At 72.2% G+C, this 57,104-nt stretch carries 50 protein-coding genes (2 of these 50 running past the window's edge); 17 read left to right on the forward strand and 33 right to left on the reverse strand.

The window, feature by feature from the left end:
• Nucleotides 1–757: the 5' end (the start) of a peptidase gene (locus BKD26_RS11810; RefSeq protein WP_084897808.1), read on the reverse strand. The gene continues 932 nt to the left of window position 1, outside the view; the window shows 757 of its 1,689 coding nt (coding positions 1–757); its start codon is at nucleotides 755–757; its stop codon lies off the left edge, out of view.
• Nucleotides 758–1,048: 291 nt separating this feature from the next.
• Here BKD26_RS11810 and BKD26_RS11815 point away from each other — a divergent pair, with 291 nt between their 5' ends.
• Entirely contained in the window at nucleotides 1,049–2,185 is a 1,137-nt protein-coding gene (locus BKD26_RS11815; RefSeq protein ID WP_179166510.1) for an LPXTG cell wall anchor domain-containing protein, read from the forward strand.
• 69 nt (nucleotides 2,186–2,254) lie between these two features.
• Here the strand turns inward: BKD26_RS11815 and BKD26_RS11820 are convergent, their stop codons facing one another.
• From BKD26_RS11820 to BKD26_RS11845, 6 genes are all read right to left on the reverse strand, one after another.
• Entirely contained in the window at nucleotides 2,255–4,063 is a 1,809-nt protein-coding gene (locus tag BKD26_RS11820) for a GMC family oxidoreductase (protein WP_084897810.1), read from the reverse strand.
• 29 nt (nucleotides 4,064–4,092) lie between these two features.
• Nucleotides 4,093–5,718 (reverse strand): succinic semialdehyde dehydrogenase, encoded by a 1,626-nt coding sequence (locus BKD26_RS11825; RefSeq protein WP_084897811.1) that lies wholly within the window; start codon nucleotides 5,716–5,718, stop codon nucleotides 4,093–4,095.
• A gap of 132 nt (nucleotides 5,719–5,850) precedes the next feature.
• Nucleotides 5,851–7,677 carry a serine/threonine-protein kinase gene (locus BKD26_RS11830; RefSeq protein WP_107417828.1) on the reverse strand — a complete coding sequence of 609 codons (1,827 nt, stop codon included), beginning with the start codon at nucleotides 7,675–7,677 and terminating at the stop codon, nucleotides 5,851–5,853.
• A 28-nt stretch (nucleotides 7,678–7,705) separates the two neighbouring features.
• A complete protein-coding gene (locus BKD26_RS11835) occupies nucleotides 7,706–9,421 on the reverse strand; it encodes a serine/threonine-protein kinase (protein WP_084897812.1) in 1,716 nt (571 codons plus the stop codon).
• Between the two features lie 138 nt (nucleotides 9,422–9,559).
• A complete protein-coding gene (locus BKD26_RS11840) occupies nucleotides 9,560–12,112 on the reverse strand; it encodes a protein kinase (protein WP_084897813.1) in 2,553 nt (850 codons plus the stop codon).
• A 137-nt stretch (nucleotides 12,113–12,249) separates the two neighbouring features.
• Complete coding sequence (locus tag BKD26_RS11845; RefSeq protein ID WP_107417829.1) at nucleotides 12,250–14,751, reverse strand: serine/threonine-protein kinase; 2,502 nt, start codon at nucleotides 14,749–14,751, stop codon at nucleotides 12,250–12,252.
• A 158-nt stretch (nucleotides 14,752–14,909) separates the two neighbouring features.
• On the opposite strand from BKD26_RS11845, the gene BKD26_RS11850 reads away from it, so the two are divergent.
• A complete protein-coding gene (locus BKD26_RS11850; RefSeq protein ID WP_084897814.1) occupies nucleotides 14,910–15,974 on the forward strand; it encodes a serine hydrolase domain-containing protein in 1,065 nt (354 codons plus the stop codon).
• A 58-nt stretch (nucleotides 15,975–16,032) separates the two neighbouring features.
• Here the strand turns inward: BKD26_RS11850 and BKD26_RS11855 are convergent, their stop codons facing one another.
• On the reverse strand, nucleotides 16,033–17,739 hold the full coding sequence (locus tag BKD26_RS11855) for a glycerol-3-phosphate dehydrogenase/oxidase (RefSeq protein WP_084897815.1): 1,707 nt from the start codon (nucleotides 17,737–17,739) through the stop codon (nucleotides 16,033–16,035).
• A 254-nt stretch (nucleotides 17,740–17,993) separates the two neighbouring features.
• Here BKD26_RS11855 and BKD26_RS11860 point away from each other — a divergent pair, with 254 nt between their 5' ends.
• Together BKD26_RS11860 and BKD26_RS11865 are read left to right on the forward strand one after the other, a co-directional pair.
• The gene (locus tag BKD26_RS11860; RefSeq protein ID WP_084897816.1) at nucleotides 17,994–19,235 is read left to right on the forward strand and encodes a nucleotide sugar dehydrogenase; all 1,242 of its coding nucleotides are present in this window, start codon (nucleotides 17,994–17,996) and stop codon (nucleotides 19,233–19,235) included.
• A gap of 143 nt (nucleotides 19,236–19,378) precedes the next feature.
• Nucleotides 19,379–19,864, forward strand: coding sequence for a hypothetical protein (locus tag BKD26_RS11865; protein ID WP_084897817.1), 486 nt, complete (start codon nucleotides 19,379–19,381; stop codon nucleotides 19,862–19,864).
• Between the two features lie 85 nt (nucleotides 19,865–19,949).
• Here BKD26_RS11865 and BKD26_RS11870 read toward each other — a convergent pair whose 3' ends face one another.
• From BKD26_RS11870 to BKD26_RS11885, 4 genes are all read right to left on the reverse strand, one after another.
• On the reverse strand, nucleotides 19,950–21,074 hold the full coding sequence (locus tag BKD26_RS11870) for a GuaB3 family IMP dehydrogenase-related protein (protein ID WP_073753565.1): 1,125 nt from the start codon (nucleotides 21,072–21,074) through the stop codon (nucleotides 19,950–19,952).
• A 106-nt stretch (nucleotides 21,075–21,180) separates the two neighbouring features.
• On the reverse strand, nucleotides 21,181–22,683 hold the full coding sequence (gene guaB / locus BKD26_RS11875; protein ID WP_084897818.1) for an IMP dehydrogenase: 1,503 nt from the start codon (nucleotides 22,681–22,683) through the stop codon (nucleotides 21,181–21,183).
• 142 nt (nucleotides 22,684–22,825) lie between these two features.
• Nucleotides 22,826–23,413, reverse strand: coding sequence for a sigma-70 family RNA polymerase sigma factor (locus BKD26_RS11880; protein WP_073753561.1), 588 nt, complete (start codon nucleotides 23,411–23,413; stop codon nucleotides 22,826–22,828).
• A 233-nt stretch (nucleotides 23,414–23,646) separates the two neighbouring features.
• Complete coding sequence (locus tag BKD26_RS11885; protein WP_003948568.1) at nucleotides 23,647–24,258, reverse strand: response regulator transcription factor; 612 nt, start codon at nucleotides 24,256–24,258, stop codon at nucleotides 23,647–23,649.
• A gap of 390 nt (nucleotides 24,259–24,648) precedes the next feature.
• Between BKD26_RS11885 and BKD26_RS11890 the strand changes: the two genes are divergently transcribed.
• Nucleotides 24,649–24,969, forward strand: a complete 321-nt coding sequence (locus BKD26_RS11890) for a WhiB family transcriptional regulator (protein ID WP_084897819.1) — start codon at nucleotides 24,649–24,651, stop codon at nucleotides 24,967–24,969.
• A 167-nt stretch (nucleotides 24,970–25,136) separates the two neighbouring features.
• Here the strand turns inward: BKD26_RS11890 and BKD26_RS11895 are convergent, their stop codons facing one another.
• On the reverse strand, nucleotides 25,137–26,030 hold the full coding sequence (locus BKD26_RS11895) for a LysR family transcriptional regulator (RefSeq protein WP_084897820.1): 894 nt from the start codon (nucleotides 26,028–26,030) through the stop codon (nucleotides 25,137–25,139).
• Between the two features lie 81 nt (nucleotides 26,031–26,111).
• On the opposite strand from BKD26_RS11895, the gene BKD26_RS11900 reads away from it, so the two are divergent.
• The 7 genes from BKD26_RS11900 (at nucleotide 26,112) to BKD26_RS11930 (ending at nucleotide 33,503) form a co-directional block, all read left to right on the forward strand.
• Complete coding sequence (locus BKD26_RS11900) at nucleotides 26,112–26,783, forward strand: MOSC domain-containing protein (protein WP_084897821.1); 672 nt, start codon at nucleotides 26,112–26,114, stop codon at nucleotides 26,781–26,783.
• 113 nt (nucleotides 26,784–26,896) lie between these two features.
• Nucleotides 26,897–27,670 carry an SDR family oxidoreductase gene (locus BKD26_RS11905; protein WP_084897822.1) on the forward strand — a complete coding sequence of 258 codons (774 nt, stop codon included), beginning with the start codon at nucleotides 26,897–26,899 and terminating at the stop codon, nucleotides 27,668–27,670.
• A gap of 191 nt (nucleotides 27,671–27,861) precedes the next feature.
• Complete coding sequence (locus BKD26_RS11910) at nucleotides 27,862–29,037, forward strand: substrate-binding domain-containing protein (protein WP_084897823.1); 1,176 nt, start codon at nucleotides 27,862–27,864, stop codon at nucleotides 29,035–29,037.
• 102 nt (nucleotides 29,038–29,139) lie between these two features.
• Nucleotides 29,140–30,465 (forward strand): sugar ABC transporter substrate-binding protein, encoded by a 1,326-nt coding sequence (locus tag BKD26_RS11915; RefSeq protein WP_084897824.1) that lies wholly within the window; start codon nucleotides 29,140–29,142, stop codon nucleotides 30,463–30,465.
• Between the two features lie 4 nt (nucleotides 30,466–30,469).
• Complete coding sequence (locus tag BKD26_RS11920; RefSeq protein ID WP_241518610.1) at nucleotides 30,470–31,504, forward strand: sugar ABC transporter permease; 1,035 nt, start codon at nucleotides 30,470–30,472, stop codon at nucleotides 31,502–31,504.
• Entirely contained in the window at nucleotides 31,501–32,418 is a 918-nt protein-coding gene (locus BKD26_RS11925) for a carbohydrate ABC transporter permease (RefSeq protein ID WP_179166511.1), read from the forward strand. Before BKD26_RS11920 ends, BKD26_RS11925 begins: the two co-directional genes overlap by 4 nt.
• A 41-nt stretch (nucleotides 32,419–32,459) precedes the next feature.
• Nucleotides 32,460–33,503: a hydroxyacid dehydrogenase gene (locus BKD26_RS11930; RefSeq protein WP_084897825.1), complete on the forward strand. Its 1,044-nt coding sequence runs from the start codon at nucleotides 32,460–32,462 to the stop codon at nucleotides 33,501–33,503.
• A 70-nt stretch (nucleotides 33,504–33,573) separates the two neighbouring features.
• On the opposite strand, the gene groL is transcribed toward BKD26_RS11930, so the two are convergent.
• From groL to BKD26_RS11945, 3 genes are all read right to left on the reverse strand, one after another.
• Nucleotides 33,574–35,202: a chaperonin GroEL gene (gene groL / locus BKD26_RS11935; RefSeq protein ID WP_084897826.1), complete on the reverse strand. Its 1,629-nt coding sequence runs from the start codon at nucleotides 35,200–35,202 to the stop codon at nucleotides 33,574–33,576.
• A gap of 115 nt (nucleotides 35,203–35,317) precedes the next feature.
• Entirely contained in the window at nucleotides 35,318–35,626 is a 309-nt protein-coding gene (groES, locus tag BKD26_RS11940) for a co-chaperone GroES (protein WP_010471835.1), read from the reverse strand.
• A gap of 215 nt (nucleotides 35,627–35,841) precedes the next feature.
• Nucleotides 35,842–36,810 (reverse strand): polysaccharide deacetylase family protein, encoded by a 969-nt coding sequence (locus BKD26_RS11945; protein ID WP_084897827.1) that lies wholly within the window; start codon nucleotides 36,808–36,810, stop codon nucleotides 35,842–35,844.
• A 91-nt stretch (nucleotides 36,811–36,901) separates the two neighbouring features.
• Between BKD26_RS11945 and BKD26_RS11950 the strand changes: the two genes are divergently transcribed.
• Together BKD26_RS11950 and BKD26_RS11955 are read left to right on the forward strand one after the other, a co-directional pair.
• Nucleotides 36,902–38,086 carry a class I SAM-dependent methyltransferase gene (locus BKD26_RS11950; RefSeq protein WP_084898011.1) on the forward strand — a complete coding sequence of 395 codons (1,185 nt, stop codon included), beginning with the start codon at nucleotides 36,902–36,904 and terminating at the stop codon, nucleotides 38,084–38,086.
• A gap of 37 nt (nucleotides 38,087–38,123) precedes the next feature.
• Complete coding sequence (locus tag BKD26_RS11955; RefSeq protein ID WP_084897828.1) at nucleotides 38,124–38,786, forward strand: hypothetical protein; 663 nt, start codon at nucleotides 38,124–38,126, stop codon at nucleotides 38,784–38,786.
• A 10-nt stretch (nucleotides 38,787–38,796) separates the two neighbouring features.
• On the opposite strand, the gene BKD26_RS11960 is transcribed toward BKD26_RS11955, so the two are convergent.
• The 4 genes from BKD26_RS11960 to tsaB are packed head-to-tail and all read right to left on the reverse strand — an operon-like array spanning nucleotide 38,797 to nucleotide 41,288.
• Nucleotides 38,797–39,054, reverse strand: coding sequence for a hypothetical protein (locus BKD26_RS11960; protein ID WP_084897829.1), 258 nt, complete (start codon nucleotides 39,052–39,054; stop codon nucleotides 38,797–38,799).
• Nucleotides 39,051–40,145, reverse strand: coding sequence for a tRNA (adenosine(37)-N6)-threonylcarbamoyltransferase complex transferase subunit TsaD (gene tsaD, locus BKD26_RS11965; RefSeq protein WP_084897830.1), 1,095 nt, complete (start codon nucleotides 40,143–40,145; stop codon nucleotides 39,051–39,053). Before tsaD ends, BKD26_RS11960 begins: the two co-directional genes overlap by 4 nt.
• On the reverse strand, nucleotides 40,138–40,605 hold the full coding sequence (rimI, locus tag BKD26_RS11970; protein ID WP_084898012.1) for a ribosomal protein S18-alanine N-acetyltransferase: 468 nt from the start codon (nucleotides 40,603–40,605) through the stop codon (nucleotides 40,138–40,140). Before rimI ends, tsaD begins: the two co-directional genes overlap by 8 nt.
• A 26-nt stretch (nucleotides 40,606–40,631) precedes the next feature.
• A complete protein-coding gene (tsaB, locus tag BKD26_RS11975; RefSeq protein ID WP_084897831.1) occupies nucleotides 40,632–41,288 on the reverse strand; it encodes a tRNA (adenosine(37)-N6)-threonylcarbamoyltransferase complex dimerization subunit type 1 TsaB in 657 nt (218 codons plus the stop codon).
• Between the two features lie 105 nt (nucleotides 41,289–41,393).
• Between tsaB and BKD26_RS11980 the strand changes: the two genes are divergently transcribed.
• Nucleotides 41,394–41,960: a hypothetical protein gene (locus BKD26_RS11980; RefSeq protein ID WP_241518611.1), complete on the forward strand. Its 567-nt coding sequence runs from the start codon at nucleotides 41,394–41,396 to the stop codon at nucleotides 41,958–41,960.
• A gap of 630 nt (nucleotides 41,961–42,590) precedes the next feature.
• On the opposite strand, the gene BKD26_RS11985 is transcribed toward BKD26_RS11980, so the two are convergent.
• From BKD26_RS11985 to BKD26_RS12025, 9 genes are all read right to left on the reverse strand, one after another.
• Entirely contained in the window at nucleotides 42,591–42,788 is a 198-nt protein-coding gene (locus BKD26_RS11985; protein ID WP_084897833.1) for a hypothetical protein, read from the reverse strand.
• Nucleotides 42,789–42,930: 142 nt separating this feature from the next.
• A complete protein-coding gene (gene tsaE / locus BKD26_RS11990; protein WP_084897834.1) occupies nucleotides 42,931–43,446 on the reverse strand; it encodes a tRNA (adenosine(37)-N6)-threonylcarbamoyltransferase complex ATPase subunit type 1 TsaE in 516 nt (171 codons plus the stop codon).
• The gene (locus BKD26_RS11995; protein ID WP_084897835.1) at nucleotides 43,418–44,647 is read right to left on the reverse strand and encodes an alpha/beta hydrolase; all 1,230 of its coding nucleotides are present in this window, start codon (nucleotides 44,645–44,647) and stop codon (nucleotides 43,418–43,420) included. The genes tsaE and BKD26_RS11995 overlap by 29 nt, the downstream gene beginning before the upstream one ends.
• 23 nt (nucleotides 44,648–44,670) lie before the next feature.
• Entirely contained in the window at nucleotides 44,671–45,816 is a 1,146-nt protein-coding gene (alr, locus tag BKD26_RS12000; RefSeq protein ID WP_084897836.1) for an alanine racemase, read from the reverse strand.
• 57 nt (nucleotides 45,817–45,873) lie between these two features.
• Nucleotides 45,874–47,292, reverse strand: coding sequence for an NAD(P)H-hydrate dehydratase (locus tag BKD26_RS12005; RefSeq protein ID WP_084897837.1), 1,419 nt, complete (start codon nucleotides 47,290–47,292; stop codon nucleotides 45,874–45,876).
• Nucleotides 47,293–47,296: 4 nt separating this feature from the next.
• A complete protein-coding gene (locus BKD26_RS12010) occupies nucleotides 47,297–47,665 on the reverse strand; it encodes a holo-ACP synthase (protein ID WP_073753522.1) in 369 nt (122 codons plus the stop codon).
• Entirely contained in the window at nucleotides 47,662–49,509 is a 1,848-nt protein-coding gene (gene glmS / locus BKD26_RS12015) for a glutamine--fructose-6-phosphate transaminase (isomerizing) (RefSeq protein ID WP_084897838.1), read from the reverse strand. Before glmS ends, BKD26_RS12010 begins: the two co-directional genes overlap by 4 nt.
• Nucleotides 49,510–49,600: 91 nt before the next feature.
• A complete protein-coding gene (locus BKD26_RS12020) occupies nucleotides 49,601–50,410 on the reverse strand; it encodes an ABC transporter permease (RefSeq protein ID WP_084897839.1) in 810 nt (269 codons plus the stop codon).
• Nucleotides 50,407–51,405: an ATP-binding cassette domain-containing protein gene (locus BKD26_RS12025; RefSeq protein WP_084897840.1), complete on the reverse strand. Its 999-nt coding sequence runs from the start codon at nucleotides 51,403–51,405 to the stop codon at nucleotides 50,407–50,409. The genes BKD26_RS12020 and BKD26_RS12025 overlap by 4 nt, the downstream gene beginning before the upstream one ends.
• A 167-nt stretch (nucleotides 51,406–51,572) precedes the next feature.
• Here BKD26_RS12025 and coaA point away from each other — a divergent pair, with 167 nt between their 5' ends.
• Both coaA and BKD26_RS12035 read left to right on the forward strand, forming a co-directional pair.
• On the forward strand, nucleotides 51,573–52,556 hold the full coding sequence (coaA, locus tag BKD26_RS12030) for a type I pantothenate kinase (RefSeq protein ID WP_084897841.1): 984 nt from the start codon (nucleotides 51,573–51,575) through the stop codon (nucleotides 52,554–52,556).
• A 13-nt stretch (nucleotides 52,557–52,569) separates the two neighbouring features.
• Complete coding sequence (locus tag BKD26_RS12035) at nucleotides 52,570–53,508, forward strand: DUF389 domain-containing protein (protein ID WP_084897842.1); 939 nt, start codon at nucleotides 52,570–52,572, stop codon at nucleotides 53,506–53,508.
• Between the two features lie 58 nt (nucleotides 53,509–53,566).
• On the opposite strand, the gene glmM is transcribed toward BKD26_RS12035, so the two are convergent.
• The 4 genes from glmM to BKD26_RS12055 form a co-directional block, all read right to left on the reverse strand.
• On the reverse strand, nucleotides 53,567–54,925 hold the full coding sequence (glmM, locus tag BKD26_RS12040; protein ID WP_084897843.1) for a phosphoglucosamine mutase: 1,359 nt from the start codon (nucleotides 54,923–54,925) through the stop codon (nucleotides 53,567–53,569).
• A 109-nt stretch (nucleotides 54,926–55,034) separates the two neighbouring features.
• On the reverse strand, nucleotides 55,035–55,553 hold the full coding sequence (rpsI, locus tag BKD26_RS12045) for a 30S ribosomal protein S9 (protein ID WP_031076704.1): 519 nt from the start codon (nucleotides 55,551–55,553) through the stop codon (nucleotides 55,035–55,037).
• A gap of 41 nt (nucleotides 55,554–55,594) precedes the next feature.
• On the reverse strand, nucleotides 55,595–56,038 hold the full coding sequence (gene rplM, locus BKD26_RS12050) for a 50S ribosomal protein L13 (protein ID WP_084897844.1): 444 nt from the start codon (nucleotides 56,036–56,038) through the stop codon (nucleotides 55,595–55,597).
• A 284-nt stretch (nucleotides 56,039–56,322) separates the two neighbouring features.
• A protein-coding gene (locus tag BKD26_RS12055; RefSeq protein ID WP_179166512.1) for a serine/threonine-protein kinase crosses the window boundary here: on the reverse strand, nucleotides 56,323–57,104 show its final stretch. 787 nt of this gene lie beyond the right edge of the window; the window shows 782 of its 1,569 coding nt (coding positions 788–1,569); its start codon lies beyond the right edge, outside the window; it ends in the stop codon at nucleotides 56,323–56,325.

The following is a 57,104-nucleotide window of genomic DNA, read 5'->3' on the forward strand; positions in this document are numbered from 1 at the left end:
CGATCGGCTCGGCCAGCGTGTAGGTGGCGCCGGGCTCGAACGTACCGGGGAAGCCGCAGACCGCCGTTGTCAGGCCCGTGGTCCCGGTGTAGTCGCAGTTGGCGTACCGCCGCGTGTAGTCGAGGCCGTGCGAGGTCGTCAGCGTGAGGCGTACGCCGTCGGCGGCGTCCGTGCCGGTGTTGGTGAAGGTGAGGGGAGCGTCCTGCACTTGGCCCGGCGTGACGTCGCGCTTGAGGTCGAGGGGGTGCATCACGAGATCGGGGCCGCCGACGGTCACGCTCGTCGAGAACGACGTGAACGTCGCGCCCTCCGCCTTCCCGGTGACCTTGACGTCTCCGGTGGCGCCGAGCGCGCTGCCCTTGGCGGCGGTGATGTCCAGCTCGGCGACGCTGCTCACGCCCGCGGGGATGCCGAAGGCGTCGGTGCAGACGCCGGTGGTGCCGGTGATGGTGCAGTTCGAGCTGCCGGTCTCGCCGAAACGGACGTCGGCCACGCCGGCGAGGCCGCTGAGGTCGAAGGTGACGGTGTACTCGCCCTCGAAGCCGCGGTTCTGCCTGTCCTCGCCCGGGTTGTCGACCGTGACGTCGATCGCGGTGCTCTGCGGCTCGCCGGTGGCCGGATAGGGCCGCAGGCCCACCTCGGCGGGGCCGTCGAGCGTGAGGACCGGTTCGTCGGCGGCGTACGCGGCGGGGGCGGCGCTCAGCACGGCACCGGCGAGGAGCCCGGCGGCGGCGAGGGAGGCGGAAAGGCGTCTCATCTGGGGACCTCTGGTTACGGCATGCGGCGTGATTGCACGAGCACGGGTTCGACCAGGAGGCGGTCCGGATGGTTGCGCGGCCGAAGATCACGGATTGGGCACGGGGAGAGCACAAGCGGAAGCTGTGATGCAGGACACATAAAGTTTTCGTCAGTTGGCGTACAACCATCCCCACCAGTCACGGGTCATGCATGCGGAACCAACGGCCACACCCGTGACACCCCACGCCGGGTCGGCCCCCACGACACCGTGCCGCACTAGGCGGTACGCCTGGACTTCACTGAGGTCTTCATGAAGCTTCGCCGCGCCATGGCGGTCGCTGCCGCGACCGCCGTCATAGCCCCTGCCGCCTTCCTGGCGGCTCCGGCCGCGTACGCGACGGACGGCACCACCAGCACGACCTCCACCTCCGGTTCCACCGGCGAGACGGAGACCGGCACGACCGGCGACACCACGTCGACCGACGACTCCGCGAAGACGGACGACGGTTCGGCGACGACCGAGGACGGCACCAAGACCGAGGACGGTCCGGCGACCGACGACGGTGCCGCCACCACCGAGGACGGTACGAAGACCGAGGACGAGTCCACCAAGGACGAGGGCTCGAAGACCGAGGACGACACGACCACGGGCGACACCGAGACCGGCACCGAGGACGGTGCCGAGAAGCCGGGCACCGAGACCGGCAAGGACGAGGAAGAGGCCGGCGAGGAAGAGGTCGTCGACGAGGAAGAGGAGATCATCGAGGAGGAGGTCTGCAAGCAGGCCGCCGTCGATGTCTCGCTCTCCAACCTCCCCGGCCAGATCGTCGCGGGCAGCGGCTGGAAGAACTTCCAGCTGAACGTCAAGAACAACAGCAGCGAGGCCCTCGACGATGTTGTCGTCGGCGCCTGGGCGTCCTACAAGAAGGACATCGACGACGAGGCCTACACCGACCGCCTGGTCGAGAAGTACGCCAAGATCGAGTACAAGAAGCCCAACGGTGAGTGGGAGAACGGCGCCAGCCTCTCCGGCGAGAACATCGGCTTCTTCTTCGACGTCGTCAACCTGAAGAAGGACGAGAAGCGCACCATCCAGCTGCGCATCTCGATCGACAAGGCCGCCCCGGCCGGCGCCGCGCTCGGTTTCGCCGCCACGGGCTACGACAAGAGCGACGAGTGCTACGAGGACTACGCGTCCTACAGCTTCCAGGTCCTGGCCGCCGGCAGCAACGGTGGCGACGGTGGCGAGGCCAAGCCGTCCGACCAGAAGCCTGCCGACCTGAAGCCGCAGGGCGGCTCGACCCCGATCAAGGTCGAGGGTGAGCTCGCCGAGACCGGTTCCAACTCGATGCTGCCGACCATCGGTATCGCCGGTGGTATCGCCATCGTCGCCGGTGCCGGTGTCGTCTTCGCGCTGAAGCGCCGTAACAGCGGTGCCACCGCGTAACACGCGTACCGCATAGAGCAAGAGAGGCGCTGCACTCGGAGGGGGGTGCAGCGCCTCTCTCATGTCCGGTCACGGCTTGGGCGGGACCGCCGGGATGCCGAGGAACGGGAGCTTCAGGGCGCCGAAGGCGTTCGCCGGGACCGCCGGGGACGTGGGGGCGATCGGGGCGAGGCGTTCGTAGGACGCGGACTGGTCCGGGCGCGGGTCCTCCTCGCCCTTGTTGGGCCAGAAGGACATGGCACGCTCCGCCTGGGCGGTGATGGTGAGGGACGGGTTCACGCCGAGGTTGGCGGAGACGGCCGCGCCGTCGACGACCGAGATGCCGGGGTGGCCGTAGAGGCGGTGGTACGGGTCGATGACACCATCCTCGGCGGACGCGCCGATCGCGCAGCCGCCCAGGAAGTGGGCGGTGAGCGGGGTGCCCATCAGTTCGCCGACGTTGGAGCCGGCGAAGCCGTTGATCTCCTCCGCCAGGAGCGACGCGGCACGGGTCCCCTCGGGAATCTGCTTGGGGTTGGGGGCGCCGTGGCCCTGGCGGGCGGTGAGGAGGCCCTTTCCGATGCCGTCACGCTTGCGGTAGGTGGTGAGGGAGTTGTCGAGGGACTGCATGACGAGCCCGATGATGGTCCGCTCCGACCAGCGGCGGTTGGACAGCGAGCGCAGCATCAGCAACGGGTGGCGGGCGACGTTGCCGAGCCAGGCCCTGACCCGGCGGTCCGCGTACGGCACCTGGAGGATGGACAGGGACCCCATCGCGTTGGAGCCCTTGCCGTAACGGACCGGTTCGATGTGGGTGCTGGCGTCCGGGTGGATGGACGACGTGATGGCGACGCCCTGGGTGAAGTCCACGCGCTTGTGGCCGTGCCGCTTGCGGTAGCGGCGGTCGGTGGTCTGGGAGCCGACCAGGGCCTCGGAGTTGGTACGGGTCAGCTCGCCGAGGCGGGAGGAGATACGGGGCAGCTTCCCCTCGTCCTTCATGCGGTGCAGCAGCGTCTGGGTCCCGTACGTGCCGGCCGCGACGACGACGTACCGGCAGCGCAGCGTCCGCGGGGTGGCCTTGCGGCGGCGGTGCGTGGGGACGGTCGAGACGGCGTACCCGTCACCGGAGGGGGCTTCGGTGACGGCGGTGACCGTCGTCATGGGGTGGATGACGGCCCCGGCCTTCTCGGCGAGGTACAGGTAGTTCTCGGTGAGGTTGTTCTTGGCGCCGTGCCGGCAGCCGGTCATGCACTCGCCGCACTCGGTGCAGGCGCGGCGGGACGGGCCGACCCCGCCGAAGTACGGGTCCTCCACGGGGGCGCCCGGCTTGGCCTTCGCCGTGCCGTCGGCGTCCTTGCCGTCGCCGAAGAAGACCCCGACCGGGGCCAGGTGGAAGGTGTCGCCGACCCCCATCGCCTGGGCGGCCGCCTTGAGGTGGATGTCGGAGGGGGTCATGGTCGGGTTCAGCCGTACGCCCAGCATGCGTTTGGCCTGGTCGTAGTACGGGGCCAGTTCCGCCTGCCAGTCGGTGATGGACGCCCACTGCTTGTCCTTGAAGAACGGCTCCGGCGGTACGTAGAGGGTGTTGGCGTAGTTGAGGGAGCCGCCGCCGACCCCGGCGCCCGCGAGGACCATCACGTTGCCGAGGAGATGGATGCGCTGGAGGCCGAAGAGGCCCAGGGCCGGGGCCCAGAGGTAGTTCTTCACGTCCCAGGAGTTCTTGGGCAGCGTCTCCGGGGTGAAGCGGCGGCCCGCCTCCAGGACGCCGACCCGGTAGCCCTTCTCGGTCAGGCGGAGGGCCGAGACCGAGCCGCCGAAGCCGGAGCCGACGACGATGACGTCGTAGTCGTACCCATCAGGCGATTCGGCCTGATCTCGGGCAGGGGGGACCTGGGGCATGGGCTCTCCTTGTACCGAAGGGGAAGGGTCTAGCGGAAGCGGAACGCCTTCATCAGGCGCAGGCTGCGGCTCATGAGCGCCGCGTACTGCTCGTCGTCCATACCGAAGGAGGGCGCGAGCGGGATCACCCGCTGCTGCGCCACCGTCTGGGCCTCGGTGTACTTGAGGATGCCTTCGGAGCCGTGCCGGCGGCCGAGGCCCGAGTCCTTCATGCCGCCCATCGGCGACTGGACGCTGCCGTACGCCGGGGCGTACCCCTCGTTGATGTTGACCGTGCCGGTGCGCAGCTTCGCGGCGACGGCGTGGCCGCGGCGGCCGTCCTTGGTCCAGACGCTGGCGTTGAGGCCGTACGCGGTGGCGTTGGCGCGCTCGACGACCTCGTCCTCGTCGGTGAAGCGGTAGATCGACACGACGGGGCCGAAGGTCTCCTCGGTGCACACCGCCATCGGTTCCTGGACGTTCTCCAGGATGGTCGGCTCGTAGAAGAGCGGGCCGATGTCGGGCCGGGCGACGCCGCCCGCGATCAGCTTCGCGCCCTTGGCGACGGCCTCCTCGACGTGCCGGGTCACCGTCTCCAGCTGCCGCTCGCCGACCAGGGAGCCCATGTCGGCCCCGTAGGCGAGGGAGTTGCCGAGCCGCATCGCCTTCGTACGGGCGGCGAACCGCTCCATGAAGTCGTCCGCGACGGACTCGTGGACGTACAGCCGCTCGATGGAGATGCAGAGCTGGCCGGCCGAGGAGAAGCAGGCGCGCACGGCGCCCGCGGCGGCCTTCTCCACGTCCGCGTCGTGGAGGACCAGCATGGCGTTCTTGCCGCCCAGTTCGAGGGAGACGCCGACGAGGCGGGCGGCGGCGCCCTGGGCGACCTCGCGGCCGGTGCGGGTGGAGCCGGTGAAGGAGACGTAGTCGGCGTGCTTGACGACCTCGGGGCCGACGACCGGGCCGTCCCCGAGGACGACCTGGAAGACCTCGGCGGGCAGACCGGCCTCGATGAGCAGGTCGCGGGCCCACAGGGCGGTCAGCGCGGTCTCGGTGTCGGGCTTCATGACGACCGCGTTGCCGGCGACGAAGGCGGGCAGCGCGTCGCCGACGGAGAGTTCGAGGGGGTAGTTCCAGGGGGCGATCTGGCCGACGACACCGCGCGGCTGGCGCAGCTCGGTGACCTTGGTGAGGGTCGGTACGACGCCGGTGTGGCGCTTCGGCTTGAGGTACGCGGCCGCGCGGCGGCCGTAGTGGCGGGCGGCGACGGCGACGGCCTGGACCTCTTCGTGGGCGTGCAGCCTGGCCTTGCCCGTCTCCAGCTGGATGAGGTCGAGGACCTCGGCCTGCCGCTCCAGGACCAGGTCGTGGAAGCGGAGGAGGACGGCGGCACGCGCGCGTACGGGCGTCGCGGCCCAGACCGGCTGGGCGGCGCGGGCGCGGGCGAACGCCTCGGCGACGTCCTCGGGGGTGGACTCGGGCAGGTCCGCCAGCTTCTCGCCGGTGAAGGGCGTGTGGTTGGCGGTACGGCCGGACCCGACGACGCCTCGCGTGAGCTGGGCGACCACTTCGGGCGTGACCACGTCGGCGGCGGTACGGGCACCGGCCGGGGCGGGGGCTGTCGGGTTCGTGCCGAGGGGCGTGGCGGGGGCCTGCGTGTCCGTGGTGTCCGTCATGGGGGCGAGGGTATTCCGGATGCGGGCCGTGCGGTACCCGCCGGTAACAGCTTTTCACCGGGCGCTCACACCGTGCCAGTGTTCGCTGGCAAATAAGCCCTGATCAGGGGCTCGTCAGGACCGGGCCCGGGGTCACGAGTGACGTACCCGGAAGGAATCGAGAACAGTGTCGAAGTGACGCTTCAGCTCGTCGAGCCGTGCCACCGGCGCCGAGACCCACACGTCGTACATCCGCCCGCCCTCGTCCCAGCAGATGTCGTAGGTCCGGCGCGGCCCCTCCGCGCGGGAGAAGCCGTTCCAGGTGAACTCCCGCAGGGCGGCCGGGAGACCGTTGTGGGTGGTCGGGGTGACCTTGGCCGCGCGGTAGCCGGGGTTGGTGTCGGGTCCGTTCGCGTGGGCCCGCCGCATGTACCCGAGAGGGCCGTCGGCGGCCGGGTCCTGGATCCGGATACCGATCCGGAACGTTTTGTCGGACGACGCGTAATAGACGCGCTTGTCGTCGGTGGAGCGGACGTACCCCTGGGGGACGGTCAGCGTGAAGCCACGCGGGTCGGAAGTGGAACGGTATCCGGTTGGTACGCGGGCGTGGGTGGGGGTGGAACTGTTGCTGGGTGTCGTGCCGGTGCCTGTGCCGGGGTTTGTGCCGGTGCCTGTGCCGGCCGCTGCGCCGGAGGTGTTGGGGGCGGTGGGCGCGCCCGGTGACGGTGACACCGTGGCCGTCCGGTGGTCATCGCCGCCTCCGCCGCCCCCGCCGCCGTCACCGCGCAGGAGCAGTACGCCCGCCGCGCCCGCCCCGGCGAGGGCCACGAGCAGTACGGCGGCCACCAGCGGCGTACGGCGGAGCCGGCGCCGGGTGGGGTGGGCGGCGTGCGGGGGCGTCGCGTCCTCGTGCGGCGGGACGCCGTCGGAGCGGTCGCGGGCGCGGTCGCGGGCGCCGGGGCGGTTGTGGGCGCGCGGGCGGGTGCAGTGCGGGACGGCGTCGGTGGGCGCGGGTCGGGCGGCGTCGGCGCGCGACGGCCGCGCGTCGGCGTACGGGCCGGCGGCGCCGGTCGTCCTGCCGGTGTATGACAGCGGGACGTCGTCGGCCGGTTCGGGCCCCTCGTACCCGAGCCCCTCGTACCCGCGCGGTTCGTACCCGCGTGTCGCGGTCCGCCCCGACCGCGCGTACGCCCGCAGCAGCCGTTCCGCCTCCGCCGCGCCCATCCGCCGCGCCGGGTCCCGCTGCAACAGGCCGCGTACGACCGGCAACAGGGGCCCCGCCGCCGCAGGCGGTCTGAAGTCCTCCTCGACGACCGCGTGCAGCACGCCGCCCAACGAGTCCCGGTGGAACGGCGACTGGCCGGTCAGCGTCGCGCACAGCAGTGCCCCGAGCGACCACAGGTCCGTCTCCGGACCGGCCTGCGCCCCCTGCATGCGCTCGGGCGCGGTGTACTCGGGCGAGCCGACGAACATCCCCGCTTCCGTGATCGTCGTCGAGCCGGCCAGCTGCGCGATGCCGAAGTCGGTGAGGACGACCCTCCCGGTCCCCTGCTCCAGCAGGACATTGGCCGGTTTCAGGTCCCGGTGCAGGACGCCCAGCGCGTGCGCGGCGCGCAGCGCGCTCAGCAGCGCGAGGCCGATGCGGGCCGCCTCACGGGCGTCGAGCGGACCGTGCGTCGCGATCCGCTCGGCGAGCGAGCCGCCCTCGACCAGCTCCATGACGATGTACGGGACGCCGTCCTCCTCGACGACGTCGTGGACGCAGACGATGTGCGGGTGGTGGACGCGCGCGATGGCACGCGCCTCGCGGAGGGTGGGGTGGACGGCGGTTCCGACGTCCACATGGAGCTCCTTGACGGCGACGCGGCGGCCGAGCAGCTCGTCGTACGCCCGCCAGACGGTGCCCATGCCTCCCCGCCCGAGCCGGGCCTCCAGCCGGTAGCGTCCGACGATCCGCCGCTGCTGCCCTGATCCGGACACGGCACATCCCCTCTGCTCGCGCCGAGGGTCACTCCTCGGCGGGACGCCAGCCGCGCAGCATGATGTCGAACTGCTCCCGGGTCACCGGCCAGTCGGCCGCGGGAGCGGACATGAACAGCGCGTACTCGGTTCCGTCGTCCGCGTAGTACACCTGGTCGATCGCGTGCCGCTCCCCCGCGTTGGCGTTCTTCTCGACCCAGGTGAACTCCCACAGACAGGATTCCAGTTGATCACGGAACGTGTTGGTGTGCAGCTCCTTCCGCTCATACTGGGGAAGCCGCTTCTTCAGCCCTTTCTCGATATCGAGCATGTGAAGGCAGGGATTCTCGAAGTCCGGTGAGGCGTCGACGCTGATACGGATGAGGTGGCGGCCGTTGTCGGGCGTGTAGTCGATCTGACCGTCCTGCGTCCTGCGCTTCCAGCCCTCGGGTACGAGAAGGCTGAAACCCGACGGGTCCTTGACCCGCTCCCAGCCATCCGGAACGGTCTGTGCCGCCCCGTCCCGGTCGGCGGCGGCGTCGTCGTTCCGGGTCGTGTCGTCGTTCCCGTACCGCATCACGGCGAAACCCGCGGCGCTGCCCACGACGGCGGCGAGGACGGTCACGAGGACGGCCGTGCGCCAACGGCTGCGGGGATGTGACGGATTGTGGGCGGTGGCGGCGTCGGCCTGGTCGCCGGTGAGGCCGGGGGCGCCGGGGGCGCTCGGGGCGTCCGCCGTCTCCTCGCCCGTGGCCTTCCGTCCGGGCGCCTCCGCCTCCGAGGTGCCGCGCTCCGAGGTGCCGCGCTCCGAGCTGCCGTGTTCCGGGCTGCCGTGTTCCTGCGCCGGCGGTCTCGCGGTCGCGGCCGCCAGGTCCTCCCGGCTCATGGACCGCGTCGGGACGTACGCCTGGGCGGCGGCCGGGGTGCGGCCCTCCATCGCCTCCAGCAGCATGCGTTCGGCCTCGGCGGCGTCCGGGCGGTCCGCCGGGTCCTTGCGCAGCAGCGCGATGATGACGGGCCCGAGGGCGCCGGCGTGCTCGGCGGGCGGTGGCTCCTCGGTCACCACGGCCTGCATGACGCTGAGCGGTGAGGTGCGGTGGAAGGGCGGCGTGCCCTCGACGGCGGTGTAGAGCGTGGCGCCCAGTGACCACAGGTCGGAGGCGGGGCCGGGGTCGCCTCCGCGTACCCGTTCGGGGGCCAGGTACTCGATGGAGCCGACCAGTTCCCCGGTACGGGTGATGGTGGAGTCGCCCTCGATGGCGGCGATCCCGAAGTCGGTGAGCAGGACGCGGCCGTCGCGGGCGAGCAGGACGTTGCCCGGCTTGACGTCCCGGTGCAGCACTCCGGCGGCGTGCGCGGCGCGCAGCGCGCCCAGGACGTGCAGTCCGATGCGGGCCGCCTCACAGGCATCGATACGGCGATTTTCGGCCGCCTTGGCGGCGTCGGCGAGCGAGGGCCCGTCGACGTACTGCATCACGATCCAGGGGCGGTCGTCGTGCTCCAGGACGTCGTGGACGGTGACGACACCGGGGTGGGTGATGCGGGCGGCCGCCCGCGCCTCCTTCTGCGTACGGGCGTGGAGGACGGCCCGGTCGGCCTCGGAGACGTACTTGCCGGCCGTCAGCTCCTTGACGGCGACGGTCCGGTGCAGCACTTCGTCGTGGGCGCGCCAGACCTTGCCCATGCCGCCGCGGCCGATGGTCTCGCTCAGCCGGTAGCGCCCGGCGAGTACGCTTCCCGCGCCCATGCCTTGAGAGTGTTCCACTGTCCCCCGCTCGTTCCTTCGGAGGACAGGTTACGGAGGGTTGCGCCGTGGCCGAAACCTCGGGGTTGCCAAGGAGACCGCTCTGTGATGCGCAGTTGGGGTTTCGGGCGCATTTGTCAGCGTCGCGACGGCGACCGGTCAGCGTGTGGAGCGGTAGGCCCCGACCGCCTGCTGGTAGATCTCGGACACCTTGTCACGCTCAGTCTCCGGGCCGATGACCTGGATCACGTGGTAGCGGTCGCCGACGACGAGCGCCAGGTTCCGGACGTACACCTCACGTCCGTTGACGTCCGACCAGGTGAACTGGCCCTCCGCCATGACCTGTCGGCCGACGTCTATCCGGCGCAGCCCGGATGCGGTCGCCCAACTGGACTCCCGCCAGGGCTGCAGCTCGCGCTCCTTGGTGCGCTGGTACTCCAGGGGGTCGCTGCCGTTGGCCTGGACGGTGTCCCGGCCCGGGACGACGATCAGGGTGAAGTCGCCGCCGGTGTACCGGACCTGGCCCACGTCGTTGATGGGGCTGCGCCGCCAGCTCTTGTCGACACCGATACGGAAGCCCTCCGGGTCGTCGCGCACGGCGTAACCGTCCGCCATGTCGGGTGAGCCGGCTGAGTCTGAGGAGCCGGGGCTGACGGTGTTGGTGGAGGGGGCGGGGGCGCTGGGAGTGGGCTGCGGTTGCTGTGGGGCCTCGGTCCGCTGGGGCGGCTGCTGGGGCGGTTGGGGCTGCTGGGACGACTGCGGGGCCTGGCCGCGGGTCTGCGGTTCCGCCTTGGGCATGAACATCACGGCGTACGCGATGGCGGCGGCGAGCGCGAGCAGTATGACGAGCAGGAGCGTACGGCCGAGGGCGCGCGGGGCGCGGGGGTCGTTGCTGCCGGGCCTCGTCTTCTTTGTGTGGCGGTGGCGGCCGTGGGTGGTGCCGGGAGCGCCGGGGCGGCGCCTGCGGACGAGTTCGCCCCGGCGGCGTACGACGGGCAGGCGGGCGCCGTCGACGGACGGCATCGGCACTACGGCGGTACCCGCGTCGGGCTCGGGTGCCGACCGGATGAGCGAGCGCAGCCAGCCGCGCAGCTCCTCGAAGTCCGGCCGCTCGGTCGGGTCCTGGCGCAGCAGCGACTCGACGACCGGGCGCAGCGGGCCGCACTCCTCGGCGAACGCGGGCGGCTCGGCGCACACCATCTGGACCAGCTCGGCGGCGCTCTCCTCGGGGTACGGGGCGTGGCCCTGGACCGCGCGGTAGAGCAGCGCGCCCAGCGCCCACAGGTCGGTGGCGGGGCCGATGGGCGGCGCCAGCTGCCAGGTCTCGTGGACCGGCCCGGCCTGTTCGGGGGCCCATCGCTCCGTCACGGCTCCGACGACGGCGATCCGGGCCTGGCGGGCGCGCTCGGCGGCGAGCGGCGTGGCCGGGCCCCGGTACCCGGGGGCGGGGGCCGGGGCGCCCGCGACGACGTCGTCCCAGCGGCCCGGTTCGGCGGGTTGCCGGGCGGGATCGGGGGCGGGATCGGGGGCGGGTTCCCGGGCGGGGGCGTGCGCCCGGCGCTGGGCGTCGGCGCGCAGCGCGTCCCTGGTGCCGTACGGGGAGACGCCACCGCCCGCCGGAACGGAGCCGGAGCCGTGGCTGCCCGGCCCGTCGCTCCAGGTGCCGGCCAGCAGGGCGCGCCGGGGGGCTCCGCGGTCGGCCTCGCCCTCGCCGGTGTCGTCGTCCTCGTCGTCGTCCAGGTCCGCGGCCTGCGACCACCACTGCGGCTCGTAGTCGGCCTGGGTGCCGCCCGCCGGGGCCGCGGGGCCCTTCGGCGGGGGCGGCAAGGAGAGGGCGGCGCCCGCCTCGCCGGCGCGGGCGGCGGCACGCGCTCCGGCCCGGTACGCGGCGATGGCACCGGCCCGCGCGGCACGGCTGTCCGGGGCAGCGCGGCCGTCCGACGCGGTGCGGCCGTCCGGCGCCGTGCGGCCGTCCGGCGCGGGTGCCTCCGGGAGCGTGGGCGCGGCCAGCTCGTACCCGGGCGCGAGGGCGGGAAGAGGCGGCGCGGGGGCCGGTTCCGGAGCGGCCGGTGCGTGCGGGAAGTCGTCGTCGGCGTCCGGGTCCGGGACCGGGGCGTACCCGCACAGCGCCTCTTCCGCGGCGCCCGCCGCGAGGCCCGTCAGCACGACCCGTCCGTCGTCGCAGACCAGCACCGTACGCACCGTGATGTTCCGGTGGACCCAGCCGTGCGCGTGGAGCGCGCGCAGCGCGGTGAGCACATCGGAGCCGATCTCGGCCGCCCGGTACGGATTCAGCGGCTTCTCCGCGAGCAGCGCCGCCAGCGGCCGGGCCGCCACCAGCTCACTCACTATCCACAGCGACCCGGCCTCGGCGAAGACGTCGAAAACCTGGTCGAGCCGGGGGTGGTCCGGGATCTGCGCCGCTGCCTGAGCGGCCTCGATCGCCCGCCGTACCGCCGGATCGGACGACCTCCGGACCGCCCGGCCGGTCGCCGGTCTGCGCGGCGGCACGCGCGTCCCGGCCGGTACGCCCGTGTCGTCCGCGTCCACCACCTCGGCGTCGACGACCTCCGGCAACGGAAGCTGCCGGACCAGCACTTCCTGGCCGCTGTAGGTGTCGAAGGCACGCGTCTCGACGAGTTCGTACTCGTCGGAGGGCGGCAAGGGCAGGCGGTAGCGGTCGGCGAGCACCCTTCCCGCGTAGTCGTCCACGACGCCGCCTCCCCACGAGCGCGCTGTCCCCCGGCTTCCAGACCGTACGAAACCGTCAATACTGGTCGGCTCGCGTGCAGTTACCCGCCCATTCCGGCTGCGTACGGTCTACGAGCTCTCACGATACGTGGCCCTGGTCAGTCCTTGGGGCTGAACGTCGCGAACGCCGTGTCCCGCAACGTCCGGCACTCCGCGCCGTCCCACTCGGCGGCCTTGCAGGTGATCATGATCGCGTAACCGCGTCGGGCATCGACCTTGAAGCCCCGGTTGAGCACGCGTACCCGCTCGCCGTTCTGGTCACGCTCGAACTTCCAGTCGGCGGCCGTCGGATAACCCTTGTAGTCGACCTTCTCGATGCCGAGGTGCTTGTAGCCGCTGACCCTGAATCCGGCTGCGGCGGCCTGCCATGCCTTGACGGCGTCGTCCTGGGGGCTGCTGCCGAAGTCGACCTGGACGCGCGGGAAGCCGCCCTTCTTCTCGCTGAATATCCCGCCCGAGTTGTCCCCCGCTATGGCGTGCATGCGGAAGCTCGACAGCATGGCCATGGCGAAGTGGAACTGGTCGTTGCTGACCATGGCGTACCCGGCCGGCAGCGACGCCGCGCCGTTCCCTGTCCCTTCGGACGGCTTGGCGCCACCACTGCCGTCGCCGCCCCCGCTGCCGGGTTGTTGACCGCCGGGCTTGGCCTCGTCAGGCTTGGCCTCGTCAGGCTTGGCGTCGTTCCCGTTCCCGCCGGTGGCACCCTGGGCGCCCGCGGAACCGGCCGACGCGGTCCGGTCGGTGCCGGGCGTGCCCTGGCCGTTCGCGCCCGGCTCGTCGCCACCGCTCAGGGCGAAGGCCAGCACGGTGGCGACCACGGCCAGCGCGACGACGACCGCGATGACCACGAGCGTGCGGCGCGAGACCACGTCGGTGAGCGGTGCCCGCGCGGGAGCCACCGGCGCGGACCGGTCGGCGGTCTGCGGCGGGGTGGCGGGCTCCGCCTTGGCGAACGCCGCCGCGTTGCGTACGGAACGCAGCGCGCCGCGCACCCGCTCAGCCGCCGGGTCGTCCACGCCCTTGGGCTTGGCCGTGGCCTCCTCACCGGGCAGCGGCAGCAGCGGCACGATGCGCGTGACCTCGGGCGACGGCTCGGACACCGGCGGCGCCACGGGCGTCTCCGGCGCGTGGATCACGTCATTGAGCAGAACGCGGGCGCCCGCGTCGTCGAGCCGCTTGGCCGGGTCCTTGTGGAGCAGGCCGTAGATGACCTCCTCCAGCGGGCCCGCGTTCTTCGGCGGGTCGAGCTGCTCGGTCATCACGGCGGTCAGCGTCGCGATGGCGGAGCCCTTGTCGTACGGCGGACAGCCCTCCACGCACGCGTACAGCAGGCCGCCCAGCGACCACATGTCCGCCGCCGGGCCGGGCTTGTGACCGCGGGCCCGCTCGGGCGAGATGTACGAGGGCGCGCCGACGAGCATGCCCGTCGACGTGATGGACGGGTCGCCCTCGACCTGCGCGATGCCGAAGTCGGTGAGGACGACGCGGCCGTCGTCCGCGATGAGGACGTTGGACGGCTTCACGTCGCGGTGCAGGATGCCCTCGCGGTGCGCGGAACGCAGGACGTCGAGGATGGCGAGCCCCACCTCGGCGGCGCGCCTGGGCGTGAGGACGCCGTCCTCACGGATGGCGTCGGCGAGCGACTTGCCCTCGATCAGCTCCATGACGATCCAGGGGCGGTCGTCCTCGTCGACGACGTCGTAGACCGTCACGGCGCCGTTGTTGCGGATCCGCGCGATCGCCTTGGCCTCGCGGAGGGTACGCGTGATGAGGCGGCGTTTCTCGTCCTCGTCGATGCTGTTGGGGAAGCGGAGTTCCTTGACGGCGACGGTGCGCCCGAGCGTCTCGTCGACGGCCCGCCAGACGGTGCCCATGCCGCCGCGTCCCAGGACGCCACCGAGCCGGTACCGTCCCGCGAGCAGCCGCCCTTCGTTCGTTGGCCGGGCCCCTGACGCCGTGCCGGCCCGGTCACCGCCGCGCCCGCCGACGGCCTCTCCGGACGCCTTGCTCCCGTCCCTCGGCTCCTTGGCGCCCTTGGCCGCCGCCCTGGCCTCCGTAGGCCCCTTGGCGTCCTCGGCCGAACCCGACCGCGCCCCGGGAACCGAACCGCCCGCACCCGAGGCCGCGGACGCCTTGCCGGACGGCTCACCCGCCCCGTCACCGGACGTGGCCCCACCCTTGTCCGCCCCGTCACCGGACGTGGCCGCACCGGCACTCGCACCCGCGCCGCCCTTGCCCGACCGGGGGGCGGGCACCGAAGCACCCGCGTCCGGGGCCGCCGCGTCCGCATCCGAGCCTGCGCCCGCGCCCAGGCCGGCGTCCTCACCCGCACCCGAGTCCGCGTCCGCCCCGGCGCCGGACGTGTCGCCCGCGTCCTTGCCCGAGGGGCCGCCGGACTCGTCGGCCGCCGCCTTGGCGCGGCCCGCGCCCAGCTTCATGGTCACGTCCTTGACCGGCCCGGTGCCCGACGTGGCGGGTGCGCCCTCGGCCGGTTCGGCGCCCGGTTCCGTGTCCGGCCCGCCGTCCGCCCCGACGCCCGGCTTCGCCGCGTCCCGCTGAGGTTCCCGAGCCGCGTTCCGCGACTGCTCCGCTCCCGACATGCGTCCCCTCTGCGATCCCTGATCCTCGCCCGCGCCTGCCGCTTCCGCGCGATGCGGTAACCCGCCCTGGAAGAGCGTCCATTGTCTCTCACTCCGGGACCGGCGAAACTCCCGGGTCCTCCGTCCGCCAGGATGGGCCCCGAAGAAGGGACCACACGATGCCACTGCCCCGCGCGCGGGTCACCGCTGTGCTGGTCACCGCCCTGCTCGCGCTGGGCGCCGGCCCGCTGTCGGGGGAACCCTCCCTCACCCCTCCCTCCGCCGTTCTGCCCCGGCTCGTCTCCGAGGGCCACGCCCCGGCCGCCGCGATGCTGTCCGCCTCACCCACGGCGTCGCAGTTCCAGGCAGCCGGTCCGGGCATCGCCCGCGCCGACCGCTTCCGCGCGGGCAGCATCACCAAGACGTTCATCGCGACGGTCGTGCTCCAACTCGCCGCCGAGGGCAGGCTGAGCCTCGCCGACCCGGTCGACCGCCATCTGCCCGGCCTGGTCTCCGGCGAGGCGGGCCGGCGCGTCACGCTGCGCGCCCTGCTGACCCACACCAGCGGCCTGCCGGACTACACCGACAGCAGCAGTCGCCCGTCACCCACGGCGCGGTCCACCGCGCGGGAGGCCGTCCGCCGCGCTCTGGCCCACCCGCCCGGCCCCGTCGGCCGCTACGCGTACTCCAACACCAACTACGTCCTGCTCGGCCTCGTCATCGAACGGGTCACCGACCACCCTTACGCGGCCGAGGCCCATCGGCGCATCATCAGCCCGCTGCGCCTCACCGGCACTTCGTTCCCCGGCGCCCGCACGGCTCTGCCTTCGCCGCACGGCCAGGCGTACGACGCCACCGGCCGGGACGTCACCGCGCTCGACCCGCGCACCGCGGATGCCGCGGGCGAACTGATCAGCACCCTCGACGATCTGAACCGCTTCTACGCCGCCCTGCTCTCCGGCCGCCTCCTCCCCGCAGCCCAGCTCCGGCAACTGCTCGACACCGGTCCGGCGAACGGCCCCTACGGCATGGGCATCTACCCGCGCACGCTCTCCTGCGGCACCACGGTGTGGGGCCACAACGGGCACATCACCGGCAGCTACGTCCGCACCGCCACGACGCGCGACGGCCGACGTACCGTCACCTTCCGTGTCAATACGGACGCCGTCCCCCACCAAACCCTCGGCGCCCTGGAACCCGCCCTCCTCGAAGCCGAGTTCTGCCCGCGGCGGCACACCCGGTAGCCAGAAGCCCGCAGGCCCTCGGCTCCCGGAGCTCAGACCTCTGAGGCCGCCGCCGCCTCTAGAGCGGCACGATGTCCGGTGCGCCCAGCCTGGCGGCGTCCGCTGTCAGGTCGTCCGGCTGGCGCTGGGACTCGCGCTCCGCTTCCACCCGTTTCTCGTAGTGCTCCACCTCCTTCTCGATGTGCCCTTCGTCCCAGCCCAGTACCGGTGCCATCAGTTCCGCGCACTCCCGCGCGCTGCGCGTTCCGCGGTCGAAGGTCTCGATGGAGATGCGGGTGCGCCGGGTCAGTACGTCGTCCAGGTGCCGGGCGCCCTCGTGGGACGCGGCGTAGACGACCTCGGCCCGCAGGTAGTCGTCGGCGCCGCCCAGCGGTTCGCCGAGCTTGGGGTCGGCGACGATCAGTTCCAGCAGTTCCTCGACCAGCGAGCCGTACCGGTTCAACAGGTGCTCCACGCGGGCGACGTGAAGTCCCGTCCGGGCGGCGATCCGGGCGCGCGCGTTCCACAGGGCCCGGTATCCCTCGGCGCCCAGCAGCGGCACGTCCTCGGTGACGCAGGAGGCCACCCGCGTGTCGAGGCCGTGCACCGCCTCGTCGACCGCGTCCTTGGCCATCACCCGGTACGTCGTGTACTTGCCCCCCGCCACGACGACCAGGCCCGGCACCGGATGGGCGACCGTGTGTTCGCGGGACAGCTTGCTCGTCGCGTCGGACTCGCCGGCCAGCAGCGGCCGCAGGCCCGCGTACACGCCCTGCACGTCGTCGCGGGTGAGCGGCACCGCCAGCACGCTGTTCACATGCTCCAGCAGGTAGTCGATGTCGGCGCTGGAGGCGGCCGGGTGCGCCTTGTCCAGGTCCCAGTCGGTGTCGGTCGTCCCCACGATCCAGTGGCGGCCCCAGGGGATGACGAACAGCACGGACTTCTCGGTGCGCAGGATCAGGCCGGTGCTCGAGTGGATCCGGTCCTTGGGCACGACCAGGTGGATGCCCTTCGACGCCCGTACGTGGAACTGCCCCCTCTCCCCGATCAGGGCCTGCGTGTCGTCCGTCCACACCCCGGTCGCGTTGACGACCTGCTTGGCCCGGACCTCGTACTCGCCGCCCGCCTCCACATCCTGCACCCTGGCACCGACAACGCGTTCCCCCTCGCGCAGGAAGCCGATGACGCGTGCCCGGCTGGCGACGTGCGCGCGGTAGCTCGCGGCCGTCCGCACGAGCGTCGCCACGAACCGCGCGTCGTCCATCTGCGCGTCGTAGTACTGCAACGCCCCGACCAGGGCGTCCTTCTTCAGCGCCGGCGCCACGCGCAGTGCCTGCCGCCGTGACAGGTGCCGGTGCACGGGCAGTCCGCGCCCGTGTCCGGAGGAGACGGACATCGCGTCGTACAGCGCGACGCCCGTGCCGGCGTAGAGCCGCTCCCAGCCCTTGTGCTGCAGCGGATAGAGGAAGGGCACCGGTTTCACCAGGTGCGGGGCCAGCCGCTCCAGCAGCAGCCCGCGCTCCTTGAGTGCTTCCCGTACGAGCACGAAGTCCAGCATCTCCAGATAGCGCAGCCCGCCGTGGATCAGTTTGCTCGACCGGCTGGAGGTACCCGAGGCCCAGTCGCGGGCCTCCACCAGTCCGGTGGCGAGGCCGCGTGTCGCCGCGTCGAGAGCCGTCCCGGCGCCGACGACTCCGGCGCCCACGACCAGCACGTCCAGTTCACGATCGGCCATGGCCGCCAGCGCCTCGGCGCGCTCGGCGGGTCCCAGTGTCGCTGTCCTCACCGCTGCCTCCCGTCGCCCCCGTGTGGTCCCGTATGGTCCCCGAATGGGCCCCGTGTGGTCGGGCTCACAGACTCGATTCTGTCCCGGCCCTCCGACTTCAGCCACCGCCTGTGGACAACACTCGGCGGAACCGCGGCTTGCAATGCTGCATAACGGTCATATTTACGCCTAGTCTGACATTGCGCTGCGCTCGTTCTGTCCACAGGACTTGCGCGTCTCGTCCACTCCGGCTACTGGGAAGGACGGCATCACCCATGCCCGCAGACCTCGCCGTCATCGGCCTCGGCCACCTCGGACTGCCCCTCGCCCAAGCCGCCACAGCCGCCGGTATCGACACCATCGGCTACGACACCGACCCGCGCCCCGTGGCGGAGCTGGCGGCCGGCCGGCCACCGGTCGACGGCTCGCTCACCGCCTCGGAGATCCGCCGGATGCTCTCGGGGGGCTTCCGGCCGACCACCAACCCCACCGAACTGGGCCGGGTCCGTACCGCCGTCATCTGCACCCCCACCCCCGTCGGCACCGACCGCACACCGGACCTCACCGCCGTCGCCGAGGCGGCGCGCGCACTGGCCGCCCGGCTGCGCCCCAACACCACCGTCCTGCTCGAATCACCCGTCCACCCCGGCACCACCGAGGACGTGCTGCGTCCGCTGCTCGAAGAAGGCTCGGGCCTCACCGCCGGCCGCGACTTCCACCTCGCGTACTCCCCCGGCCGCCTCGACCCCGGCAACCGCGCCCACGACTTCGCCCACACCCCCAGGGTCATCGGCGGCCTCACCCCCGCCTGCACGGAATCCGCCGCCGCCTTCTACGGCCGCCTCACCGACAAGGTCGTACGGGCCCGCGGCACGCGCGAGGCCGAGACCGTCAAGGTGCTGGAAACCAACTTCCGCCACGTCAACATCGCCCTGGTCAACGAAATGGCGGTGCTCTGCCACGACCTGGGCGTCGACCTGTGGGACGTCATCCGGTGCGCCGAGACCAAACCCTTCGGGTTCCAGGCCTTTCGCCCCGGCCCCGGCGTCGGCGGCCACGGCGTGCCCGTCGACACGATCGGCCCCCACCGCCCGCTGCGCCTGGTGGAGCTCGCGGGGCAGGTCAACGAACGCATGCCGCAGTACGTCATCCAGCGCTGCGCCACGCTCCTCAACGAGCACGGCAAGTCCGCGCGCGGCGCGCGCGTCCTGCTGCTCGGCGTCACCTACAAGCCGGACCTGGCCGACCAGGAGGGCTCCCCCGCGACCGAGATCGCCCGCCGCCTGATGGACATGGGCGCGGTGGTCAGCTACCACGATCCGTACGTCGCCGACTGGCGCGTCCGCGACCTGCCCGTCCCCCGGGCGGATTCCCTGTACGAGGCGGCCGCCGCGGCCGATCTGACGGTCCTGCTCCAGCAGCACCGTACGTACGACCTCCAGGGGCTGGCCGTGAAGGCCCAGCTCCTCCTGGACACCCGCGGGGTCACCCCGGCGGGCGCGGCCCACCGTCTGTAACGGGCCCGGGCGACATCACGGAGAAAAGCCCGGCCCGATTGTCGGATCGGCCTGCTAGTCTCCGGCCCTCTGAACTCACAGCGATCTTATGCGCAGACAAATGCGTACAGACCTGTGAAAACCATCCCAGGGGGATTCCCAGCATGAGCCAGCCCACCCCGCCGCCCGGCAACCCGTTCGCCGCAGGTCAGGCCCCGTACCCGCCCGCGCCCGCGCCGGCCCCCGCGCGGAACAATGTCGCGCTCGGCCTGGTGGTCGCCCTTGTGGCCGCTCTCGTCGCCGCCGTGGCGTACGGCGCCATCGGTGGCGCGATCGAGCGCGAGATCGGGTACGCCGCGGTCGGCGTCGGCTTCCTGGTCGGCTTCGCCGCCGCGAAGGTCGGTGGCCGCAACCCCGCGCTGCCCGTCATCGCCGCCATCCTGTCGGTCGGTGCCGTCTACCTCGGCCAGCTGGTCGTGATAGCGGTCATCTTCAGCAACCTCGTCGGCGGGTCCGCCCCCGAGATCCTCCTGGAGGACTTCGGGACGCTGACGGACGCGTGGAAGGAAGCCGCGGACGGCATGACGTACCTCTTCCTCGCCCTCGCCGCGGTCACCGCCTTCGCGGGCGCCAAGAAGGCCAACTCCTAGGAACGGCGTACGCCGAAGGGGCCCGCACCGTCGTCCGGTGCGGGCCCCTTCGCGGCAGAAACCGCGCAGCAGAAACGGTGCGGCGTCAGCGCTTGTGCTGGGCGTCCGCGACGGTGACCTCGACGCGCTGGAACTCCTTGAGCTCGCTGTAGCCCGTCGTCGCCATCGCACGGCGCAGCGCGCCGAAGAAGTTCATCGACCCGTCCGGCGAGTGCGACGGGCCGGCCAGGATCTCCTCGGTCGTACCGACGATGCCGAGGTCGACCAGCTTGCCGCGCGGCACGTCCTCGTGGACGGCCTCCATGCCCCAGTGGTGGCCCTTGCCCGGCGCGTCGGTCGCCCGCGCGAGCGGGGAGCCGATCATCACCGAGTCGGCGCCGCACGCGATGGCCTTGGGCAGGTCGCCGGACCAGCCCACGCCGCCGTCCGCGATGACGTGGACGTACCGGCCGCCGGACTCGTCCATGTAGTCCCGGCGCGCGGCCGCGACGTCCGCGACGGCGGTGGCCATCGGGACCTGGATGCCCAGCACGTTACGGGTGGTGTGCGCGGCGCCGCCGCCGAAGCCGACGAGGACGCCCGCCGCGCCCGTACGCATCAGGTGCAGGGCGGCGGTGTAGGTGGCGCAGCCGCCGACGATGACGGGAACGTCCAGCTCGTAGATGAACTGCTTCAGGTTCAGCGGCTCGGCGGCGCCCGAGACGTGCTCGGCGGAGACGGTGGTCCCGCGGATGACGAAGATGTCCACACCGGCGTCGACGACGGCCTTGGAGAACTGGGCGGTGCGCTGCGGGGAGAGGGCGGCCGCGGTGACCACGCCCGAGTCGCGCACCTCCTTGATGCGCTGCCCGATCAGCTCCTCCTGGATCGGGGCCGCGTAGATCTCCTGCAGACGGCGGGTCGCGGTCTCCGTGGGGAGCTCGGCGATCTCGTCCAGCAGCGGCTGCGGGTCCTCGTACCGGGTCCACAGGCCCTCGAGGTTGAGGACGCCGAGGCCTCCCAGCTGGCCGATGCGGATGGCGGTCTGCGGGGAGACCACCGAGTCCATGGGAGCGGCCAGGAACGGCAGCTCGAAGCGGTAGGCGTCGATCTGCCAGGCGATCGAGACCTCCTTCGGGTCCCGGGTGCGCCGGCTCGGTACGACGGCGATGTCGTCGAACGCGTACGCCCTGCGGCCGCGCTTGCCGCGCCCGATCTCGATCTCAGTCACGATGTGTGGCCTTTCCCTCTACGTCTGCGCCTACCAGTATCCCCGACACGCGCGCGAGGGGCGGTTCCCGGCCGTATGCCGGGACCGCCCCTCACACAGGTGCGTACTACTTCCTGCTGTAGTTCGGCGCCTCGACCGTCATCTGGATGTCGTGCGGGTGGCTCTCCTTGAGGCCCGCCGACGTGATCCGGACGAACCGGCCGCGCTCCTGGAGCTCGGGAACGGTGCGCCCGCCGACGTAGAACATCGACTGGCGCAGGCCGCCGACCAGCTGGTGGACGACCGCGGACAGCGGGCCGCGGAAGGGCACCTGGCCCTCGATGCCCTCGGGCACCAGCTTCTCGTCGGAGGCGACGCCCTCCTGGAAGTACCGGTCCTTGGAGAAGGACCGCTGCTCGCCACGGGACTGCATGGCGCCGAGGGACCCCATGCCGCGGTACGACTTGAACTGCTTGCCGTTGATGAACATCAGCTCGCCCGGCGACTCCTCGCAGCCCGCGAGCAGCGAGCCCAGCATCACCGTGTCGGCGCCCGCGACGAGGGCCTTGGCGATGTCTCCGGAGTACTGCAGGCCGCCGTCGCCGATGACCGGGACGCCCGCCGCCTTGGCGGCGAGGGAGGCCTCGTAGATGGCGGTGACCTGGGGGACGCCGATACCGGCGACCACGCGGGTGGTGCAGATGGAGCCGGGGCCGACCCCGACCTTGATGCCGTCGACGCCGGCGTCGATCAGGGCCTGGGCGCCGTCGCGGGTGGCGACGTTGCCGCCGATGACGTCCACCGTCGCGTTCGACTTGATCTTGGCGACCATCTCGCCGACCAGCCGGGAGTGGCCGTGCGCGGTGTCGACGACGATGAAGTCGACGCCCGCCTCGATCAGCGCCTGGGCGCGCTCGAAGGCGTCACCCGCGACACCGACGGCGGCGCCGACGAGCAGCCGGCCTTCCTTGTCCTTGGCGGCCTGCGGGTACTTCTCCGCCTTGACGAAGTCCTTGACGGTGATGAGGCCCTTGAGGATGCCCGCGTCGTCGACCAGCGGCAGTTTCTCGATCTTGTGGCGGCGCAGCAGCTCCATGGCGTCGACGCCGGAGATGCCGACCTTGCCGGTGACCAGCGGCATGGGGGTCATGACGTCGCGCACCTGCTGGCTGCGGTCGGTCTCGAAGGCCATGTCGCGGTTGGTGACGATGCCGAGGAGCTTGCCACCCTTGTCGGTGACGGGGACGCCGCTGATGCGGAACTTGCCGCAGATGGCGTCGGCCTCGGCCAGCGTCGCGTCCGGGTGGACGGTGATCGGGTCGGTCACCATGCCGGACTCGGAGCGCTTGACCAGGTCGACCTGGTTGGCCTGGTCGGCGATGGACAGGTTGCGGTGGAGGACACCGACGCCGCCCTGCCGGGCCATGGCGATCGCCATCCGGGCCTCGGTGACCTTGTCCATGGCGGCGGACAGCAGCGGGATGTTCACCCGTACGTTCTTGGAGATGTACGAGGAAGTGTCGATCTGGTCGGGCGCCATGTCGGACGCGCCCGGCAGCAGCAGCACGTCGTCGTAGGTCAGCCCGAGTGTCGCGAATTTCTCGGGCACTCCGTCGACGTTGGCAGTCATGACACCTTCCCCAAATGGCCTTGCTCGGTGCGGATGTCCATGCTAACGGCCTGCGGGCGTGTCTCATTCCACGAGCAAGATCACCCAGAAGGTTTGTACGTTCACACGTACGGACGCACCCGTGCGCGCCCGTTCACGCGGCTCACTGTTCGGCGAGCGCCCGGAGCCGGCTGAGCGCGCGGTGCTGCGCCACCCGTACCGCCCCGGGGGACATGCCGAGCATCTGGCCGGTCTCCTCGGCGGTCAGGCCGACCGCGACCCGCAGCACCAGCAGCTCGCGCTGGTTCTCCGGGAGGTTGGCGAGCAGGCGCTTGGCCCACTCCGCGTCGTCGCTGAGCAGCGCACGCTCCTCGGGGCCGAGGGAGTCGTCGGGCCGCTCGGGCATCTCGTCGGAGGGCACGGCGGTGGAGCCGGGGTGCCGCATGGCGGCCCGCTGGAGATCGGCGACCTTGTGGCCGGCGATGGCGAACACGAACGCCTCGAAGGGGCGCCCGGTGTCCTTGTAGCGCGGCAGGGCCATCAGCACGGCGACGCAGACCTCTTGGGCCAGGTCCTCGACGAAGTGGCGCGCGTCACCGGGCAGGCGGTTCAGCCGCGTACGGCAGTACCGCAGGGCCAGGGGGTGGACGTGGGCCAGGAGATCGTGCGTGGCCTGCTCGTCGCCTTCGACCGCACGGTGTACGAGTGCACCGATGGCCCCGTGGGCATGGGCCGCCTCGTCGTCGCGCATCGGTCCATGGTGCCTTGGCGGCTGTTGGTCCGCGGCACCGCGTCCACTGTTGTGCACCGAAGCGTTATGAGCAGGTGCGCCGGACGTCATCTCCTGCGCCCTCCCCTGCCGCTCGATCGACTCGTCCCCGAGGAACTCCACCCTTCAAGGATGCGGCATCGCGCCGGAAACAGATATCGGGCCTCCGCCGCCCCGTCCGCCGGGCGGCGGACGGGGATCGCTACGGTCACGCGCTAGCGCACCAGGCCCCAGCGGAATCCGAGCGCGACGGCGTGCGCCCGGTCCGATGCGCCCAGCTTCTTGAAGAGCCTTCTGGCGTGCGTCTTGACCGTGTCCTCGGAGAGGAAGAGCTCGCGGCCGATCTCCGCGTTGGAACGGCCGTGGCTCATCCCCTCCAGCACCTGGATCTCGCGCGCGGTGAGGGTGGGCGCGGCGCCCATCTCGGCCGAGCGCAGCCGGCGCGGGGCGAGCCGCCAGGTCGGGTCGGCGAGCGCCTGGGTGACCGTGGCCCGCAGCTCGGCGCGCGAGGCGTCCTTGTGCAGGTATCCACGGGCGCCGGCGGCGACGGCGAGCGCCACCCCGTCCAGGTCCTCGGCGACGGTGAGCATGATGATGCGGGCGCCGGGGTCCGCGGAGAGCAGCCGGCGGACGGTCTCCACGCCGCCCAGACCGGGCATGCGTACGTCCATCAGAATCAGGTCCGAGCGGTCCGCGCCCCAGCGGCGGAGGACTTCCTCGCCGTTGGCCGCGGTCGTCACACGCTCGACGCCGGGCACCGTCGCGACGGCGCGGCGGAGCGCTTCTCGGGCAAGCGGGGAGTCGTCGCAGACGAGGACGGATGTCATGGCCGTCCTCCGCAGCTGATGCGCGTCACCTTGAGCCTCCAGGCTGGTTACGTATCGTCACCTGTGCGGTTGACGCCCCCGGACATCTGCCCGAGCGCTTGTTCTTTCAACCGCCTCCGCACTCTCAACGACGGTCACTCGAAAGAGTTACGGGTACGCCCTCCACCTTCGGCACTCTACGTGAGGGAGCGCGTACGGAGGAGAGCGACGCAGGTCACCATTGGTTCACCCAGAGCTATGCCCCATTTAGCGGCTTTTCCTTCACTTTGTCAGTGTCTGTGGCTAGATTCGCAATGAGTCATATTTACATCTACTTAGACAGTAGTTGTACGGTCGTGGCTGTATCAGCCCACTCACCCGCTCAGTACCGGAACCAAGGGGACATGCGCTATGGCAGATTTCTCCCGCCTTCCCGGACCCAACGCCGACCTGTGGGACTGGCAGCTGCTCGCGGCCTGCCGGGGGGTCGACAGTTCGCTCTTCTTCCACCCCGAGGGGGAGCGCGGCGCGGCGCGGAGTGCGCGCGAGAACTCGGCGAAAGAGGTCTGCATGCGGTGCCCGGTCCGCGCACAGTGCGCGGCCCACGCGCTGGCCGTGCGGGAGCCCTACGGCGTATGGGGCGGCCTCACCGAGGACGAGCGCGAGGAACTCATGGGACGAGCCCGCAACCGTCTCATCACGACGTCGTCCGGGACACCGGCCCGGGCCTGAAGGAACGTTTCTGCACCGGCTCCCGCCTCCCGGCCCCGACTCCCCATTCCCGACCCCCGCAAGGCCCTGCAGGGGCGGCCGCCCGGGCCGCCCCTCTGGTTCGTCCCGTGGTTCGTCCTACTGATTCGTCCTGCGGCCGGCGGGGCCCACGCGCGCGTGGAGCGGGTTTACGCCAGGGCGGCCGCGCGCGTCAGCTGGTCGAGGGTGGCCGCGACCGCCGGGACCTTGGCCAGGTCGGGGAGGGTGAGGGCGACGATCTCCCGCTCGACGGCCGGTTCCACCGCCACCGTCCTCGCGCCCCGGGGGCGTACCGAGCGGATGGCCAGCTCGGGCAGTACCGCGACCCCGAGGCCCGCGCCGACCAGTCCGATCACCGCCGGGTAGTCGTCGGTCGCGAAGTCGATGCGCGGGGTGAAACCGGCACCCTCGCACACCTCCACGAGCTGGCGGCGGCAGCGCGGGCAGCCCGCGATCCACGATTCCTCGGCCAGCTCCCCGATGGCCACGGCCCCGGCGTCCGCGAGGCGGTGCCCCTCCGGGACCAGGCCGACCAGGCGGTCGGCGAGGAGCGGGCGTACGACGAGGTCGTCCCACTCCGCGACGGCCGGGCGGTAGCGGAAGGCGAGCGCCACGTCGCAGTCGCCGTCGCGGAGCATCTCGACCGAGCGGGGCGGCTCGGCCTCGACGAGCGAGACCCGGGTGCCGGGGTGGGCCGCGCGGAGTGCGGCGAGGGCGTTCGGGACGAGGGTGGAACTGCCGCTGGGGAACGACACCAGCCGGACGCGTCCGGCGCGCAGGCCCGCGATGGCGGCGATCTCCTCCTCGGCGGCGGTGAGGCCCGCGAGGATGCCGGAGGCATGGCGTACGAGCGCCTCGCCGGCCTGGGTCAGCCGCATTTCCCGGCCCGTACGGATCAGCAGCGGCGTACCCGCGGACGATTCGAGGGCCTTCATCTGCTGGCTGACCGCGGGCTGGGTGCAGCCCAGTTCGCGCGCGGCCGCGGAGAAGGAACCGGTGGCGGCGACGGCGCGGAGGACGCGCAGATGACGGGCTTCGATCACCCTTTGAATATAAGGCTGGCTTGGGCCGCGCGCGAAATATCCACCTGCTGCTTTGAGGGGGCTCAGGGCTAGCGTGAGGTCATGAGAGTTCTCACCGTCAATGTGGGGCGGCCGAAGGCCGTGGAATACACCGATGCGCCGAGCGGCACGACGGGCATCGACAAGCGGCCGGTCGACGGCCCCGTGCGGGTGGCCGATCCGGGGCCGAAGGGCGAGGGGGCGAGCGGCGTGGCGGGGGACGCGGTCTGCGACCTGCGCTTCCACGGCGGGAACCACCAGGCGGTGTACGCCTTCGCGCGCGAGGACCTGGACTACTGGCAGGGGGAGTTGGGGCACCCGCTGGCCAACGGCGCGTTCGGGGAGAACCTCACCACCTCCGGGATCGATGTCAACGCCGCGCTCATAGGAGAGCGTTGGCGGATCGGGTCGGCGGTTGTGGAGGTCGCGTCCGTGCGCATCCCGTGCCGTACGTTCGCCGGCTGGCTGGGCGAGAAGGGCTGGGTCAGGCGGTTCACGCGGCGGGCCGCGCCCGGCCCCTTCCTCAGGGTCGTCGAGCCGGGGGAGATCCGCGCGGGCGATGCGATCGAGGTCGTGCACCGGCCGGACCACGACGTGACGGTGGAGTTGGTCTTCCGAGCGTCCACGCTCCAGCGGGAGCTGCTGCCCCGCACGCTCGCGGCGGGCGAGGCGCTGGACCCGGAGTTGCGCGAGGCGGCGCTCACGTACGTCGCGAAGACGGCCCGTAGCGCGTGAATCCATGATGGCGGGGCGGCGGATCCTGATACTCCGTACATGTACGGTGGCCCGTCCGCCGCCCCATGAGACCGCGCACGGCTTTCTCCGCGCGGGGCACTAACGTGCCGCGTATGACGACTGCACTGATTACGGGCGCGACGGCGGGAATCGGGGCCGCCTTCGCGCGGCGGCTGGCGGCGGACGGCCGCGACGTGGTGCTGGTGGCCCGGGATGTGAAGCGGCTCCGGGAACAAGCGACCGAGCTGCACGACCGGCACGGGATCGAGGCCGAGGTCCTGGCGGCCGACCTGGCCGGGGAGGACGGCATCGCGGCCGTGGAGGCGCGCCTGTCGGACCCGAAGCGGCCGGTGGACCTGCTGATCAACAACGCCGGGTTCGGCAACAAGGGCCGGTTCCTGGATGTGTCCATGGCCGACGAACTGAAGATGCTGAAGGTGCACTGCGAGGCGGTGCTGCGGCTGACGGCGGCCGCGACGGCGTCGATGCGGGACCGGGGGCGCGGCGGCGTGGTGAACGTCGCGTCGGTGGCCGCGTTCGTACCGCGTGGCACGTACGGGGCGTCGAAGGCGTGGGTCGTGCAGTTCACCCAGGGCGCGGCGCGCGACCTGGCGGGGAGCGGGGTGCGGCTGATGGCGCTGTGCCCGGGCTTCGTGCGTACGGAGTTCCACGAGCGGGCGGGAATGGGGACGGACAACATCCCGGGCTGGATGTGGCTGGACGCCGACAAACTGGTGGCCGCGGCGCTGGCGGATCTGGCGCGGGGCAGGACGCTGTCGATTCCCGACCCGCGCTACAAGGCGCTGATGGGTGTGGTGAAGCTGGTGCCGCGCAGCGTGCTCGGGGGCGTGAGCTCGCGCGCGGGGCGCAAGTACGGGCCGCAGTAGCCCCCTCTCACTACTGCGACGCGCCTCTTTTCGTCCGGGAATCATGAAGGCAGCGGTGATCGAACGTCAAGAGTTACGGAACGAATGATCGAAGATCTTGCCATTCGATCAGATTGGGTTCGCGGGTGGATTAGGGTCTGACGACGGGCACCGCTCGACCGATCCACCACACCTCGAGGGGGACTTCCACCGTGCGCGAGAGTGCTGTTGAACGTCACGACCGTCTGCTGGCCCTGGTGCGGGAGCGCGGCACGGCACGGGTCTCGGACCTCGCCGCGCAGCTGGGCGTCTCTCCCGTGACCGCACGCCGGGACGTGGAGGCGCTGGCCGCGAAGGGGCTGCTGGACCGGGTGCACGGCCAGGTCTCGTGGCCCCGGGGGCAGGGCGGGGCCGAGCGGCGCGCGGGCGGGGAGCCGGCGGCCGCGGCGCCGGGCAGCGGCCCGGTGCTGGGGCTGCTCGCGCCGTCGGCGACGTACTACTTCGCCGAGGTGATCCGTGGTGCGCGCGAGGCGGCGGCCAGGGCCGGGGCGCGGCTGATCCTGCGGATCTCCGACTACCGGCCGGAGGACGACCGGGCCCGCACCGAGGGCCTGCTGGCCGCGGGGGCGGAGGGGCTGCTGGTGGCGCCGGGCTGGCGGGCGCCGGGCGACCAGGCCGAACACAGCGACTGGATCGCCGAGCTGCCGGTGCCCGCGGTGCTGCTGGAGCGGCGCGCCACGCCCGGTTCGGCGCTGGACGCGCTCGACCGGGTGTCGTCCGACCACCGGCACGGGGTCGTCCTGGCCGTGCGCCACCTGGTGGGGCTCGGGCACCGGTCACCGTTGCTGGTGGCCCGCGCGGACAGCCCGACCGCGCTGGCGGTGCGGTCGGGGTACGCGGAGGCGCTGGGCGCGCTGGGGCTGGGTGAGCCCGGCCCGGTGATCGACTCGGTGCCGTCCGAACTGCATCCGGAGGGGTTCGAGGCGGCGGTCCGGGCGCTGCACTCGGCGGTCGCGTCGGGCGCGGCCACCGCGGCCCTGGTGCACAACGACGTGGACGCCATCCAGATGGTGCAGCGCCTCGCCGAGCTGGGCGTGCGCGTGCCGGAGGACCTGGCGCTGATCGCGTACGACGACGAGGTCGCCGCCCTCGCCGACACCCCGCTGACAGCGGTCGCCCCGCCGAAGCGGCAGGTGGGCCGACTGGCCACGGAACTGCTGGTCGAGCGGCTCGCACAGGCGGCGGCCGACCGCGCCGAGGGCGGTGGCGAGGGTCCCGTCGAGGGGCCGGACGGACGGCCCGAGGAGGATCCCCGGCGGCATGTGACGCTCTTGCCCCGGCTGCGGGTGCGGGCCTCGTGCGGGGCGGGACAACCGAAACCGGACTGATCTATTTTCGATCAATCAATCTTTCGCTCTTGACTTCGCTCACGAGTGGCTCAATCATCACGGCCACACCTTCCGTGTCGCCGTTCGTTCAGGAGCCCCGCCATGAGCCGCAGTTGGAGCAGAACGTCCCCCGCCATAGCCGCCACTGCCACCGCCCTCGCCCTGCTCACGGCGTGCGGCGGCGGCAGCGGTGACGACGCCTCGGCCCCCGGGGCCGACGGCAAGCCCGTGACCCTCACCTTCTGGGGCTGGGCCAAGGGCTCGAAGGACGTGGTCGACGCGTTCAACGCCTCCCACAAGAACATCCGGGTGACCTTCGAGGAGATCCCCTCCGGCAACGCCGGCGGGTACGCCAAGATCTCCAACGCCGTGAAGGCCGGCAACGCCCCCGACCTCGTCGCCATCGAGTACCCGTCGCTGCCCGAGTTCGTCAGCCAGGGCTCACTGCAGGACATCGGCGCCCACCTGCCGGACGACGTCAAGGGCAAGCTGCTCCCGCAGGCCCTCGAACTCACCACCCTCGGCGGCAAGAACTGGGCCGTCCCCTTCGACGCCGCGCCGCAGGCCTTCTATTACCGCAAGGACCTGTTCGCGAAGTACGGCGTCGACGTCCCCAAGACGTGGGACGAGTTCAAGGCGGCGGCCGAGAAGGTGAAGAAGGCCGACGCCAAGGCCCGGATCGCCACCTTCTTCCCCGACGACCCGACCAGCTTCGAGGCGATGGCCTGGCAGGCCGGCGCCCAGTGGTTCAAGGCCGAGGGCGACACCTGGAAGGTCGACACCACCGACGCCGCCACCAACAAGGTCACCGCCTACTGGCAGGGTCTGCTCGACGCCGACCTGGTCCACAACAACGCCTCCTTCAGCCCCGAGTGGACCGGCTCCCTGAAGAACGGCACCACCATCGGCTACCTCGGCGCCTCCTGGGGTGCGGGCGTCCTCAAGGGCACCCTGCCCGAGCAGAGCGGCAAGTGGGCCGTCGCCCCGATGCCCTCCTGGGACGGCAAGCCCGCCAGCGGCATGGTCGGTGGCTCCACCTTCGCCGTGACCAAGGACAGCAAGAAGGCGGAGGCGGCGGTCGAGTTCGCCACCTGGATGGCCACCACCGAGGAGGGTGTCAAGGCCCGGATAGCCTCCGGCACCTCCAGCGCCTTCCCGGCCGCCACCGCCCTGCGCCCCGTCGCCAAGAAGGCCTTCGACGCCGGGTACTTCGGCGGCCAGGACATCTACCAGCTCTTCGAGCAGGCCGGCGCCTCCATCAACCCCAACTGGACCTGGGGCCCGGCCACCGGAACCACCAACCTCGCCATCAAGGACCAGCTCGGCAAGGTCGCGAACGGCGGCACCACCCTCGCCGACGCCGTGAAGACCGGGCACGACGCGACCGTCGCCGAGCTGAAGAAGCGCGGCCTGAAGGTCGAGGGCTGACCCGATGAAGGCCCGCGTCGCCCCCGCCGCCACCGCCGCACCGGCCGCCCCTGCCGCCCACGCCACTCCGGCGGGGACCGCGGCCACCGCGGCCACCGCGGCCACCGGCAGCCGCCGTACTGGTGGCCGCGCCCGTACCGGCGCCGCCGCCGTCCTCCTGACCCCCTTCTTCGTCCTGTTCACCGCGGTGATGGTGGTGCCGATCGGATACGCGGTCTGGCTCAGCCTGTTCACCGAGAAGCAGTCGGGGCTGGGCTTCGGCGGCACCGAGACCGTCTTCAGCGGCCTCGACAACTACCTGGCGGCGCTGGGCGACCGGGCCTTCCGCGAGGGCTTCGGCGTCCTGCTCGGATACTGCCTGTTCTACATTCCGCTGCTGCTCGCCGGGGCCCTCGGCCTCGCCCTGCTGCTCGACTCGGCGCTCGCCCGCGCCCGCCGCTTCTTCCAGCTGGCGCTGTTCCTGCCGCACGCCGTGCCCGGCATCATCGCCGCGCTGATCTGGGTGTACCTCTACACGCCCCAGCTCAGCCCGGTGGTGAAGGCCATGGAGTCGGGCGGCATCGGCTTCGACTTCTTCTCTCCCGAGGGCGCCCTCCCCTCCGTGGTCAACATCGCGCTGTGGGAATGGCTCGGCTACAACATGGTCATCTTCTACGCGGCCCTCCAGGCCATCGACCGCTCCGTTCTCGAAGCCGCGACGGTCGACGGGGCAGGTGCCTGGCGCACCGCGTTCAGCATCAAACTCCCGCTCATCCGGGCCTCCTTGGCGATGGTCGCGCTGTTCACCGTCATCGGCTCGCTCCAGCTGTTCACCGAGCCGCTCATCCTCAACAAGGGCACGGGCTCCGCCGTCACCTCCACCTGGACGCCGAACATGTACGCGTACACCGCGGCCTTCGACCGCAACGACTACGGACTCGCGGCCGCCGCATCCGTCCTCCTCGCGCTCACCGCCGCGCTCCTGTCCTTCGCCGTCACCCGCCTCACCGGCCGCCGGAAGCAGGACCGGAAGCAGGACCGGAAGGAGAAGCAGGCATGAGCGCGACCGTCACCACCACACCGCCCGCGCGCCCCACCGCCCCGGCAACAGTGAGCACCTCGTCCGCCCGCCGGCCGCCGAGCCGCTGGCTGTCCCAGACCGCAGTCAACGGCGCCCTGCTGCTGTCCGCCGCCTACATGCTCTTCCCCCTCGTCTGGCTCGTCACCGCCGCCACCAAGGACGCGGGCGGGCTGCTGGCCGGAAACGCCTTCTCCTTCGAGGGCTTCGACCTCGCCGGCAACCTCACCCGGCTCGCCGAGTACGGCGACGGGGTGTACTTCCGCTGGTACCTCAACAGCCTGCTGTACGCGGCCGGCGGGGCGCTGGCCTGCTCGCTGATCTGCGTCGCCGCGGGCTACGCCTTCGACAAGTACGAATTCCGGGGCAAGGAGAAGCTCTTCGGTGCCGTCCTGATGGGCGTGCTGGTCCCGACCACCGCGCTCGCCCTGCCCATGTACCTGCTCGCCAGCAGGACGGGCCTCGTCAATACCTACTGGGCCGTGCTCATCCCCGCCCTGGTCAACCCGTTCGGCGTCTACCTCGCCCGCGTCTTCAGCGCCGGATACATCCCGAACGAGGCCCTGGAAGCCGCCCGTATCGACGGGGCCGGCGAGCTGCGCGCCTTCTGGTCGATCGGGCTGCGCATGATCATGCCGGGCTTCGTGACCGTCTTCCTCTTCCAGTTCACCGCCATCTGGAACAACTTCTTCCTCCCCCTGGTGATGCTCTCGGACCAGCGGCTCTTCCCCCTGAGCCTCGGCCTGTACGCATGGAACAGCAACGCCCGCGCCGAACCCGACTTCTACCCCCTCGTCGTCACCGGCTCCCTGCTCGCCGTCGTCCCCCTGGTCGTCGCCTTCGTCTCGCTCCAGCGCCACTGGAAGGCCGGTCTGACCGCCGGCAGCGTCAAGTGAGGCCGCCGCCCGTGCCGCCGTTGAGGAGCTCAGGTCCCACCATGCACCACGCCACTGACAATCGGCCCTCCGAGCAGCGCCCCGCCGTCCTGCTGGCCATGGGCCCCGGCATCGCCGGGCGCCTGCTCACCGACGCCCACCGCGCCCGCCTCGCCGCCCTCGCGCGCACCGACCCGCACCTGGTCGCCCACGACCTGGCCACCCCCACGCCCCGCGTCGCCGTCGCGCTCGCCGAGGCGGAGGTGCTGTTCACCTGCTGGGGCGCGACCCCGCTCACCCCGGCCGTCCTGGACCGTGCCCCGCGCCTCCGCGCCGTCGTCCACGCCGCCGGGTCCGTCAAGCACCATGTCACCGACGCCTGCTGGGAGCGCGGCATCGCGGTGACCTCGGCGGCGGCGGCCAACGCCCTGCCCGTCGCCGAGTACACGCTCGCCACCATCCTGCTGGCCGGCAAGCGCGTCCTGCGCGCCGCGCGGCGGTACGCGGAGCTGCGCGCCGACCACGACTGGCTGAGCGAGCTGGCCGACAGCGGCAACCACCGCCGCACGGTCGGCATCGTGGGCGCGTCCCGCATCGGTCGCCGCGTGATCGAACTGCTGCGGCCCTTCGACGTACAGGTGCTGCTGTACGACCCGTACGTCACCCTCGACGAGGCCGCGGCGCTCGGCGCCGTCCCGGCCGGCCTGGACGAGCTGTGCGCCCGCTCCGACACCGTCTCCATCCACGCCCCGCAACTGCCGTCCACGCGCCATATGATCGGCGCCGGACAGCTGGCCCTCATGCCGGACGGGGCCACGCTCGTCAACACCTCGCGCGGCTCCCTGGTCGACGAGGCCGCCCTGCTCCCGCACCTCACCACGGGCCGTCTCCACGCCGTACTCGACGTCACCGACCCCGAACTCCCGCCGCCCGACTCCCCGCTCTACACCCTCCCCAACGTCCTGCTCACCCCGCACATCGCGGGCTCGCTCGGCAATGAGCTGCACCGCATGGCGGACCAGGCGCTGGACGAGCTGGAGCGGTACGTGAAGGGCGCGCCGTTCGAGGATCCGGTGCGGCCGTCGCAGCTGAGCCGCTCGGCCTAGCTCTGGGAAACGACCGAGGCCCGGTGCCCCCGCGACGGGGGCACCGGGCCTCGTAACGCTCAGGCAGGCGTCAGTGGGAGTGGCCGTGACCGTGGCCGTGGCCCGCGTCCGCCGGCTCCTCTTCCTTCTTCTCGACGACCAGGGTCTCGGTCGTGAGCAGCAGGGAGGCGATGGAGGCGGCGTTCTCCAGGGCCGAGCGGGTGACCTTGACCGGGTCGATGACGCCGGCCTTGACCAGGTCGCCGTACTCGCCGGTGGCGGCGTTGAAGCCCTGGCCCTTGTCGAGCTCGGACACCTTGGAGGTGATGACGTAGCCCTCGAGGCCCGCGTTCTCGGCGATCCAGCGCAGCGGCTCGACGGCGGCGCGGCGGACGACGGCGACACCGGTGGCCTCGTCGCCCTCCTTGCCGAGGTTGCCGTCCAGCACCTTGACGGCGTGGACGAGCGCGGAGCCACCACCGGAGACGATGCCCTCCTCGACCGCGGCGCGGGTCGCGGAGATGGCGTCCTCCAGGCGGTGCTTCTTCTCCTTCAGCTCCACCTCGGTGGCGGCGCCGACCTTGATCACGCACACGCCGCCGGCCAGCTTCGCGAGGCGCTCCTGGAGCTTCTCGCGGTCCCAGTCGGAGTCCGTGGTCTCGATCTCGGACTTGATCTGCGCGACGCGGCCGGCCACGTCCTCGGACTTGCCGCCGCCGTCGACGATCGTCGTGTCGTCCTTGGTGACGGTGACGCGGCGGGCGGTGCCCAGCACGTCCAGACCGGCCTGGTCGAGCTTGAGGCCGACCTCCTCGGCGATGACGGTGGCGCCGGTGAGGGCGGCCATGTCGCCGAGCATCGCCTTGCGGCGGTCGCCGAAGCCGGGGGCCTTGACCGCGACGGCGTTGAACGTGCCGCGGATCTTGTTGACGACCAGGGTCGACAGGGCCTCGCCCTCGACGTCCTCGGCGATGATCAGGAGCGGCTTGGAGGAGCCGGCCTGGATGACCTTCTCCAGCAGCGGGAGCAGGTCGGTGATCGCGGCGATCTTGCCCTGGTGGATCAGGATGTACGGGTCGTCGAGGACGGCCTCCATACGCTCCTGGTCGCTGACCATGTACGGGGACAGGTAGCCCTTGTCGAAGGCCATGCCCTCGGTGAAGTCCAGCTCCAGGCCGAAGGTGTTGGACTCCTCGACGGTGATGACACCGTCCTTGCCGACCTTGTCCATCGCCTCGGCGATGAGCTCGCCGACCTGCTGGTCCTGCGCGGAGAGCGCGGCCACGGCGGCGATGTCGGCCTTGTCGTCGATCGGGCGGGCCGAGGCGAGCAGCTCGTCCGAGACGGCCTTGACCGCGGCGTCGATGCCCTTCTTCAGGGCGGCCGGGGAGGCGCCCGCGGCGACGTTGCGCAGACCCTCGCGGACCAGCGCCTGGGCCAGGACGGTGGCGGTGGTGGTGCCGTCACCCGCGATGTCGTTGGTCTTGGTCGCCACCTCCTTCACCAGCTGGGCGCCGAGGTTCTCGTACGGGTCCTCGATCTCGACCTCGCGGGCGATCGTGACACCGTCGTTGGTGATGGTCGGTGCGCCGAACTTCTTGTCGATGACGACGTTGCGGCCCTTGGGGCCGATCGTCACCTTGACCGTGTCGGCAAGCTTGTTGACGCCGCGCTCAAGGGCGCGACGGGCGTCCTCGTCGAACTTCAGGATCTTCGCCATGGGAGCGATTCAGCCCTCTCGGAACTCTGGTTGACGAACCGCGCCCCTCGCCGCCCGGCAATGTGTCATCAGCGGGGGCCAGGGGCGCAGCTCAAAGCAATCTTGCTCGGGTGACTTACTTCTCGACGATCGCGAGCACGTCGCGAGCCGAGAGGACGAGGTACTCCTCGCCGCTGTACTTCACCTCGGTGCCGCCGTACTTGCTGTACAGCACGATGTCGCCGGTCTTGACGTCGAGCGGCAGGCGCTCGCCGTTCTCGAAGCGGCCCGGGCCCACGGCCAGGACGACGCCCTCCTGGGGCTTCTCCTTGGCGGTGTCCGGGATGACCAGGCCAGAGGCCGTGGTCTGCTCGGCGTCGAGCGGCTGGACCACGATGCGGTCCTCGAGCGGCTTGATGGCAACCTTGGAGCTGGTGGTCGTCACGATCCGACCTCCCCCTTCGGAGATCTCACGGGGTTAACTGTCTGAGGTGGCGACCAGGTGGATCCGTCGTCGCGGGTGCCGGACCTGCCCGTCGCTGTGTTGGCACTCTCCGGTGGGGAGTGCCAGAGCCGAGACTATGACCGCGATTAGCACTCGGTCAAGCGGAGTGCCAATTCACCGCCCGGTCGTGGCGTGATAGCGGCCGTACGGGCGGCTCATACGTAGTCCTCCAGCCTGGCCACCGCGTACCCCTTGGCCGTGACGACGTCCATCACCTGCCGGATCATGTCCGGCATGGAGCCGTTCCAGTCCTCCCTGCCCCGGAAGTGGGTGAGGATGATGTCACCGGGATGCAGGTCCCGGTCCCACTCGCGCCACTCCATATGGTCGGGAAAAGCTTCGGCCGCCCATAGGGGCACGGCTCTGACGCCGCACGATTGCGCGGCGCGGAGGGTGTCGGCGTTGTAGTTGCCGTAGGGCGGGCGGAAGAGCGGCGGCCGCTTGCCGAACCGCTTCTCGATGGTGTCCTGCTGCCCGCAGATCTCGCGCTTCTGCTCCGCGTACGAAAGGGCGGGCATGTAGCGGTGGTTGAGGGTGTGGTTGTGCAGGGCCACGCCCTTGTCCTGCATCCGCTTGAAGTAGCCGTAGTCCTCCTTGACCAGGTAGTCACTGAGGAAGGCGCTGTAGGGGATGTCCAGTTCGTCCATCATCCTCAGCAGCTCGGGGTCCTTTTCGGCGCCGTCGTCGATCGTCAGGAACACGATGCGTTCCGTGGTCGGGACGGTGGTGAAGACGGGCGGGAGGGTGGGGTCGCCGACCCCGAAGCCCTTGCGGAAGGTGAGGTGCGGCTTGTCGGCCGCCGCGGGGGGCGGAGGGGCAGCCAGAGGGGCGGCTTTGAGGCCCCACTTCCTGGCGGCGAGGGCGCGGGCGGCCTGGGCGCGCCTGATCTTCTCCACGTACGCGGTGAGGGCGCCGGCCGCGTCGCGCGGCTGCTGGGGCTGCTGGCCTGCGGCGGGCTCGACCGTGCCGCCGCCCGCCGCAGGACCCGCTCCCGGCCCCGCTCCCACGCCACGGGTGCCGGTTTCCGCCGCACAGGCGGAACCGAGCGCCGCGACGACCAGGGCGGCGAGCAGAACACGTGCCCGCTTGCTTACTGTTTGACCTTTTTGTCGTACTAGCTGCATGGCGCCGCATCCTGTCAGCGCGCCGCCCCGACCACCGGCCGACACCGCCGCCTGACGCGCACCATCCCCCGCCTGGCCCACAATGGGCCGGGTGACCGATCTCGCCGCCTTCTCCGCGCTCCTCACCGACGAGGGCCAGACCCTGCTCACCGCCCTGCGCGACTACACCCCCTCCCAGGAGCTGGCGGTCGCCTCCCGGCTGCGCCGCGAGCACCCCGCCGACCTGGTCACGGCGGCGATCACGCATGCCCGGCTGCGGCAGCGGGCGGTGGCGAAGTTCGGCGAGCAGGACGCGCACCGGATGTACTTCACGCCCGGCGGCGTCGAACAGTCCACCCGCAGGACGGTCGCCGAGCACCGCGCCGCCGCCTTCGCCCGCCTCGGCGTACGCAGCGTCGCCGACCTGTGCAGCGGGATCGGCGGCGACGCGATCGCGCTCGCCCGCGCCGGCATCCGGGTCCTCGCCGTCGACCGCGACCCGCTGACGGCCGAGGCCGCCCGCGCGAACGCCGCCGCGCTGGGCCTCGCCGACCTGATCGAGGTGCGCTGTACGGACGTCACGGAGGTCGACACCTCCCCGTACGACGCGGTCTTCGTCGACCCGGCACGGCGCGGCGGCAGGGGGCGCGTGTTCGACCCGGAGGCGTACTCCCCGCCCCTCTCCTGGGCGATCGACGCGGCCCGCAAGGCCCCGCACGCCGCGCTGAAGATCGCCCCCGGCATCCCGCACGAGACGATCCCGCCGGAGGCCGAGGCTGAGTGGGTCTCCGACGGCGGCGATGTGAAGGAGGCGGTGCTGTGGTTCGGCACCCGTCCCGGCACGATCACCGCGACCCTCCTGCCCGGCCCGCACACCCTCACCGGCCGGGGCCTGCCCAACCCGCCCGTCCGCCCCGTCGGCCGCTTCCTGTACGAGCCGGACGGCGCCGTCATCCGCGCGCACCTGGTCGCGGAGGTCGCCGAGGAGCTCGGCGGCGGCCTGGTCGACGAGACGATCGCGTACATCACGGCGGCCGAGCCGCGCCCCACCCCGTACGCCACCGCGTACGAGATCACCGACGAGCTGCCCTTCAACCTCAAGAAGCTGAAGGCCCTGCTGCGCGAACGGGAAGTGGGCACCCTGACGGTGAAGAAGCGCGGCTCGGCGGTCGAACCGGAGGAACTGCGCCGCAAGCTCAAGCCCAAGGGCCCGAACGCGGCCACGGTGTTCCTGACCCGCGTGGCGGGGGCGCCGACGATGCTGCTCGGCCGGCCGGCCGGTGCGGTAGGGCGGTAGGGCGGTAGGGCGGTAGGGCGGTAGGGCGGTCACGACGATGGCACTGCACCCCGAGGGGATATTCACCAGCGGCCCGCTCTTCCAGCTGGTCGGTCTGGCCGCCGGCCCCGGCGATGCGCTGGAGTGGGAAGTCCTGCGACTCAACCGGATCCTGCTGACCGAGCACTGGGACCCGCGCTGGCGCCACCCCTTGCAGCCGCTCGCCTCGCAACTCGACTACATGGCGGTGACGTTCACCGACGCCTTCTTCGACAGCTGCCCGCCGGCCGCGCGCGCCGTGTGGACCGCCGCCGCCGGCGACAGGACCGTACCCGCGTTCATGACGGATCTGGCCCTGCTGCTGCGCCTCGCCGACCGCGAGGGCGAGCCGGACTACGACGCGGTGCCCCTGGCCAGGTGGGAGGCGGAGGCCAGGTTCCCGCTGCTGCGGGACCTGGACCTGTGGGCCTACCTCGGCGAGCACGACTCGTTCGACAGCGCCTTCCAGGAACGCATCGACGGCGAACACCCGTTGTGCGACCGCGAGCTCGTCCCGATCGTCACCCAGGCCCTGCAGGCCCTCGCGCTGTGCGAGCGGTCCACGGCCTTCACCACCGCCTTCCACGCGTACGCCCCCGCCGCCGCCCCGGCCACCCTGGAGGTCGTCGTCGAACTCGGCCAGGCGCACATGGCCGAGCACCACCGCACCAGGCCGGCCTGAGGCGGGCCGCTCACGTCCCGTGCGACTCGAAACGCCAGCGGTGCACCGGGCGGGTGACCAGGTCGGCGGACGGTTCGGCGAGTTCGGGGAGGTCCGCGTCCAAGGGGGCGTTCCACCAGGTCAGGACCAGGACCCGGTCGCCCGGGGCCGTGAAGGTCTCGCGGCGGAGCGGCGGGGTGGGGAGGCGTTGCGCGCGGGCCCAGGCGAGGAGTTCGGCGCCCCGGCCGTCCGCCGCGCGGGCCTCCCACATCAGGGTGACCACCGTCATGAGTAGAGGTTGTCCTTGCTGATCTCGTGGACGTGGTCGTGGTCGTGGTTGCCCGGCACATGAGGGTCGGTGACCGGGAGGGACGAGTCCGCCGACAGCTCCAGGTCCGAGGCCGGCCGGTTGCGGGCCACCATCTCGGCGCCCAGCGCCGCGACCATCGCGCCGTTGTCCGTGCACAGCCCGGGGCGCGGCACGCGCAGCCGGATGCCGGCGCGTTCGCACCGCTCCCCCGCCAGTGCCCGCAGCCGCGAGTTGGCGGCCACGCCGCCGCCGATCATCAGGTGGTCGACGCCCTGGTCCTTGCAGGCCCGTACGGCCTTGCGGGTCAGGACGTCGACGACCGCCTCCTGGAAGGACGCCGCCACGTCCCGTACCGGAACCTCCTCGCCCGCCGCGCGCTTGGCCTCGATCCAGCGGGCGACCGAGGTCTTCAGCCCGGAGAAGGAGAAGTCGTACGCCGGGTCCCGCGGCCCGCTCAGCCCGCGCGGGAACGCGATCGCGTCCGGGTTCCCCTCCTTCGCCAGCCGGTCGATCACCGGCCCGCCCGGAAACCCCAGGTCCAGCACGCGGGCGATCTTGTCGAACGCCTCGCCCGCCGCGTCGTCGATCGTCGCGCCCATCGGCCGTACATCGGAGGTGATGTCCGGGGCGAGCAGCAGCGACGAATGGCCGCCGGACACCAGCAGCGCCATCGTCGGCTCGGGCAGCGGCCCGTGCTCCAGCTGGTCGACGCAGATGTGCGAGGCGAGGTGGTTCACGCCGTACAGCGGCTTGTTCAGCGCGTACGCGTACGCCTTCGCCGCCGAGACGCCGACGAGCAGCGCGCCCGCGAGGCCCGGGCCGGCGGTGACGGCGATGCCGTCCAGGTCGCGGGCGGAGACGCCGGCCTGCTTCAGGGCGCGTTCGATGGTGGGGACCATCGCCTCCAGGTGCGCACGGGACGCGATCTCGGGCACGACGCCGCCGTACCGGGCATGCGTGTCCACGCTCGACGCGACGGCGTCCGCGAGCAGGGTCGTGCCGCGGACGATGCCGACGCCGGTCTCGTCGCAGGAGGTCTCGATGCCGAGGACGAGGGGTTCGTCAGCCATGACTCTCAGTTCCTTGTACGTTGTGTACGTTCAGGCGCATGACGAGCGCGTCGATGTTGCCCGGCTGGTAGTAGCCGCGGCGGAAGCCGATCGGTTCGAAGCCGAAGCGCTCGTACAGCTTCTGGGCGCGGGTGTTGTCCACGCGCACCTCGAGCAGGACCTCGTCGCACTCGAAGGCGGTGGCGTGCTGGAGCAGGTCCGTCAGCAGCCGGGCGCCGAGCCCGGTGCCCCACTGGTCGCGGGCGACGGCGATGGTCTGTACGTCGCCGAGTCCGCCGGCCGCCGCGAGCCCCGCGTACCCCACCAGCCGGCCATCGGCTTCGGCGACGACATAGCGGCGAGTGGCGTGCGGGCCGCGCGCGTGGGCGAGCTCGGACCAGAACATGCCCTCCGACCAGGCGTCGTCGGGGAACAGCTCCCGTTCCAGCTCCAGCACCGGCGCGATGTCCCACCAGCGCATCTCGCGAAGCACCGCGGTCACGTCGGTCACTTCGGGGTGACCACCTTGTAGTTCTTCGGCACCTGGGCGTCGGGGCGGCGCAGGTACAGCGGCCGCGGGTCGAGGAAGTCCGCGCCCGCCTTCAGCCGCTCGGCCGCCAGCGCGGCGAGCGCGGCCGCCGACTGGTGCTCGGGGTCGCGGGCGTCCGGGAACACCTCGCCGTACAGCCGCGCGCCCGCGCCGACCGCCGGGAGGCCGGCGACCTGTCCGGCGATGTCGGCGGGCCGGTCGACGGCGGGGCCGGTCGCGCGCGTACGGCAGTTGTCGTACCGCGCCCAGTAGACCTCCTTGCGGCGCGCGTCCGACGCCACGACGAACGGCTCGTCGAGCCCGGAGGCGTACGCGAGTCCGTCGAGGGTGCACAGGCCGTGCACCGGTACGCCGCCGAGCGCCGACGCGAAGGTGGCCGCGGTCACCAGCCCGACCCTGAGTCCGGTGTACGGGCCGGGCCCGACGCCCACGACGATGCCGGTCACGGCGTCGAGCTTCAGCCCGGCCTCGTGGAAGACCCGGTGGACGGCAGGCAGCAGCAGCTCCCCGTGGCGGCGGGCGTCCACCTGGGTGGACTCGGAGAGGACGGAGTCCCCGTCATGGAGGGCGACGGTGACGGCGGGTGTGGCGGTATCCATGGCGAGCAAGAGCACGCAAACAGCCTACGGCTCCGTGGCGGCGGGCACGGCGCCACGGTCCACGCGCGCGTTCCTGCTACGGTCACACCGCATACGTACGTGGGAGAGGTGGGCAGCAGCGTGGCAAGGAGCAGCTCGGGATTCGTGGCCGGGCTCACCGCGGCGGCCGTGGCCGCGGTCGCCTTCCTCGCCTACCAGGCGTCGGCCAACGTCCCCGCCGACCTGTCGGACACGTCTCCCGCCCCGGCCGCCTCGCCGTCGGCCCCGGCGCCGGGCGGCGTGCCGAAGCAGCCGGCCGACCCCGCGCTCGCACTGCCGAAGCAGTCGGGCACGGGTGTACGGGTGGTGTACTCGCTCGGCGAGCGGCGGGTGTGGCTGGTGGGCGAGCAGGACACGGTGACGCGCACGTTCCCGGTGATGCCGAGCACGGTCAACCCGGCCCCGGGCACGTACGCCGTGACGTCCCGCTCCGGCACGGTGCCCGGCTCCGACGGCGTCCAGATCGAGCACGTCGTGCGGTTCACGAGCGTCGACGGCGTGACGATCGGCTTCAGCGCGGCGGTCGACGGCTCGATGGCGAGCCCGGACCCGACGCGCCGGACGGGCGGGATCCGCATGCAGCGGGTGGACGGGAACGCGATGTGGACGTTCGCGACGGTCAACTCGAAGGTCGTCGTCGTCCCCTGACCGACTGACCCCACCCCGCGGCGCCCCAGCCCCGGAGCGCCGCCCTGACTGGCTCGCCAGCCCGTGAGCCCCTGGGCGCAGCCCCGGCTCGGCCACCCCGCCCCATGCCCGCGACCCCGGCACCCTGCGGCCCCTGGGCGTACGCGACCCTGGGCGCCTCGGACTCACGCCATCCGGGCGGGCGCACAGCCCCGGACGCGGTACGCGCCCTTCGGCGGCGCGCGGCCGTGGGCGGCACGCAGCCCGGACGCGGTACGCGCCTCTCGGGCGGTACGGCGGCCGGACGTGGCACGCGGCCTTGGGCCCCACGCGGCCTTGGTGCACGCAGGCGTGGGCGGCACGCAGGCGTGGGCGGCACGCGGTCCCGGGCCCTCACCCAGCCCCCGCGCCACTGAGCCCTGGGCGGGCACGTGGCGTGGGGTGTCACGCAGCCCGGTGCGGCACGGCGCCCTGGGGGTGCGCGACAGGCAGCGGGACCGCGCACGCGGGTACATGCGGGGGCTTACACAGGCGGTACGGCGCCGTGACGGGCGCCGGCCTCACGCGGAGCGACCTGCGCGGGTACGCCACGCCCCGGCCGCGGCGTAAGCGGGTGCGCCGCGCGCGCCGCTCGGCGCACCGACGCGCCCCCTACGCCGCCCTGCGCCGTTCCGGCGCCGGCTCGCGCGGGGCGCGGACGTCGCGTACGTCCCGCGAGCCGTCCTCGTCCCGCACGTCGTCGTCAGCGGCGGCGGCATCGGCCCGGGGTGGTGTGGAGACGGCGCTGGCCGCCGCGCACGAGGCCAGCAGATCGCGCATCGACACATCCTGCTGCTTCGACGTCGGCATGGTCGCCTCCTCGGGCTCCGGGGGCAGGCGTAGTTAGGTAGACCTAACCAGGTCCTGGTATCCATGTGACCACGCCTCGGAGGTACGGCGCAACATTATGCCGACGTCTTGTCGGAAAGTACGGCGCGCGGTGGTCCGGCGGTCACCCCAGCGCCAGGTCCACGCCCGCCCAGCGCGCCCCGTACCCCGTCAGCGTCACGACCCGCCGCTCGTCGTCCGTGGAGCCGACGACCCGGTGGATGACCACGTGCAGCCGGTCCTCCGTGAGGTCCTCCACCTTGCCCTCGCCCCACTCCACGACCACCACCGAGTCGGGCAGCGACACGTCGAGGTCGAGGTCCTCCATCTCGTCGAGCCCGCCGCCCAGGCGGTAGGCGTCGACGTGGACGAGCGCGGGGCCGCCCACCAGCGACGGGTGGACGCGGGCGATGACGAACGTGGGGGACGTCACCGCGCCGCGCACCCCCAGGCCCTCGCCGAGCCCGCGCGTCAGTGTCGTCTTGCCGGCGCCGAGCTCGCCGGTGAGCATGACGAGGTCACCGGGGCGCAGCAGTTCGGCGAGCGTGCGGCCCAGCTCCTGCGTCTGCTCAGGTGCGTGGAGGGTGAATCGGGCGACGGGGCCGGCGGGCTCAGCCGCCGGGCTGTGCGGTGCTTCCATACGTGCCAACGTTAGTCGCTGACGGTACGGCGCCCACCCGTACCAGCAGGTCCGCGAGCCGGTCGGTGACCGCCTCCGGGTGCTCCAGCATCACCAGGTGCCCGCCGTCGGGCACTATGACCAGCTCGGCGTCCGGCAGCAGGTCGGCGATCGCCTCCGTGTGGGAGCTGGGCGTGACCAGGTCCTGGTCGCCGGCGAGCGCCAGCACCGGCACCTCGGCGAAGATGCTCAGCGCCTCCGCCTTGTCGTGCTCGGTGAACGCCGGGTAGAACTCGGCGACCACGTCGATGGGCGTCCCCTCGATCATCCGCTCGGCGAACCGGGCGACCGCCGGGTCCACGTCCTTCGACGAGAACGAATAGCGCTTGATGAGCCCCGCGAACAGATCCGCCGTGGCCCGGCGGCCCCGTTCCACCAGCTCCGCCTGCGAGCCCAGCGCCCGCAGCACACCCGGCAGCACCCGGCGTACGGCGTTCACGCCCGCGACCGGCAGCCCGTAGTTGACCTCGCCGAGGTTGCCGCACGACGTACCGACGAAGGCGACGCCGACGACCCGCTCGCGGATCAGCTCCGGGTACTGCTCGGCCAGCGCCATCACCGTCATGCCGCCCATCGAGTGCCCCACCAGCACCAGCGGCCCCTCGGGGGCGGCCGCGTCGACGACCGCCTTCAGGTCGCGGCCGAGCTGGTCGATGGAGACCGGCACCCGGTCGGGCCCGCGCTGGGCGGCGCCGCGCCCGGAACGGCCGTGGCTGCGCTGGTCCCAGTGGACCGTACGGACCAGCCCGCGCAGGGCGGCGCGCTGGAAGTGCCAGGAGTCCTGGTTGAGGCAGTAGCCGTGGCTGAAGACGACCGTGACGGGGGCGGGCTCCCGGCGCCCGAAGAGCCGGCGGCGGCGCGGCGCGCCGGACTCCGCCTCCACCTCGTCGACCTCGTAGTACAGCTCGGTGCCGTCGTCGGCCTCGGCCCGGCCCGGGGTGCCGCGCAGCGAGCCGTACGGGCCGGCGGCGTCCAGCGCGAGGCGCGCTTTGCGGCGCATGCCGCGCCCGACGGTGAGCCGTTCGAGGGCGACACCGGCCGCCGCGCCCGCCGCGATCACTCCTATCGCGGCCCCGGCGAAACCGGCGCGGCGCCAATTGCCGGCCGCGCCGGCCGCCGCGGAAATCGCTTCCGCCGCGTCCACCGAACTGGTCTCACTCACTACGGCTGCTCCTCTGGCTCCCGCTACTCGTTCAGGTAGACGCGTGGTACCCGCGAACCGATGCGCGTCACGATCTCGTACGCGATCGTGTCCGCGGCGCGTGCCCAGTCCTCGGCGGTCGGCTCACCGTCATCACCTGCCCCGAAGAGCACGGCTTGTGCACCGGGCTCGACGGCGTCCCCCTGGAGGTCGACGACGAACTGGTCCATCGCGACCCGCCCGGCCACCGTCCGCACCTTGCCGCCGACCAGCACCGGGCCGCGTCCGGACGCGTGGCGCGGGATGCCGTCGGCGTACCCGAGGGGGACGAGACCGAGGGTGGTGGCGCGCTCGGTGACGTAGTGGTGCCCGTAACTGACGCCGTGGCCGGGCGGTACGTCCTTGACGAGTGCGACGCTCCCCACCAGCCGCATGACGGGCCGCAGCCCGAAGCCGGCCGCGGTCCCGAGCTCCGGGCTGGGCGAGACGCCGTACATCGCGATGCCGGGCCGTACGAGGTCGAAGTACGTCTCCGGGAGGGTGAGCGTGGCCGGGGAGTTGGCCATGTGCCGCACCTCGGGCTCGACGCCCGCCTTCTCGGCGTACGTCAGCATCTCGTGGAACGTCTCCAGCTGGGCGCCGATGGAGGGGTGGCCTGGCTCGTCGGCGCACGCGAAGTGCGACCAGATGCCGGTGACGCGGAGGAGGCCCTGGGCCTGGGCCGTGAGGGCCTCGCCGACGAGCCGGGGCCAGTCGGCGGGCTGGCAGCCGTTGCGGCCGAGCCCGGTGTCGGCCTTGAGCTGGACGCGCGCCGGCTGTGCGGTCCGGCGCGCGGCCTCCTTGACCTCGTCCAGGGCCCACATGCCGCTCACGGTCATGTCCAGGCCGGCCCGGATGCCCTCGTCCCAGGGGTCCCCGGGGGTCCACAGCCAGCACAGGACGGGCGCGTCGATCCCGGCGGCCCGCAGCGCGAGCGCCTCGTGCGGCGTGGCGGTGCCGAGCCAGGTGGCCCCGGCCTCCAGCGCCGCCCGCGCGCAGGGCACGGCCCCGTGCCCGTACGCGTCGGCCTTCACGACGCCCATGACCTGAACGTCCGTCCCCACGCGCCCCCGCAGGGCACGCACATTGGCGCGCAACGCCCCGAGATCGATCTCGGCGCGGGCGCGAAGGGTCTGCGGTGTCTCACTCATCGCGCCCAGTCTCTCAGGTGCGCGTCCCGGTCCGGCCGCCCCAGGCTGTCGGCCCCATCACGCCCCCCGCACGTCCCGCCACGCCCCCGGGAGCGCCTCCGTGACGTCGTACGCCGCGATGGGGGCGTCGCGGGAGGCGCGGCGGGCTGCCAGGCCGTGGAGGTAGGCGGCGGCCGAGGCGGCGTCGCGCGCGGCGAGACCGGCGGCCAGCAGGGAGCCCGCGAGGCCCGACAGGACGTCGCCGCTGCCGGCGGTGGCGAGCCAGGGCGTGCCCGTGGGGTTGACGCGTACCGGGCCGTCGGCCGAGGCGACGAGGGTCGTCGAGCCTTTGAGCAGCACCGTCGCCCCGTAGCGTCCCGCCAGCTCCCGGACCGCCTCCAGGCGCCGCGACTCCACGTCCTCCCGGGCGGTGCCCAGGAGTGCCGCCGCCTCGCCCGCGTGCGGGGTGAGGACCGTGGGCGCCGGGCGGGAGCGCACCGCCGAGGGGTCGAGGTTCCGCAGTCCGTCGGCGTCCACCAGGACGGGGACGTCCGAGCCGAGGACGTCGTCCACGCCCGGCGTGTCGCCCAGGCCCGGGCCGATCACCCACGCCTGGACGCGCCCCGCCTTCCCGGGACGCCCCGCGTGCACCAGCGTCTCCGGGTGGCGCGCGAGCACCGCGTCGGCGGCCGGCCCGACGTACCGCACCGCCCCGGCGCCGCCCCGCAGCGCGCCCGACACCGCGAGGACCGCCGCACCGGGGTAGCGCGCCGAGCCGGCGACGACACCGACCACGCCGCGCCGGTACTTGTCGCTCTCCCCCAGCGGGACGGGCAGCAACCGCGCCACGTCCACGTGCTGGAGGGCCTCCACGTCCGGCGCCGAAGGGAGGGCGAGGCCGATGTCCACGAGCCGCAGCGCCCCGGCGTACTCCCGCGCCGGATCGATCAACAGCCCCGGCTTGTACGCCCCGAACGTCACCGTCGCGTCCGCCCGCACCGCCTCCCCGTGCACCTCCCCCGTGTCGGCGTCCACGCCGCTCGGCAGGTCGACGGCCACCACCACGGCACCGGAGTCCCGCGCCGCCCGCACCACGGGAACCGCCTCCGGCCGCAGCCCGCCGCGCCCGCCGATCCCGGTGATGCCGTCCAGGACGAGGTCGGCCCCGCCCAGGACGGCATACGGGTCCTCCACGACATGCCCGCCGGCCCCGGTCAGCGCCGCCAGCCCGCCCTCGTGGGCGCGCGAGCCGAGCTGCACCGCCGACACGCGCGCCCCTCGGCGCGCCAGCCGGGCGCCCGCGTACAGCGCGTCGCCCCCGTTGTCGCCGCTGCCGACGAGCAGCACCACCCGGGCGCCGTACACCCGGCCGAGCAGCCCGGCGCACGCGGCGGCCAGCCCCGCCGCCGCCCGCTGCATCAGCGCGCCGTCCGGCAGCGTCGCCATCAACGCGGCCTCGGCGGCCCGTACGGTCTCCACTCGGTAAGCGGTACGCATGGGCTCAACCCTCCGCGATCACCACGGCCGACGCCACCCCCGCGTCATGGCTGAGCGACACGTGCCAGTGCCGTACGCCCAGCTCGGCGGCGCGCGCCGCGACCGTGCCCCGCACCCGCAGCCGGGGCTGCCCGCTGTCCTCGACGTACACCTCCGCGTCCGTCCAGTGCAGCCCGGCCGGCGCGCCGAGCGCCTTCGCGATCGCCTCCTTGGCCGCGAACCGCGCCGCGAGCGAGGCGATACCGCGCCGCTCCCCGCTCGGCAGCAGCAACTCCCGCTCCAGGAACAGCCGCTGCGCCATGTGCGGCGTACGCTCCATCGCCGCCGCGAACCGGTCGATCTCCGCCACGTCGATCCCCACCCCGATGATCATTCGACGGTGACCGACTTCGCCAGGTTGCGCGGCTGGTCCACCTCGTTGCCCCGTACCGTCGCCAGCTCGCAGGCGAAGACCTGCAACGGCACCGTCGACACCATCGGCTGCAGCAGCACCGGGGTCGCCGGGACACGGATCAGATGGTCCGCGTAGGGCGTCACCGCCTCGTCCCCCTCCTCCGCGATCACGATCGTGCGGGCGCCGCGCGCCCGGATCTCCTGGATGTTCGACACGATCTTGTCGTGCAGCACCGACCGGCCCCGCGGCGACGGCACCACGACGACGACCGGCAGGTCCTCCTCGATCAGCGCGATCGGCCCGTGCTTCAGCTCACCGGCCGCGAAGCCCTCCGCGTGCATGTACGCGAGCTCCTTGAGCTTCAACGCGCCCTCCAGCGCCACCGGATAGCCCACGTGCCGCCCCAGGAACAGCACGGTGTTCTTGTCCGCCAGCGACCGCGCCAGCTCCCGCACCGGCTCCATGGTCTCCAGGACCCGGTCGACGTCGTCGGCGATCCGCGCCAGGTCCTTGACGACCGCCCGGATCTCGTCGCCCCACTTCGTCCCCCGCAACTGCCCCAGATACAGCGCCAGCAGGTACACGGCCACGAGCTGCGTCAGGAACGCCTTGGTGGACGCGACCGCCACCTCCGGGCCGGCGTGCGTGTACAGCACGCCGTCCGACTCACGCGGGATCGTCGAACCGTTGGTGTTGCAGATCGCCAGCACCCGCGCGCCCTGGGCGCGGGCGTGCCGCAGCGCCATCAGGGTGTCCATGGTCTCGCCGGACTGCGAGATCGCGATCACCAGCGTCCGGTGGTCCAGGATCGGGTCCCGGTAGCGGAACTCGCTCGCCAGCTCCACCTCGCACGGGATGCGGGTCCAGTGCTCGATGGCGTACTTGGCGATCAGCCCGGCGTGGAACGCCGTCCCGCACGCCACGACGACCACCTTGTGCGCCTCGCGCAGCACCTCGTCGGGGATCCGCAGCTCGTCCAGCGTCAGCGCGCCCCCGGCGTCGATCCGGCCCAGGAGCGTGTCGGCGACCGCCTTCGGCTGCTCGGCGATCTCCTTGAGCATGAAGTAGTCGTACCCCCCCTTCTCGGCCGCCGAGGCGTCCCAGTCCACGTGGTACGCGTGTACGTCGGCGGGCGCCCCGTCGAAGTCGGTGACCGTCACCCCGTCCCGGCGCAGCTCCACCACCTGGTCCTGCCCCAGCTCGATCGCGGACCGGGTGTGGGCGATGAACGCGGCCACGTCCGAGGCGAGGAACGCCTCGCCCTGCCCGACCCCCACCACCAGCGGCGAGTTGCGCCGCGCGCCGACGACCACGTCCGGCTGGTCGGCGTGCACGGCGACGAGGGTGAAGGCGCCCTCCAGCCGCCGGCACACCAGCCGCATCGCCTCCGCCAGGTCGCCGCAGGACGAGAACCACTCGGCCAGCAGGTGGGAGACGACCTCGGTGTCCGTCTCGGACTCCAGGGTGTGCCCCCGCTCGGCCAGTTCGGCGCGCAGCGGCGCGAAGTTCTCGATGATGCCGTTGTGGACGACGGCGACCCGCCCGGCATTGTCGAGGTGCGGGTGCGCGTTGGCGTCGGTCGGCCCGCCGTGCGTGGCCCACCGGGTGTGCCCGATCCCCGCGTTGCCGGTCGGCAGGGGCCGGCTGTCCAGCTCCTTCTCCAGGTTGACGAGCTTGCCCGCCTTCTTCGCCGCGGCCATCGAGCCGTCGGCGAGCACCGCGACACCGGCCGAGTCGTAGCCCCGGTACTCGAGCCGCTTGAGGCCCGCGATCACCACATCAAGCGCCGACTGCCCGCCGACGTAACCCACGATTCCGCACATGCCGACGAGCCTAAAGCCGCCCGCCCCCTCAGGTCCGCAAGGCCGACCGAGCAGGACCGAGCAGGACCGGGTACGACCACCCGCGACCGGGTCAGGCCTTCGCGCGGTACGCCCGCATGGCCAGCGGGTAGAAGACGACGGCTATGCCCGCCGCCCATATCAGCGACCACAGCAGCGGCCGCCCCACCTCGCCGCCCAGCAGCAGACCGCGGAACGCGTCCGACAGATGCGTCACCGGGTTGACGTGCACCCAGGCCTGGAGCCAGCCGGGCATCGTGTCGACCACGACGAACGCGCTGCTGGTGAAGGTGATCGGGAAGATCAGCGTGAAGCCGAAGGCCTGCACCTTCTCCGCGTCACCCGCCAGCATCCCGACGAGCACCGCGCACCACGACACGGCCGCCGCGAAGACCACGAGCAGCAGGGCTCCCGCCAGGAACCCGCCCAGGCCACCGGTGATGCGGAAGCCGAGCGCCACGCCGAGGCCGATCATCAGCAGCATGGCCCACAGGTGCTTGGCCAGGTCGGCGGTGATCCGGCCGATCAGCGGCGCGGACCGGGCTATCGGCAGGCTCCGCAACCGGTCGAACACCCCTTTGGTCAGGTCGGTGTTGAGGGCCATCGCCGTGTAGATGGTCATGAACAGCGTGTTCTGGACGATGATCCCGGGCAGCGCGTACTTCAGGTACGCGTCCGGCGACCCGGCCATCTGCCCGCCCATCACATACGTGAAGAGGAACACGAACATGATCGGCGTGATGCTGTAGTCGACGAGTTCCAGCGGGTTGTGCTTGACGGCCACCAGGCTCCGCCACGCCATCGTGGCGGTCTGCCGCAGGCCGGCGCCCGGCCGCACCCGGCCGCTCGCGGTCAGGGGCGCGCCGATCGTCGTGGCGGTCATGCCGAACTCACCACCTTCTCGATGTCGCTGTCATCGGGTTCCACCTCCGCGGCGCCGGTCTCCGCCTCCGCCCGGTGCCCGGTCAGGGCCAGGAAGACCTCGTCCAGCGACGAGCGGCGCAGCGTCAGCTCGCCCACCGCGATCCCCGCCCCGTCCAGCCGCCGTACGACGGCGGGCATCAGCTCCGGACCGTTCACCGGTGCCGTGATCACGTCCCCCTCGATCTTCGTCTGCCGGCCGGCCGCCTCGGCCACCAGCGCGTGCGCGCCCGCCAGGTCGTGCGCCCGCACCGGCCGGACCTGGAGCACCTGGCCGCCCACCTGGGACTTCAGCTCGTCGGGCGTGCCCTCGGCGATGACCCGGCCCTTGTCGATCACCACGATGTTGTCGGCGAGCATGTCCGCCTCGTTCAAATACTGCGTCGTCAGCAGGGCCGTCACCCCCTCGGCGACCAGGCCGCGCAGCATGTCCCACAGCTCGCCGCGGCTGCGCGGGTCCAGGCCCGTGGTCGGCTCGTCGAGGAACAGGATCCGCGGCCGCCCCACCAGGCTCGCCGCCAGGTCCAGCCTGCGCCGCATACCGCCCGAGTACGTCTTCACCGCGCGCCCCGCCGCGTCGGCCAGCCCGAACCGGTCCAGCAGCTCCGCGGCCCGCGCCCTGGCCTCCCGCCTCGGTATCCCCAGCAGCCGCCCGATCAGCAGCAGGTTCTCCGTGCCCGTCAGGTTCTCGTCGACCGCCGCGTACTGCCCGGTCAAGCCCACGAGCGAGCGCACCCGCCCCGCCTCCCGCACCACGTCGTGCCCGGCGACCAGCGCCCGGCCGGCGTCGGGCTCCAGCAGCGTGGCGAAGATCCGTACGGCCGTGGTCTTCCCCGCCCCATTGGGCCCCAGCAGCCCCAGCACCGTCCCGGTACGGGCGGCCAGGTCCACCCCGTCCAGCGCCCGGGTCTCCTTGAACCGTTTGGCCAGGCCTTCCGCCTGGATCGCATAGGTCATGGGACTGATCCCCTCGGCTCGGGTCGTACCACGCGGACGCCGCAGTCCCGACGCCCACCTTCCCCACAACTGTGACGCACGCCACTGACATTCCAGCCGTCGCGAGGACGGACGAGGGTGACCGAGCACACGACCCACAACACCTCCGCAAGCACGACAATGGCCGTGTGATCACTTCGCCGCCACGCAGCGCCGCCGCCCACCGCCGTGCGGAGGCCACTCCATACGTCGACCTCACCCGCGAGGAGTGGAGCGCGCTGCGGGACAAGACGCCGCTGCCCCTCACCGCCGAGGAAGTCGAGCGGCTGCGCGGTCTCGGCGACGTCATCGACCTCGACGAGGTCCGCGACATCTACCTCCCGCTCTCCCGCCTCCTCAACCTGTACGTCGGCGCCACCGCCAATCTGCGCGGCGCCCTCAACACGTTCCTCGGCGAGAAGAGCGCCCAGCGCGGCACCCCGTTCGTCATAGGGGTCGCCGGCTCCGTCGCCGTCGGCAAGTCCACCGTCGCCCGGCTCCTCCAGGCGCTGCTCGCCCGCTGGCCCGAGCACCCGCGCGTGGAGCGGGTCACCACCGACGGGTTCCTCCTCCCCATGAAGGAGCTCCAGGAACGCGGCCTGATGTCCAGGAAGGGCTTCCCCGAGTCGTACGACCGGCGCGCCCTGACCCGGTTCGTCGCCGACATCAAGGCGGGCAAGGACGAGGTCACCGCCCCCGTCTACTCCCACCTGATCTACGACATCGTCCCCGGCGAGCGCCTCACGGTCCGGCGCCCCGACATCCTGATCGTCGAGGGCCTCAACGTCCTCCAGCCCGCGCTGCCCGGCAAGGACGGCCGCACCCGCGTCGGGCTCGCCGACTACTTCGACTTCTCGGTGTACGTCGACGCGCGCCCCGAGGACATCGAGGCCTGGTACCTGAATCGTTTCCGCAAGCTGCGCGCCACCGCGTTCCAGAACCCCTCCTCGTACTTCCAGAAGTACACCCGGGTCAGCGAGGAAGAGGCCCTGGACTACGCCCGTACCATGTGGCGGACCATCAACAAGGTGAACCTGCTGGAGAACGTGGCGCCGACGCGCGGGCGTGCCACCCTCGTCGTACGCAAGGGCCCGGACCACAAGGTCCAGCGCCTGTCCCTCCGCAAGCTCTGAAAGGGTCCCGGCCGTGCTGCACCTGCGCCTGATCGTCCCGGCCGACCGCACGGACGAGGTGGTCGGCACCATCGAGAAGACGGTCGGCACGACCCACCTCGCCGTCATCCCCGGCGCCGCCCGCGACCCGGCCGGCGACCTCGTCCTGTGCGACGTGGCGCGCGAGGCCGGCGACGAGCTGATCGCCGACCTGTGCGCCCTGGGCATCGACAAGTCCGGCTCGATCGCCGTCGAGGACATCGGCCTGTCGCTGTCGAAGCACGCGGAGAAGGCCGAGAAGGACGCGCCGGGCGAGGGCGCGGACGCGGTGCTGTGGGAGCAGCTCCAGGGCGCCACGCACGAGGAGTCGACGCTCAGCGTCACCTACGTGGCGTTCCTGACGCTCGCCACGATGATCGCGGCCTGTGGCGTGGTGCTGGACAACGCCATCCTGATCGTGGGCGCGATGACGGTTGGCCCGGAGTTCGGCCCGCTGGCCGGTATCTGTACGGCGCTGGTGCAGCGCCGGCCGCGCCTTGCCGTACGGTCGCTGGCCGCCCTGATCGTGGGCTTCGCGGCGGCCATGGCGCTGACGGTGCTGTTCAGCCTGGCCATGGACGCGCTGGGCCTGTTCACCGAGGACCTGCTGCGCGGCGACCGCCCCAACACCGGGTTCATCTACGCGCCGGACTGGTTCTCGTTCGTCGTCGGCCTCCTCGCGGGCGCCGCCGGCACCCTGTCGCTCACCTCCGCGAAGTCCGGCGCGCTGGTCGGCGTGGCCATCTCGGTCACCACCGTCCCGGCGGCGGCCAACGCCGCCGTGGCGCTCGGGTACGGCAACTTCGGCCAGACCAAGGGCTCCGTCGAGCAGCTCCTGCTGAACCTGCTGGCGATCGTGCTCGCCGGCACACTGACGCTGCTGACGCAGAAGTACTTTTGGGCCAGGCAGCGCCGCCGTACGCAGCCGGCCTGACGGTACGCGAAAGGGGCGTCCCACCGGCAACGGCGGGGCGCCCCTTCACGTCGGTGGACTAGCCCAGCGCGGACTTCACCACGTCCGCGAGCTCCCCGGCGACCGAGCGGGCCTGCTCGATGTCGGCGGCCTCGACCATGACGCGCACCAGCGGCTCGGTGCCCGAGGGGCGCAGCAGTACGCGGCCGGTGCTGCCCAGCCGGCGCTCGGCGTCCGCGACGGCGGTACCCAGCTCGGAGGAGGTCTTCACCCGCGTCTTGTCGACGTCCTTGACGTTGATCAGGACCTGCGGCAGCCGCTCCATGACCCCGGCCAGCTCGGCCAGCGACCGCCCGGTCGCCGCCACGCGCGCGGCGAGCAGCAGACCGGTCAGGGTGCCGTCGCCGGTGGTGGCGTGGTCGAGGACGATGACGTGCCCGGACTGCTCGCCGCCGAGCGCGTAGCCGTGCTCCTTCATCGACTCCAGTACGTAACGGTCGCCGACCGCCGTCTGCACGAGCTGGAGGCCCTCGCGCTCCATGGCGAGCTTGAAGCCCAGGTTCGACATGACGGTGGCGACGACGGTGTCACCGCGCAGCGTGCCCGCCTCGCGCATCGCCAGCGCCAGTACGGCCAGGATCTGGTCGCCGTCGACCTCCTCGCCCGTGTGGTCCACGGCCAGGCAGCGGTCGGCGTCGCCGTCGTGGGCGATGCCGAGGTCCGCGCCGTGCTCGACGACGGCGGCCTTCAGCATCTCCAGGTGGGTGGAGCCGCAGCCGTCGTTGATGTTGAGCCCGTCGGGGGTGGCGCCGATGGTGATGACCTCGGCCCCGGCCTGCTGGAACGCGGCGGGCGACACTCCGGACGCGGCACCGTGCGCCTCATCGAGGACGATCTTGAGCCCGTCGAGCCGGTTCGGCAGGACGCTGAGCAGGTGGGCGACGTACTGGTCGAAGCCCTCCTTGTAGTCGGCGATCCGGCCGACCCCGCCGCCGGTCGGCCGGTCCCACGGCTCACCGGTGCGGTGCTGCTCGTAGACGGCCTCGATACGGTCCTCCAGCTCGTCGGCCAGCTTGTGGCCGCCGCGCGCGAAGAACTTGATGCCGTTGTCCGGCATGGCGTTGTGGCTGGCGGAGAGCATCACGCCCAGGTCGGCACCGAGCGCGCCCGTCAGGTACGCGACGGCCGGCGTCGGCAGCACGCCCACCCGCATGACGTCCACGCCCGCGCTCGCGAGGCCCGCCACGACGGCGGCCTCCAGGAACTCTCCCGACGCACGCGGGTCCCGCCCGACCACGGCGGTCGGCCGGTGTCCTTCAAAGGTCCCCGCTTCGGCGAGCACGTGCGCCGCCGCGACCGACAGACCGAGCGCGAGCTCCGCCGTCAGATCCGCGTTGGCGACACCGCGCACACCATCCGTGCCGAAGAGTCGTCCCACAGCTGTCCTCCGAGTTACTCCGAAAAAGCAAGGTGAAGCGTATAGACGTACGCCCCGGCAGCACGAAGGTGCCGCCGGGGCGTACGTTGAGCAGACCGAGCAGGCGTGATTAGCGCTTGCTGTACTGCGGGGCCTTACGGGCCTTCTTGAGACCGGCCTTCTTGCGCTCGACCGCACGGTCGTCGCGGCTCAGGAAGCCGGCCTTCTTCAGCGGACCGCGGTTGTTGTCCACGTCCGCCTCGTTCAGCGCGCGGGCCACGCCGAGGCGCAGGGCGCCGGCCTGACCGGAGACGCCGCCACCCGAGATGCGGGCGATGACGTCGTAGCGGTTGTCGAGCTCGAGCACCTTGAAGGGCTCGTTGACTTCCTGCTGGTGCACCTTGTTCGGGAAGTAGTCCTCGAGGGTGCGACCGTTGATCTTCCACTTGCCGGTGCCCGGAACGATCCGGACGCGGGCGATGGCGTTCTTGCGGCGGCCCAGGCCGGCGGCCGGCTGCGGCTCGCCGAAGCGGGACGCGAGGGACTCCGAGGTGTACTCACCCTCGACGGGGACCTCGGACTCGAAGGTGGTGACCTCGGCGTAGGTCTCCTCGCCCTCGATGGGGTTCTCAACAGTGGTCTCGGCCACGATGCTCCTCAGATTCTTTTCGTCTTAGGGGGTGGCCGGACTTACTGCGCGACCTGGGTGATCTCGAACGGGACCGGCTGCTGGGCAGCGTGCGGGTGGTTCTCGCCCGCGTAGACCTTCAGCTTCGAGAGCATCTGACGGCCAAGGGAGTTCTTCGGGAGCATGCCCTTGACGGCCTTCTCAACAGCCTTCTCGGGGTTCTTCTCGAGCAGCTCGTCGTAGCGGACGGAGCGCAGACCACCCGGGTAACCGGAGTGGCGGTACGCCATCTTCTGGGTCCGCTTGTTGCCGGACAGGTGCACCTTGTCGGCGTTGATGATGATGACGAAGTCACCGGTGTCAACGTGCGGTGCATAGATCGGCTTGTGCTTGCCCCGCAGAAGGGTGGCGGCGGTGGTCGCCAGACGGCCCAGGACGATGTCCTGCGCGTCGATGATGTGCCACTGGCGCGTCACATCGCCGGGCTTGGGGCTGTACGTACGCACGGTCGTAGCCTTCGCTTCTTCAGTGAGTGGGTCCTGACAAGGCCACCCGGACGATCACGACAGCCTTGACGGCACGTCGGGGACGCAACCCGAGTGCCAGTCGCTGGTCATCGGCCCGGTGGACCGGCGTAACGGCCTCTCACGTGAGAACGAGCAAGCCAATACGCATAACGAACCAGAAGGATACGCCGCGTGCCCCGGATGGGTCAAAACAGCCGCGCCCACCCCCGTCCACGGCGCGCAACTCGGGGCCGTCCACGCGCTGCCCCGGGCCGTACGCGCGGTCAGGGCGCGCCGAGTGCCTTGGCCAGGAACTGCGCCTCGTTGCGGCCCAGTGCCGTGGCGATGGGCATCCGGGCGCCGGAGATCCGCTCCATGATCTTAGGGGCGGCGAGCAGGCGCTTGTCGCCCTGGACGAACGCCAGCCGGTCCCCGGGTTCCGGCCGCCCGGTCACGCGGCCGGTGAGCTCGGTCCACTTCGCGCGGTCGGCCTCCTGGAACGTGACGTCGACGACCCAGCCCATGCCGTTCGCCTTGTCCTCGTAGGCCCGCACGGCCGTGAAACTGCGTACCGTCATCCCGTCCCCGGTGGTGATCACGCAGCTCTGGCGGTCGTCGGACGTGTACGCCCGGCCCTCCGGCGCCCCCTCCGGGCACACCCCGAAGGACTCCGACTCCACCGGGAGGATGCGGACCGGCTGGTCGGGCAGCCCCGCGGCCCCCGCCTCCCCGTCGGCGGCCCACGGCTCCAGCACCAGCAGGCCTGCCAGGGCGAGCGCCAGCGCCACCGCGCCACCGGCCCACCACCGCGCGCCCACCCGGCGCCGTGAGGCGGCCGGGGCGGCCGGGGCGGTCACCGCGGGGGCGAAGCGCGCGGTCGGGGGCGGCGGCGCCACGGGCCCGGTCGGCGCGTCCGGCTCGACCCTCCGGCGGGCCTCCTCCACGGCTCGGGTACGCCGCTCCCGGTGCCGTTCGATGGCCGCCAGCCACCGCGCGTCGAGCCAGTCGGCGCCGCCCCGCGCGTCCGGCCGCTGCCCCAGCCGCGCCCCGCACAGGGCGAGGACGT

The sequence above is a fragment of the Streptomyces sp. CB03238 genome, assembly GCF_002099185.1.
Lineage (GTDB): Bacteria > Actinomycetota > Actinomycetes > Streptomycetales > Streptomycetaceae > Streptomyces.

Excerpts from the sequence above, each read along its gene's own strand:
- BKD26_RS11815 (WP_179166510.1), top strand. The coding sequence starts at position 1,049 with ATGAAGCTTCGCCGCGCCATGGCGGTCGCTGCCGCGACCGCCGTCATA.
- BKD26_RS11820 (WP_084897810.1), bottom strand. The coding sequence starts at position 4,063 with ATGCCCCAGGTCCCCCCTGCCCGAGATCAGGCCGAATCGCCTGATGGG.
- BKD26_RS11825 (WP_084897811.1), bottom strand. The coding sequence starts at position 5,718 with ATGACGGACACCACGGACACGCAGGCCCCCGCCACGCCCCTCGGCACG.
- BKD26_RS11845 (WP_107417829.1), bottom strand. The coding sequence starts at position 14,751 with ATGTCGGGAGCGGAGCAGTCGCGGAACGCGGCTCGGGAACCTCAGCGG.
- BKD26_RS11850 (WP_084897814.1), top strand. The coding sequence starts at position 14,910 with ATGCCACTGCCCCGCGCGCGGGTCACCGCTGTGCTGGTCACCGCCCTG.
- BKD26_RS11860 (WP_084897816.1), top strand. The coding sequence starts at position 17,994 with ATGCCCGCAGACCTCGCCGTCATCGGCCTCGGCCACCTCGGACTGCCC.
- BKD26_RS11865 (WP_084897817.1), top strand. The coding sequence starts at position 19,379 with ATGAGCCAGCCCACCCCGCCGCCCGGCAACCCGTTCGCCGCAGGTCAG.
- guaB (WP_084897818.1), bottom strand. The coding sequence starts at position 22,683 with ATGACTGCCAACGTCGACGGAGTGCCCGAGAAATTCGCGACACTCGGG.
- BKD26_RS11880 (WP_073753561.1), bottom strand. The coding sequence starts at position 23,413 with ATGCGCGACGACGAGGCGGCCCATGCCCACGGGGCCATCGGTGCACTC.
- BKD26_RS11885 (WP_003948568.1), bottom strand. The coding sequence starts at position 24,258 with ATGACATCCGTCCTCGTCTGCGACGACTCCCCGCTTGCCCGAGAAGCG.
- BKD26_RS11890 (WP_084897819.1), top strand. The coding sequence starts at position 24,649 with ATGGCAGATTTCTCCCGCCTTCCCGGACCCAACGCCGACCTGTGGGAC.
- BKD26_RS11900 (WP_084897821.1), top strand. The coding sequence starts at position 26,112 with ATGAGAGTTCTCACCGTCAATGTGGGGCGGCCGAAGGCCGTGGAATAC.
- BKD26_RS11905 (WP_084897822.1), top strand. The coding sequence starts at position 26,897 with ATGACGACTGCACTGATTACGGGCGCGACGGCGGGAATCGGGGCCGCC.
- BKD26_RS11915 (WP_084897824.1), top strand. The coding sequence starts at position 29,140 with ATGAGCCGCAGTTGGAGCAGAACGTCCCCCGCCATAGCCGCCACTGCC.
- BKD26_RS11920 (WP_241518610.1), top strand. The coding sequence starts at position 30,470 with ATGAAGGCCCGCGTCGCCCCCGCCGCCACCGCCGCACCGGCCGCCCCT.
- BKD26_RS11925 (WP_179166511.1), top strand. The coding sequence starts at position 31,501 with ATGAGCGCGACCGTCACCACCACACCGCCCGCGCGCCCCACCGCCCCG.
- BKD26_RS11930 (WP_084897825.1), top strand. The coding sequence starts at position 32,460 with ATGCACCACGCCACTGACAATCGGCCCTCCGAGCAGCGCCCCGCCGTC.
- groL (WP_084897826.1), bottom strand. The coding sequence starts at position 35,202 with ATGGCGAAGATCCTGAAGTTCGACGAGGACGCCCGTCGCGCCCTTGAG.
- BKD26_RS11945 (WP_084897827.1), bottom strand. The coding sequence starts at position 36,810 with ATGCAGCTAGTACGACAAAAAGGTCAAACAGTAAGCAAGCGGGCACGT.
- BKD26_RS11955 (WP_084897828.1), top strand. The coding sequence starts at position 38,124 with ATGGCACTGCACCCCGAGGGGATATTCACCAGCGGCCCGCTCTTCCAG.
- BKD26_RS11960 (WP_084897829.1), bottom strand. The coding sequence starts at position 39,054 with ATGACGGTGGTCACCCTGATGTGGGAGGCCCGCGCGGCGGACGGCCGG.
- tsaD (WP_084897830.1), bottom strand. The coding sequence starts at position 40,145 with ATGGCTGACGAACCCCTCGTCCTCGGCATCGAGACCTCCTGCGACGAG.
- rimI (WP_084898012.1), bottom strand. The coding sequence starts at position 40,605 with ATGCGCTGGTGGGACATCGCGCCGGTGCTGGAGCTGGAACGGGAGCTG.
- BKD26_RS11985 (WP_084897833.1), bottom strand. The coding sequence starts at position 42,788 with ATGCCGACGTCGAAGCAGCAGGATGTGTCGATGCGCGATCTGCTGGCC.
- tsaE (WP_084897834.1), bottom strand. The coding sequence starts at position 43,446 with ATGGAAGCACCGCACAGCCCGGCGGCTGAGCCCGCCGGCCCCGTCGCC.
- alr (WP_084897836.1), bottom strand. The coding sequence starts at position 45,816 with ATGAGTGAGACACCGCAGACCCTTCGCGCCCGCGCCGAGATCGATCTC.
- BKD26_RS12005 (WP_084897837.1), bottom strand. The coding sequence starts at position 47,292 with ATGCGTACCGCTTACCGAGTGGAGACCGTACGGGCCGCCGAGGCCGCG.
- BKD26_RS12010 (WP_073753522.1), bottom strand. The coding sequence starts at position 47,665 with ATGATCATCGGGGTGGGGATCGACGTGGCGGAGATCGACCGGTTCGCG.
- glmS (WP_084897838.1), bottom strand. The coding sequence starts at position 49,509 with ATGTGCGGAATCGTGGGTTACGTCGGCGGGCAGTCGGCGCTTGATGTG.
- BKD26_RS12020 (WP_084897839.1), bottom strand. The coding sequence starts at position 50,410 with ATGACCGCCACGACGATCGGCGCGCCCCTGACCGCGAGCGGCCGGGTG.
- BKD26_RS12025 (WP_084897840.1), bottom strand. The coding sequence starts at position 51,405 with ATGACCTATGCGATCCAGGCGGAAGGCCTGGCCAAACGGTTCAAGGAG.